Below are 57240 nucleotides of genomic sequence, written 5' to 3'. Positions count from 1 at the left end.
CGATGCCACGGTACGGCCTTTGTCGATGCCGACCTGTGAGTAGTCGACGGCGTGCACCTGCCAGCCGTGCGTGGCGAGCCACAGGGCGTTGCGGCCCTCGCCGCACGCCAGATCGAGAGCGCGCGGGAACTCCGGCGCATCGCCCTCGGGTGTGGCGGCTTGGAGGGGCGCACGGCGTTCCAACCCGTAGACGTGCTCCACCACGGTGTTGTTCGGCGGTGCGCCCCAGACCAATTCCGTTTGCGCGTAGCGCTCGTCCCAGTCGGCCGCATCCATATCTCGAGTCTATTGATCGGGCGACCCGCGCCCCGTGGGGTTGCCCGAGTCAGTCCGATACCTGCGAGAGCCAGTGCACCGGCGTGGTCTCGCGTACGTGGATCAGCACGTCGAACGCATCGGCGAGCGACGAAAGCCGGATATTGGCCGTGGCGTCGGCGGCCGGGTCGTAGACGCCGCTGATGGTGCGCAGCTTCGCCGGGCCGGTCAGCCAATCATGGACCGGTTCCGGCGCGGCGGCGTGCAGGTCGACGTAGTAGGCGGGCAGCTCGACCTCGCCCAGCGCGGCGTCCACCAAGTCGGATCGCGGGTCGGGCGCCACTGCCGCGCCGAGGTCGCCGTGATGGAAGCCGATGCCGACGGACACGTATCGTTCACCCAGCTCAGCGCGCAAATGACTGCCAGCGCCGCGGAATTCGGCCGCACCGAAGACGATCGGAAGGCTGGTGGTGTGCGCGAGGCCGTCCCAGTAGACGATCTTCGCACCGGTCGAGCGCTGCCATTCCAGCACCGTCTCGGCCGACGGCCGTTCGTCCCTGGCGAACCCTTGGCTCGCGACGCTCTGGGTGTGGAAGTCGAGGATCAGGCGGGCGTGGATGAGCGCCGTGGCGCGCTCGCCGGTATCCGGCAATGTCGTGAGCAGCTCCAGGGCGTCTTCGGCGTGCTCGGCGAACGGGCGGCCGGGGTGGGTGCCCTGATGGCGCTGGACATGTTCGTCGACTTGATGCGCGGTGCGGATCGGCGCTAGATGCGCCTCGATCGCGGCGAGCCGGTCGGGAGCCGCGTGGCGCACGTAGTCGAGTACCGCGTCGTAGTCGCTCGGTTCGGCACGGGGCGGTTCGACGCCGAAGATCCGCACCGGGTCGTCCGGATGCGCCAGGTTGTACGCGCGGATCCAGCGCAGCGTGGCCACCGATTCCTCGGTACGCCACGGGCGCCAGGCGCGGGCGAGCACCGATTCGGGGTCGCCCGTGCCCGCGGTGACGAACCGGTCCCAGCGTTCGCCGGAACGCGCGCTGTCCTGGATGGCCAGTGCGCGGAAGCCGTGCCGTTCGACCAGCCCGCGCAACAGCCGCTCGCGCACACCGAAGGTCTGGCGGGAGAACCGCGTCGACTCGCCGAGCCCGACCACCGTGGCGGCGGCGAGCCGCGCGATCAGGCCGTCGAGTTCCGCACCGGGCGAGTCCGGATCGGTGCTGTCGATCGCGATGGCGTTGTCGCGCAACCAGGCGCGGATGTCGACGGTGGTGCTGAGCATGGTGCCTCCCGGAAACGTGAACGATCCAACGCGGTGCAGCCTCGTACATGAACCTTTGTTGAGGTCAAGGCGCCGCGTCGAATCGCCGGGTTCCCGGTCACAGCGTCGTGCGCATCAGCAGGACGTTGTACTGGCTGTGCACGGTCGTGAGGAAGTACAGATCGCGCCCGGTCTGGTACGGAAAGATGGAAGGCGCGTAGGCGGTGGGCAATTCGCGGGTGTCGATCAGCACTTCGGGATCGCTCCACGGTCCGACCGGGTCGGGCGCGCGCCGCATCACCACCGAATTGAATCGATCGGTGGTCAGCGAAATGTATTGCCCCAGATAGGCGTTGTACATCACCGACAGTTCGCCTACGCCGAACATGATGGGCGCGGCGGCGTTCACATCGTTCTTCCGCCAAGCGTGGCCGTCCCAGTATTCGTATTCGGCGAGATTCCCGATGTCGTGCGCGCGCACGCGGGCGACGTGCGCGGTGTGATTGCGTCCGGACCGCGTGCCGTATTCGTAGATGTACCCGCCGTCGGCGAGGAAGGCGTTCATCTGGAAGTTGGCGTCCCCGCCTTCGTTGTTCCGTCGTGTTTCCGGCAGTTCGGCCCAGGTCTCGCCGTTGTCCCCGGAGACGGCGAGACCGGAGAAGTTGGTGCTCCACTGGCCGACGTCGTCCCAGGTCCGCACGGACATCAGGCTCATGTACTGCACGCCGTCGACGGCGATGCCCGCGGTCGGGATGCGGCTGATCTCCAGGAACGGGATCTTCGGGCTGGCGATCAGATCGCGTGCCTGCCCGAACACGTCGCGCACCACGCTGTCGAAATAGACGCCATCGGCCGGATCGGTGGTGTGGCTGCGCAGCAGGATATTGCTGCGCCAGGCCCACATGCTGCCCGCCAGCAAATTCGGGAAACCGACGCCGGCGGTGTCGCCGAACGCCGTGAGCATTTCGCCGTGCCCGTTGTCCCACATGATGCCGAGATCGGTGCCGAGAACGTTGTAGGTCTGGGTGTTGTTCGGGCTGGCCATACCGGTCACCTGAAAGACCGCCTTGGTGCGGCCGAGCAGATTCGGTAATCCGGTCGTGCCGTTGAGCACCGGGATCGGATTGATGGCGTTCGGGTTGGCGATGGCGGGGGTAGTCGCCGTGAAGAGCAGGGCCGAGGCGCCCGCCAGCGCCGAGAGCAGGAAGGATGCGGTCTTGATCACGGTCTGTGAGCCCTCCGGTTTCTTCCCGAGAGCGGTGCGAAACACGGACGTCCCGCGATACACAGACCCTTCGCAGTGTGCCGCGCACCACTAGTCGACTGGCTGGCAAATCGTGCAAATGGTAGCAGCGGAACCAGTCGCGGGGAGGGTTCTCCAGCAGACTAGCGAATTTGTAGCTAATCTTCGGTAGGACGGCTGCGCGCCTTGCGGAGAAGCAAAGGAAGTTGCGTCGCGCGCTCGACGGCAAAGGTTCGCCGTGTGGATGCTCGCCATGACTTCTCGAAGAGTCGTTTGGCGGAGGAGACCGCGTGCGGCGACCGTGTGGCGAGGCGGTCGGCGAGTTTCTCGGCCTCCGCCACAGGGTCCGGCGACAGCTCGGTGATCAGGCCGATGCGCGCGGCGTAGTCCGCGTCCACCACGTCCGCGGTCATCGTGAGCAAGAGGGCTTTGTCGATGCCGATCAACCTGGATAGTGTTGCAGCGCCGGTCATGTCCGGGATCAGCCCGTGTTTGGCTTCCATGACGGAGAACTCCGCGTCGGGAGTCGCGAAACGGACATCGGCGGCGAGCGCGAGCTGAAGCCCGCCGCCGTAGCAGCGCCCGTGCACCGCGGCGATCACCGGCACCGGCAGGCGGCGCCAAGCCCAGCACGCCTCCTGGAAGGCATTGGTGCCGCGCCAGGGTAGCGGCACGAAGTTCCGAACGATTGCCAACGGATTGCTGATTGCCGCGGAGATATCCAGTCCGCTGCTGAAGCTGGGTCCGTTGCCGGAGAGAATGACTGCACGCACATCGCTGCGGCGGCCCACCAGCTTCGCGCTGGCAACCAGCTCGTGGAGCATATCGATGGTCAGGCCGTTGTGCTTGTCCGGCCGGTCCAGCGTGACGTACGCCCGGTGGTCGTCGAACCGCACTGCGATGTTGGTGCCCATGCTCGGATATTACTCGTGAGTCAGTTATGTGGCGCGCACTGTTGCCGCGGCGCCAGGGCTCTGTTCTAATCGGACTCAAGTTACCGTCAATGTTGACGGTTATGGAGCGGAGGTCGCATGCTGCCAGCCGGAATGGACCCGAGGACGCCGGTGCTCGTCGGCGCCGGGCAGGTCGTACACCGGCCGGGTGAGCCGGGTCTGCCCGGCCCGGTCGAACTCGCCGCCGAATCCTTGCGCCGCGCCGGCGCCGACAGCGGTGTCGGCGACCGATTGCTGCGCTCGGCCGATGTGATCGCCGCCGTCGCCCCGGTCAGCCGCCCCTACGGTGACCTGGGCGCGCTCGTCGCGGCCGAACTGGGCGTCAGCCCGAGAAGAACCGTGCAGTCGGTGCGTTTCGGCGGTGACGCGCCGCAGCGGTTGCTCAACGTCGTCGCGCAGGCCATCGCCGACGGCCGCTCGGAGGTCGCCCTGCTCACCGGAGCCGAAGCGGTGTACTCCGGGAACACGGCCGCCCGCTCCGGCGCGGCGGTGGACTGGCCGGAGCAGCCGGACGACGTAACCCCGGACGAGATCGTCGGCTCCGATCGTGGTCCGAACTCGGACATGGAAACCGCCGCGGGCCTGTGGGGCCCGGTGTACTTCTACGCGCTCATGGAGACGGCCCTGCGGCGCAGGCTGGGGTCGAGAGAAGCCGCGCACCGCGAGCGGATCGGCGGACTGTGGTCGCGCCTGTCGGAGATCGCGGCACGCAATCCGTACGCGTGGCAGCCCGCCGCGCAGGCTGCCGCCGAACTGGCGACGCCGGCGCCCGCCAACCGGATGGTGTCGACGCCGTATCCGAAGCTGCTGGTCGCGAACCTGACCGTGGACCTGGGCGCCGGGCTCATCCTGTGCAGCGCGGCGGCGGCCGACGCCGCCGGAGTGCCGCGGGACCGATGGGTGTTCCCGCATGCCGGCGCCACCGCGACCGACGAATGGTTCGTCTCCGAACGAGCGGACATGTCTCGATCGCCCGCGATCGCCGCGGCGGGGAAGGCGGCGCTCGGCGCCGCGGGAATCGCGATAGACGATGTGGCCCACGTCGACCTGTACTCCTGCTTCCCGGTGGCGGTGCAGATCGCCGCCGAGGAACTCGGCCTGCCGATCGACGATCCGGCCCGGCCGCTGTCGGTCACCGGCGGTCTCACCTTCGCGGGCGGCCCTGGCAACAACTACACGACGCATTCGATCGCGACGCTGTCCGGCGTCCTCCGCGCGGACCCCGGCGCATACGGCCTGGCGACGGCGCTCGGCTGGTACAGCACCAAGCACGGCGTCGGGGTGTACTCGGCGAAGCCGCCCGAGCGGCTGTTCCGTGCCATCGAGGCGGATGTGCCGGCGGCGCGACGGGAACCCGCGCCCGGGTACACCGGGCCCGCCACGGTCGAGGCGTACACCGTCGCCTACCGCAAGGGTCCCGCGCCCGACCGTGCCGACGAGCCGGAAGCGGTTGTGATGAGCGCACTGACACCCGCGGGGACCCGCATACTGGTCCGGGCGTCGGATGCCGACACCCTCGCGGCGTTCACCGCGGGCGACCCGCTCGGCGCGGACGCCGAGATCGCCGCGGACACGTTCACCCTGCTCACCGAGAGGAGCGCCCGATGAACGACTCGGTCCTGATCGAGCGGCGCGACGCGATCACCGTGCTCACGGTCAACCGTCCCGAGGCGCGCAACGCGATCAACCTGGCCACCGCGCAGGCCATCGAGGCCGCTGTCGACGAGTTCGAAGCCGATTCCGCCGCGCGCGTGCTCGTGCTCACCGGTGCGGGCGGAACCTTCAGCGCCGGAATGGATCTCGTGGCCGCGTCGAAAGGGGAGATGCCGATGACGCAGCGCCGCGGCCCGCTCGGCATCACGGCCAAACCCCCGGCGAAACCGATGATCTCCGCCGTCGAGGGCTTCGCGCTGGCCGGTGGTTTCGAGCTGGCGCTCGCGGGCGACCTCATCGTCGCCGCGCGCGACGCGCAGTTCGGCATTCCCGAGGTCAAGCGCGGTCTGGTGGCGGCGGGCGGTGGCGTGCTGCGCTTGACCCAGCGGCTGCCGCGCAGCACCGCCGCCGAACTCGCGCTCACCGGAGGCCGGATCGGCGCCGAGCGGCTCTACCAGCTCGGCCTGGTCAACCGGGTCACCGAGCCGGGCGCGGCGCTGTCGGTGGCGCTCGAACTCGCGGCCGAGATCGTCGCCGCCGCACCACTCGCGGTGGCCGCGAGCAAGCGCATCATCGACGAGTCGCCGGATTGGCCGGTCGCGGAGGGATTCGCGAAGCAGGGCGAAATCGCGCTGCCCGCATTGTTTTCCAAGGACGCCGCCGAAGGCGCGCTGGCGTTCGCGCAGAAGCGCGAGCCTCAGTGGCAGGGTCGCTGACGGGCGGCCCGGGACACGTTCGGCAGCCGCAGGCGCAGCGCAGGGAGCGCATGCGCACGCGGCTGCTGGACGCGGCGGTGGAGAGCCTGGTCGAGGTCGGTTACGCGGGCACGACCACGCTCGAGGTGCAGAAGCGGGCGGGTGTGCCGCGGGGCACGTTGCAGCATTATTTCCCCACCAGGGCCGATCTGCTCGCCGGCGCCGTCGAGCATGTGGCGCGACGCCGTTTCGACCAGCTGACAAGCGAGTTCGAAGCGATCCCGGACGACGCGGACCGGCTGGAGACGGCCGTCGAGCTGACCACGCGGATGCTCAGCGGCCCGTCGTTCTGGGCAGCGCTGGAGATGTGGGTGGGCGCGCGGACCGACCCGGAACTGCGGGCGGCCTTCCTGCCGCTCGAGGTCCGCCTGTTCGAACTGATGCACACCAGCATTCGCGACAGCTTCCGGCGCGAGTTCCCCGACGATCCCCGGGTGCCGACGATCACCGAGTTCACCATCGAGATCATGACCGGCTCGGCCCTGCGGGTGCTGCTCACCGGGGACGTGTCTCGCAACCGGGTCCTCCAGCACCGGTGGGGCAATGCCGTGCGCGTCTTGCTCGGCACGGCATCCGCTGACACGTTGCTCGACCCGCCCGCGGGCTGAACGGACGGGCGTCTAGCGCTGGCGAGTGACCGTCTCGAGCAACACCTGGGCGCATCCGGCCGGGTCGTCGAAGAACGGCGTGTGCCCGCTGCCGCGCAGCGTGACGTGCTCGGCGTCCGGTAGCACGCTGCGTGCCTTGCGGCTCTGGGTCGCGTAGGTGAGCAGGATGTCGCGGCTGCCCCATGCGATGGTCACCGGAATGTCGGCGAGGGAGTCGATTTCGGGCAGCTGGACATCGGTGAACGAGGCGATCGCCTCGTCGAATCCGGCCGCGTCCGCAGCGCCGATGGCCGTGTCCAGTGCCACCTTCGCATCCAGCGCCCAGGGCTTGCCGAACACCAGGGAGAGGAAGACGGTCCGTCCCGCGGCGGTGCCGAGGACGGACGGGAGGGCGGGCCGCAGCTTGCGCGCCAACGCCCGTGACTTACCCAGCGACTGCTGGCACCACACCCGACCGGCGGTGTTCCAGAAGCCGATCGGCGAGTAGGCGGTCACCGAGCGAGCCAGCCCGCGAGCGCCCAATTCCAGCGTGATCAGCCCGCCCATCGAGTTGCCCGCGAGATGCGGTTGCTCGATCCCCTGCGCGGCGAGGAATTCGTCGAGCGCGTCGGTGAGGTTGGGCACGGTGTTGTGCGCGAGCGGGTGCGTCGAACCGCCGAAGCCGGGCAGGTCGACGGCGATCACTTCGTACGACGCGGCCAGTGTGTCGATGATCGGCTCCCACACCTGCCACCGGCTTCCGACCCCGTGTACCAGCACGAGCGGCTCGCCCGCGCCGACGCGGTGATGGTGCAACGTCGTCATCCGCCAACCCTAACAGCAGTCACCTGTCATCAGTTGGTATCGCGCAGCAGCCACCGGCTGGAGTGGCGAGGCACGGCTATTTCTGACAGTGCGGGCTCGACGCGGCACGTCCCCATCCGGCGGTGATCTAGCTCACTGGCTTGTCACAGTGCTCGCTCGCGCGGTGTCTGGATGCCGACACGCTGGATACGAAGGAGTTCCCGATGAACATCGCACTGTGGATCGCTACGGCACTGTTGGCCGCGCTCGCCCTCTTCGGCGGCATCACCAAGGCGTTCGTTCCACGGGAGAAGCTCGCCGCGTCACCTGGCGGGGAATGGACCGCGGCGGCCGGCGACGGCTTCGTCAAAGGTCTGGGTCTCCGGCAGATCCTGGCGGCGGCCGGTCTGATCCTGCCCGCCGTGCTCGACATCGCGCCGGTGCTGGTGCCGGTCACGGCGGTCTGCTGGGTCGGGCTCATGGTCGGCGCGATGATCACCCACGGCCGGCTCGGGCAGTACAAGTTCGTCGTGCTGAACTCGGTGTATCTCGCGATCGCGGTGTTCATCGCGTGGGGCCGGTTCGCCCTCGAACCTTTCACGAGCTGACGGCCCGGACCGAACGCAGCCAACCCCCGAGGAGAAGGGTCGAGAAGATGAGCGACCACGCGACCGAGGCTTTCGTCGCCCACCGCGACCTGTTGTTCACCGTCGCCTACGAGATGCTCGGCTCGTCCGCCGACGCCGAGGACGTTCTGCAGGAGACCTGGCTGCGCTGGGTGAAAGCCGACACCGAGCAGGTGGACGACGAACGCGCCTATTTGGTCCGGATCACTACCCGGCAGTCGCTCAACCGGCTACGCACGATGAAGCGCCGCAGAGAGGCATACGTCGGCCCCTGGCTGCCCGAACCCGTGCTCACTGCACCCGACGTCGCCGAGCATGTCGAACTCGCCGAGAACATCTCGATGGCGATGATGCTCGTCCTCGAGACGCTCTCGCCCACCGAACGTGCTGTTTTCGTGTTGCGCGAGGTCTTCGACCTCGGCTATGAGGAGATCGCGGCCGCGGTCGGCAAGAACCCGCCGACCGTCCGCCAGATCGCGCACCGCGCCCGCCGCCACGTCGAGGCCCGCCGCCCGCGTTCGGTGGTGTCGCCCAGCCAGATCCGCGCGTCGGTGGAGGCGTTCGGGCGCGCGCTCGAATCGGGGGATCCACAAGGCCTGCTCGACGTGCTCGCCCCGCATGTCGTCCTCATGAGCGATGGCGGCGGTATCAAGCGAGCCGCGCTGCACCCCGTCATCGGCGCGGAGAAGGTCGCCCGCTACATCACCGGCGGCACCGGCAAGGTCGAGGCCGTTCTCAGCCGCGAAACCGTTCTGATCAACGGACAACCCGCATTGGCGCTGCGCCTGGACGGCGTGCTCGACGGCATCATGGCCTTCCACGTCGAGGACGACCACATCACCGGCCTCTACTTCGTCCGCAACCCGCGAAAGCTGACCCGCGTCGAGTCCGAGACGCCGCTCGCGCTGCGCTGAATATCGGCAGCGCCGCGGCCGCCGCCATGCGCTCACCGGCAGCGAGCAGTGCGAGTTGCTTCCGGTGGCGCGCTGGGAATCGGCCAGAGCGCGCTGACGCGGTCGTCGCCGAGGGCTGGTGCCGTACCCGGCAATGTCGGTAGGATAATTGGTATGGCAACGCGTAAGGTCACCCTTTCGCTGGACGAAGCCGCTTGGTCGTATGCCGAGCAGGCGGCCGCCCGCGCGGGAATGTCGCCGTCGGCTTGGATTTCGAAGGCCGCGCGACGGGAGGCCGTGCGCACCGGCGTCGGTCCGGTGTCGGATGTGACCGCCGAGGCCGCCGCGGACGCGGCCGAACTGGCGGCCGCCGAGGAGGCGATGCGTGCGTCGGGGTGAACTGTGGATCTACAACCCGCATGGTTCGCCGCGCCGCCGAACGGTCGTGCTCATCAGCAGTGACGGCATCAACGAATCGCCGCGCCCCTGGTTGATCGCGGCCGAGGTGGTCGAGGACGATCCGCAGGACATCCTCGCGGTTCCGGTGGAGGAACACGGCTGGGTGCATGCCGGGAACATCGGGCGCATCTTCCGCGGTTGGCTGGCCGAGCGGGTGGACGTGGTGGACACCGACACGCTGGAGCGGCTCGACACCGCGTTGCGCGCGGCCATGGACCTCTGAGGCCTCCTGGGCAAAGACCGCGCGCGACTACCGCTGAAGGCCGGACGGCATTATGGTGGCCACGCCACCGACAGTGGCCAGTCGAGGAAGAGGAGTCAGGTGCGGATCTGCATGATCGCCGCGGCGCTGATCGCGCTGCCGGTGCTCGCGGCATGCGGCAGCGACAAGGACACGGCGGCGCCCACGGTGACGCAGGCCGATCTCGCCAAGTCGTTGCAGGACAAGGGCCTCAAGAACAAGCAACTGGCCGAATGCGCGGCGAAAGTGTTCGTCGACCAGGGCATTTCGCAGGCCGGACTGCGGATCATGACCAGCGACGAGTACGACACCAAGTCTCCCAACCAGGAAACGCTGGGGATGAGCAAAGAGGACGCGGACAAGGCGCGCGCTGCCAGCGGTCGCATCGCGAGCGAGTGCATGTCGGCGGCTCAGACGCGCTGAGTTCCGGCCCGCCGGGGCGGTCGACGATTCGCGTAGCGAGGCGGTTGATCAGGCCGTACGCTGTCGCTACGTCGACGCGGGTGTCGACCAGAAGCCGAGGATTCGACCGTGTCACAGCCGCCTTTTCCGACATCGCCGAGTCCGGTGGGATCGCCGACCGCGCAACCGATCAGCCCATCCGGTCGCTGGTTCGCGCTGGGTGGCGCGCTGATCGGCCTCGGCGTCATCGGCGGGATCGTCCTCGGCGCTTTCGGCTTCCTGCAGACCTCGGGCCGGATCGACGACTTCCAGCGGGTCAAGGTGCCCGGCTCCGGGATGGTGAACTTGGCGGAGTCCGGCGGCTACACCGTGTATTTCGAGTACGCCGGGGCATCGTCCCGGGGCCCCTCCGGCACGGTCAACCTGCGGGTGCTCGATCCGGACGGCAAGCACCTGGAGTTGCAGAAGCGCGACGCAACCATCACGTATTCCTTCGGCAGCCACGAGGGACGGGCCGGGTTCTCGTTCGAGGCCGCGAAGCCGGGCGCCTATCGCGTGACCACGGCGGGTAGTTCCGAGGTGACGGTCGCCATCGGACAGGGTCTCGGCTCGTCGTTCGTCGGCACACTGTTCGGTGCGCTCGCACTCGGTTTCGGTGGTGTGGTGCTCGGTGTGCTGGTGATCGTGGTGGTGGCGGTCAAGCGAAGTGCGAGCACGCGCAAGGTCGCCGAACCAGCCACGTCGCGACTGTAGCGGCGGGTACCGACAGCGGTACCGCTTGATGTCGTCACCGCGCTGTCCAACGCACGCGGACAAGTCGACCTGGCCGGGACCTCGCGCACTCGAGCGGGTCGATCTCCGCGCTCCGGCGAGCATTTCGATCGCGCTGCGCGCAACCCGTGAGCGACCGCGCGCGGTGCGCGATGGTGGGCTGATGACGACCACCGAGGCGAAATCCACTACCGATTCCGAACTGGATGCGATCTTCGGCCCGATCTTCGACCAGATCGCCCAGGGCGCCGTGACGCGAGAAATCGATCGCACGCTTCCTTATGACGAGGTCGGACTGCTGCGCGCGGCGAAATTCGGCGCGCTGCGCGTTCCGGTCGAGTTCGGCGGCTACGGCGTCACCGTCCGGCAGCTGTTCCGGTTGCTCATCGAACTCGCCGCCGCGGAATCGAATCTGCCGCAGGCGCTGCGGGTGCACTTCTCGTTCGTCGAGGATCAACTCCTCGCGGAGCAAGGGCCCGAGCGGGAGCGGTGGCTGCGCGCGGTGGCCGAAGGCACGCTGGTGGGCAACGCGATCACCGAACCAGGTGTCGGCGCGGTGGACCGCTACCGCACCACGCTGACCGAGGACGGCGGGCGCTGGTTGCTCAATGGTGTCAAGTACTACAGCACGGGTTCGCTGTACGCGGACTACATTCTGGCCGCCGCCGACCGGAACGGTGAGCGCGTCGGGGTGCTGGTGGACGCGAACGCCGAGGGTGTGCGTCAGCACGACGACTGGGACGGCTTCGGCCAGCGGCTGACCGCCAGTGGGACAACGGAATTCACCAATGTAGCGGTAAGCGAAGACCGAATCCTCGGTCCCGGCTACGGCGCGCCCGGGCCGACGTACGCGACCTCCTACCTGCAACTGGTCCAGCTCGCTGTGCTGGCGGGCATCGCCAAGCGCGCCGAGCGTGACATCCGGGAGTGGGTCGCGGCGCGTACCCGCGGCTACACACACTCCGCCGCCGACCTGCCGCGGCACGATCCGCTGGTGCAACAGGTGATCGGGCGGCTGTCGGCGGCCGCGTTCGCCGCCGAGGCCAGTGTGCTCGCCGTCGCCGACGTGCTCGACGGAGTGCTGGCGGGCGGCGCGAAGGACGAGAGCGCGGTGGTGGCCGCCGAACTCGCGGCGGCCCGGGCCCAGCTCGCCGTCATCGATCTGGTGCTGCCCGCCACGTCGCTGCTGTTCGAAGTGGGTGGCGCTTCGGTCGTTTCCGAACAGCTGCGGCTGGATCGGCACTGGCGTAACGCCCGCACCATCTCGGTGCACAACCCGGCGATCCAGAAGGCGCGGGCGATCGGCGATCACCTGCTCAACGGCGCCGATCTGCCGTGCGCCTGGAGCGCGGGCGAGCGTACACCGGCCGGCGGAGCCGCGCAGTGACCCGCCGGATCCGGTTCAACGCATTCGACATGAACTGCGTCGCCCACCAGTCCCCGGGGCTGTGGCGGCATCCCGACGACCAATCGCACCGATACAAGGAGCTGGGCTACTGGACGGAGCTGGCGAAGCTGCTCGAACGCGGCCGCTTCGACGGCATCTTCATCGCCGACGTCCTGGGCACCTACGACGTCTACGGCGGCAACGACATCGCCGCGCTGCGCCAAGGCGCGCAGATCCCGGTTGCCGACCCGCTGCTGCTGGTCTCCGCCATGGCGGCGGTGACCGAGCATCTCGGGTTCGGCATCACCACCGGCACCGGATTCGAGCACCCGTACCCGTTCGCGCGGCGGCTGTCCACGCTCGACCATCTCACCAACGGCAGGCTGGGCTGGAATGTGGTGACCGGCTATCTGCCGTCGGCCGCACGCAATTTCGGCGCGGCCGACCAGCTCGACCACGACGAGCGCTACAACCAGGCCGATGAATACCTCGAGGTGCTGTACAAGCTGTGGGAAGGCTCGTGGGAGGACGACGCGGTGGTCCGCGACGCGAGCGCGGGCGTCTACGTGGACCCGGCCAAGGTGCACCACATCGGTCATCGCGGCACGCACTACACCGTGCCGGGCATCCACCTGTCGGAGCCGTCGCCGCAACGCACGCCGGTGATCTACCAGGCGGGGGCGTCTGCGCGCGGGGTGCGCTTCGCGGCCGAGAACGCCGAGGCCATCTTCATCGCCGGTCCGTCGAAACGAGTGCTCGCGCAGACGGTTTCCCGGATCAGGGACGCGCTGGCGGCGGCAGGCCGCCCCCGTGACGCCGCGCGCATCTACGCGCTCGCGACGATCATCACCGACGCGACCGACGAGGCGGCGCGGCGCAAGCACGAGGAGTACCTGTCCTACGCGAGCGTCGAGGGCGGGTTGGTGTTCATGTCCGGCTGGATGGGCATCGATTTGTCCCGCTACGACCTCGACGACCCGATCGGCCAAGTCGAAAGCAACGCGATCCAGTCGGCGGTGGCGGCGTTCCAGGAATTCGACGACGACGGGCGGGAATGGACCGTCCGCGACATCGGCAAGTGGGCTGGCATCGGCGGCATGGGCCCGGTCTTCGTCGGTTCCGGGGAGACGGTCGCCGACCTGCTCCAGGAATGGGCCGCCGAAACCGACCTGGACGGCTTCAACCTGGCCTACGCGATCACCCCGGGAACGTTCGAAGACATCGTCCGGCACGTGGTCCCGGTGCTGACCGCCCGAGGCGCGTACGCCCCGGAGTACACGCCGGGCACGCTACGCAACGCGCTGTTCGGCGCGGGCGATCGATTGCCCGCCGACCATCGCGGCGCGAGCTACCGGTTGAGCGGCCCGGGATCGACGGCCCTGCCGGATACGGTCTCTCGGCCGGGAGCGACGGTCGAGGCGACCTCGTAATGTGCTCGCACGGCGCCGGAGCCTTCGGGGCCCGGCGCCGTCCGGCTTTCCGGGCGACGAATCAGATCGCCGCGAGAAATATCTCGGCTACCGCTTCCAGCCCCGCACGATCGATGTCGTCGAAGCGCTCGGGGCGCGGACTGTCGAGATCGAATACTCCGATCAGCGCATCGTCGCGGACCAACGGCACGACTATTTCCGAACGTGTATCGGCATCGCAAGCGATATGTCCCTCGAAGGCATGCACATCGGGTACGAGTTGGGTGCTTCTGGTCTGTGCCGCCGTGCCGCACACGCCTTTTCCCAGCGCGATGCGCACACAGGCGGGTTTGCCCTGGAACGGGCCGACGACGAGTTCTCGCCCATCGTAGAAATAGAAACCCACCCAATTCACATCCGATAATGCGTGGAATACCAGCGCGGCGAGATTGGCGGCGTTGGCGATGCGGTCGGCCTCACCCGCGACCAGCGCTTCGGCCTGGGCGGCGAGCTGGCGGTACCGCTCGGTGCGGTCTCCGGTGAGGTCGGCGACGACAAACGACATGGGCCGAATGGTACGCGCTGCGAATTCGCTGTCTGCTTATTGATTCTCGGTGATCGCAACACTCTGCGAGCACCGCGCGTCCATCGCATCATCCCTGCATGACTTCGCAGCAACCCGTATCCCGTTCCACTCGTTCGGCCGCGGTTATCGGCGCCGGACAGACCGGCGTCACTGCGGCGCTAGGACTTCTCGACGCCGGTTTCGAAGTCACCCTTTACAGTGAGCGCGATCAGCGCGCCTTACGCGACGACGTGCCCGCCACCGGCACGGCGCTCGAATTCGGTGAGACCCAGCAGGCGGAGGCCGCGCTCGGATTGGACAGCTACACCGCGCGGGCGCCCCGGCACACCGGCTTGAGCGTGCGCATCGCCGGACCTGGCCCCGATCGTCCCGAATTGATCCAATTCGACGGGCATTTCGACGGATACGTCGGCGTCGCGGTGGACACCCGGCTCAAGGCCGACGAGCGGCTCACCGCGTTCCTGGAGCGCGGCGGCCGGTTCGTGGTCGAGCAAGTGACGCCGGAGACGCTCGACGGCATCGCCGCCGCCAACGACCTCACCCTTGTCGCGACCGGCCGCGGCGGTCTGTCGGACCTGTTCCCCGTCGACGCGCAGCGCACCCCCTACGACGCGCCGCAGCGGTCCTTGCTCACCGTCGTCGTCACCGGCCTCGGCCACGACGAAAATGTTTTCGCGCATCGCAGCGTGGCGGGCGGCGCGCACAGCGGCTTCTCCATCCTCGCCGACCAGGGCGAGGGCTGGTGGGGCCCGTACCTGCACAAGGACGCGGGGCCGAGCTGGGCCTTCCTCGGCTGGGCGCGGCCCGGCAGTGACTGGGAGAAGCGATTCGCCGGGGCCGACTCCGCCGAGTCGGCGCACCGGGTCGTGCAGGACCTCTACCGCGACTACATCGAGTGGGACCTGCCGGAGGTACTGGCGACCAAGACCATCCCCGAGGATCCGCACTCGTGGCTGAAGGGGGCGGTGCGCCCGGTCGTGCGGTCGGGGGTCGGGCGCACCGCGGGGGGCCACGTGGTCGCCGCGCTGGGTGACACCGCCATCGCTTACGACCCGATTGCCGGGCAGGGCGCGCAGAGCGGCCTTATCCAGGCGCAGCGGCTGGTCGCGGCGGCCGCCGTGCACGAAGGACCCTTCGACGAGGCGTGGATCGCGCGGCAGTACGCCGCGTTCCTCGCCGCGCGCGCCGACGCGGCGAACAAGGTGACCAGGCTGTTCCTCAGCGATCCCGAACTGGCCGAGGTCGGCAACGCGTTCTTCGCCGCGGCGGCCGTCGACCCGGCGTTCGCTTCGGCGCTGGTCGGCCTGCTGCACCGGCCGCAGCCGTTCCTGCCGGTCGACTCGCCGGAGGCGGTCAACGAGTTCATCACACGGGTCACCGGCGAGGACGCCGCCGCGCTACTGGGCCGGTTCACGCCCGCGGGCAAGTTCGCCAGGTCGAGCTACTCGCCCGCGCTCGCCGACGCCTGATCCGAATCGCGCAGATTCAAAACCTCGTCCCGACCGGGGGCCGGTGCTGGAGTGAAAGGAGCGCCGGACGCATGCGTGGCGTCCGGCCTCCGATCCGACGGCTACCCCCGATAACCATGGAGCAGCTATGACCACGGAGCAGATCGCCGAGCAGATCCGATTCGCCTACTGGGTGCCCAACGTCAGCGGGGGACTGGTCACCAGCGATATCGAACAGCGCACCAGCTGGGATTTCGAATACAACAAGAAGCTCGCGCAGACAGCGGAGAACAACGGCTTCGACTACGCGCTGTCCCAGGTGCGCTACACCGCCTCCTACGGCGCGGAGTACCAGCACGAATCGACCTCTTTCAGTCTCGCGCTGCTCGGCGCGACCGAGCGGCTGAAGGTCATCGCGGCCGTGCATCCCGGGCTGTGGCATCCGGCGGTGCTGGCCAAGTTCGGCGCCACCGCCGACCACCTGTCGAATGGCCGGTTCGCCATCAACGTCGTGTCCGGCTGGTTCGCCGGTGAGTTCACCGCGCTCGGCGAACCGTGGCTCGAGCACGACGAGCGCTACCGGCGCAGCGCCGAATTCCTCGAAGTGATCCGCAAGATCTGGACCGAAGACAACGTGAACTACGGCGGCGACTTCTACCGCATCCGGGACTTCACCCTGAAGCCGAAGCCGCTGAACACCCCCGAGCGGCCGAATCCCGAACTCTTCCAGGGCGGCAACTCGACCGCCGCCCGGCGCAACGGCGGCCGCTACGCCGACTGGTACTTCTCCAACGGCAAGGACTTCGACGGCGTCACCGAGCAACTCGACGACCTGCGCGCCGTCGCCCGCGCCCACGACCGCGAGGTGAGATTCGGGCTCAACGGCTTCATCATCGCCCGCGATACCGAGCGGGAAGCTCGCGACACCCTGCGCGAGATCGTCGAGAAGGCGAACAAGCCCGCGGTGGAAGGCTTCCGCGACGCGGTGCAACAGGCGGGCGCGTCCACCAAGGACCGCAAGGGCATGTGGGCCGATTCCACGTTCGAGGACCTGGTGCAGTACAACGACGGTTTCCGCACCCAGCTGATCGGCACGCCGGAGCAGGTGGCCGAGCGGATCGTCGCCTACAAGCAGCTCGGCGTCGACCTGATTCTCGGCGGCTTCCTGCACTTCCAGGAGGAGATCGAATACTTCGGCGCGAAGGTGCTCCCGCTGGTGCGTGAGCTGGAAGCCGCGCAGCGGCCCGTCGCGGCGGTGAACTGATGACCGCGGTCGCCGCCGATCGCATCCTGTCGGCGGCACAAGCGTTCGCGGTCGCACAGCGGCTCGCGGCGGACTTCGCGCCGGGAGCCGCCGAACGCGACCGGGAGCGCGCGCTGCCGTACGCGGAGGTCGATCGGCTGGCGGCCAGCGGCCTGCTCGCGATCACCGTCCCCGCCGCGCACGGCGGCGCGGATCTGCCGCCGAGCGCGGTCGCGGAAGTGACGCGCATTCTCGCCACGGCAGATCCCAATATCGCGCAGATCCCGCACAGCCACTTCGTGTATGTGAACCTGCTCCGGCTCGCGGGTACGGCCCAGCAGCAGGAGCGGTACTTCGGGCGGGTGCTCGACGGCGGGCGCATCGCCAACGCGCAGTCCGAGCGCGGGGGCGCGACCGTCGCCGACATCGCCACCACCTTGCGGCCGGTCGATGATCGATTCCGGGTGGACGGCGTGAAGTACTACTGCACCGGCTCGCTGTTCGCCGATCTGTTCGCGGTGCTGACCCGGCTGGACGACCCGGAGGGGCGCAGCGGTCTCGAACCCGGTGAGTACATCGCCTACCTGCCCGCCAACACTCCCGGCGTGCGCGTCGTGGACGACTGGAACGGGATCGGGCAGCGCACCACCGGTAGCGGAACGGTGTCGTTCGACGGTGTGCTCGTCGATCGTGACCAGGTGATTCCCCGCTCCGGCGCGGTGCGAGCACCCACCGGCTACGGCGCGTTCGCGCAGCTGCTGCACGCCGCCATCGACACCGGCATCGCCCGAGGCGCCCTCACCGCGGCAACGGAATTCGTGCGCACCAAGAGTCGCCCGTGGTTCGAGGCGGGGGTGGCGAACGCGGTGGACGACCCGCTGTTGATCCAGCGCTTCGGTGAATTGTCCGTCGCGGTGACCGCCGCGGAGGCGACCCTCTCATCGGCTGGCTGGGCGTTGGACGCGGCCATCAGGATCGATCCGAGCGCCGCGAACATCGCCCAGTCGTCGCTGGCCGTAGCGACCGCCAAGATACTCGCCGACCGCGCCGCCAACGACGTGTCGGCCGCGCTGTTCGAAGTCGCCGGAACGCGCAGCGCGGCGGCGGATCTCAACCTGCACCACTTCTGGCGCAACGCGCGCACGCACACCCTGCACGATCCGGTGCGCTGGAAGTACCAGCACATCGGCCGGGCACTGCTGCACGACGCCGCGCCACCGCTCCACGGTGTGATCTGAAAGGAGACGAAATGACAGTCACTGTCGTCGTCGGAAACCCGAAACCCGCCTCACGCACGCTCACCGCGGCCACCCTGGTCGCGAGAGGGCTGCGGCCGGAGGTGGAGCCCACCGTGATCGACCTGGTCGAGTTCGGCCCCGCCCTGCTCAGCTGGGGTGACGCGGCCGTGGCCGAGGCGGTACGCACCGTGGCGGGCTCGGAGCTCGTCGTCTTCGCCAGCCCCACCTTCAAGGCGACCTACACCGGTCTGCTCAAGCTGTTCCTCGAACAGTTCGAGGGCGGGACCGGCCTGGAAGGCGTGCTCGCGGTCCCGGTCATGCTCGGCGCGGGACCGGCCCACGCCCTCGCTCCCGACCTGCTGCTCAAGCCCGTGCTCGTCGAAATCGGGGCCACCGCCGCGTTGCCCGGGCTCTACCTGTCCGATCGCACATTCGCCGAGGACGGCGTTATCGACCGGTACAGTGGTCGGTGGCGTTCGGTCGCCCAGGCACTGGCCCACAGCTCGAAGGCTGCGAATCATGCATGACCTGTTCGAATTCCCCGCCGACGGAGCCGGTCTGCGTCGCGCGTTCGCCAACTTCCCCAGCGGCGTCGTCGCCGTGTGCGCCGAAATCGACGGAACCCCGCACGGCCTGGCGGTGAGCACGTTCGTGCCCGTCTCGCTCGATCCGCCGCTGGTCTCGTTCTGCGTGCAGAACTCCTCGGCCACCTGGCCCAAGCTCGCCGCCGCGAGCCACCTCGGCCTCAGCCTGCTCGGCACCGACCAGCAGGCCGCCGCCCGCACGCTGGGCACCCGCGACGGCGACCGCTTCCGCGACATCCAACTGCACCGCGGTTCCGGCGACGCCGTGTTCATCGACGGCGCGTCCGCCTGGATCGAGGGTGTCCAGGAAGCTCACGTCCCGGCAGGCGACCACGCGGTGGTCATCCTCCGCATCCACCGCATCGCCACCCGCACCGACGTGGACCCGCTGGTATTCCACGGCAGCAAGTTCCGCCGGTTGCACGCCGAACCGGCGAACGGCGCAGCCTGACGGCCCTCCGGTGTGCGCGAAACCGGGGTGACGTCCCGGTGGCTCGATGGTCCGGAAGCCGCGACGGCATGCGATGCTCGTCGCATCAGGTCCGGACGTCGGCCTGGATCAGGGCTGTGGGAGACTCTGGTGTCTCTTTACGGAAAGGTCCGGTCATGACGCTCGGCATGGTTCTCGGCGACTTCCCGCGCACTTCGGCGCGGGTCTAGACGAACCTCGAGTGATCCCTGTGCGATAGCGCACAGGTCTTTTCGCGACTCCGCGGCGAAGTGCTCGTCGTGCCCACGCACGTTCGATCACGAGGAGTACGCGGTGTCCACCGTTTGCTGGACCGAAGACGACAACACCTGCCCGACCGCAGGCTGGCATTCCGAGAACGGCGCGCCGCCGCCCGAATCCCTTGTGGTGGTGAACGACTGGATCACCGCCGACGCGGCTTGCCGAATGGCGCGAGCCGGGACCGGTCTGCTGTGGCGCGGTGATTTCCACAATGCGCGGCAACTGCTGCGTGCGATGGGGCGGCGAATCGATCGGAGGGTTTCGGTCGGCGACGGTCCGGCCGAAGCGTTCCAGCGGTATCGCGCGTCGCGTCGCCGGCGCGCGCAGGTGCTCGGCAAGTTGCTCGTGCTCCTTGAAGACGACTATTCGCTGGCGTTGCGCCGCGCTCCCGATGTGCGGGGCCCGTGCACCGAGGCGTACGGAGCGCCGCACGGGCGCATGGTGGTGGCGCTCACCGAACTGCTCGGCGTGCTCGGTGCGGCGCAGTGGCGGGAGAAGGGCGTTTACGTGCCCGCGCTCGGCGACCGCATCCATCCGCACTATGGCGTGTTCTCCCCGGTCCGCGGCGAGTACGTCGATCTCGTCGCGTCCGCGCCGCTACCCGCACGAGCCGAGACGGCCTTCGATCTCGGCACGGGCACCGGCGTGCTCGCCGCGATCCTGGACCGTCGTGGAATCCGGCGAATCACCGCTACCGACAACAGTCTTCGTGCGCTGACCTGTGCCCGCGCCAACCTCGGTCGGCTGGGCATGTCATCCGTCGACGTGCGAGGCCCGGCTCTCTTCCCGGATGGCAAGGCCGACCTCGTGGTATGCAACCCCCCTTGGCTTCCCGGCACGCCGACCTCGGCGCTGGAAAGCGGCGTCTACGACGAGAACTCGTCCATGCTGCGCGCCTTCCTCTCCGGCCTCCAAGCCCACCTGAACCCAGGCGGAGAAGGCTGGCTGATCCTCTCCGACCTGCCCGAACACCTCGGCCTACGCTCCCACGACGAACTCCTCACCCGCATCACTACCGCAGGCCTCCACATCACCGCCCAACTCACCACCCACCCCACCCACCACCGAGCCCACAACCCCACCTCCCCGCTCCACACCGCCCGCGCAGCGGAAACAACCTCCCTCTACCGACTGTCTCCTCGTTGAGTGGCACATGACGGAGGATCTACTCGCGATTCGCCTCAACCATGTGCCACTCGCGGTCGATCCTGTGCCTACTTCTGGCGCGATGTGTCCGGGCGGATCCGTTTCGCGTCGACGAGCGTCTGCCAGGCCGCTCGCTTGCGGCGGCACAACGCGATATCGCAATTCCGGTGCCGCTGCATCGTCATGTGGGCTTCGCGGATGCCGAGGTCGTGGTCCGGTGCATCATGCGGGAAAGCTGTTGCCCACAACGTGTTATCCATTCGCTGCTCCGCGACGTGCGCTTCGACGGCCTCACGATCGGTGGGAGCCTGCCACCACATCGAGGCCGCGACTACCGGCGCCATGACCACGAGCGCGGCGCCGAGACCGATCGCGAAGGTGACCCACCCGTTCACTCGGCATCACCCTCGTACAGCTCCGGCGCGCCGAATATCGGGCCGGCGATCGTGAACTCATCGCCTGGGGTCCCGTCCTCGGCGACCAATACCCAGGTCTGTGGTTTGTCCACAGCCATCCACAACGGGCCATCCTTGCGGGCGATGGCAAGCTTCGCCGCGTCGTCGGCTTCGAATACGGCGCGTACGGCTTCGAGTGCGGCCGAGGGGCGGTGCTCCACTGGTCACGCCGCCGAAAGCCGGACGTTCCGGACAGACGTGCTCCCGCCGGACACTGCGGTCATCGCGTCCCTTATCGGCTCGGGCATGTGGAACTGATCGGCGATCGCCGCAGTGTGGCGCCCGTGAACACGTGCGAGGACGCATATCCCGTGGCCACGCTCGGTCCCGTCGCCGGGTGTTGGCATCTCGATGTGCGTGTATCCGACCCGGTCAGTCAGTTCGCCGATCGCCGTAGTGCCTCGCTGAGGGTCTGCTGCCTTTGCGGTCATACCGTCCTCGCTGCTGGTGTGTGTTGGTGTGCACCCGGCGCCGGGGCTCTTGCCATCGGCCTGGAGACTCGGTGCTGCCGATGGGCTGGCATCACCCGGCGTCGGGTGCCTTTCAACACTCTCCAGCGGAAATACCGGCGATCGAAGCCACGCGACTACTACGGAAGGCCTACGCTGACGCTCACGGACGGACGCACAGATGGGCAGATCAGATGATCGTGACCAAGTGGACGGGGGTCGAGGTTCGTGCACTACGCACTGCGGCATTGCGGGTCAGCCAGCCGGAGTTCGCCGAGATCCTCGGGTTCACTGTTGCAGCGGTACGTAAGTGGGAGACGCGGCGCGAAACAATCCAGCTGTCAGGCAAGTACGCCGCGGCCATGGACACCATGCTCGATCGGCTCACCGATGTCGAGCGGGCGCGATTCGAAGCTGAGCTCATGCCGGAGCCGCGCCCGACGCGCATTCGGACGGTCGCCGACACCTTTGAGAGTCCAGCAGATATTGCGCGGCGGGTGCAGGGGTTGTCCGAATTCGACGCGGACGGGAGTGTTCTCGACATCCTCACGTTGGCAGTCGATGACGTCGTAGATCGCTATGAACTGGAGGGGCCGCGCCGACTGGCGCCGGAGGTGATCACGGCGCGCCATCAGGTCGATGCGATGCTCGGGCAGCGTCGACACCCCGTCCAGTTGCACGCGCTCTACTCGATCGCGGGCCGCCTGTCGGGCGTGCTCGCTTATATGGCGGTCAACCGCGGCCGATTCGGGCACGCTCGGATGTATTGCCGCGAGGCGTTCGCCATTGGCGAGTTGCTGGGCGATACCGATCTGCAGGCGTGGGTGAAGGGCACCGAAAGCTTCTGCGCCTATTACCAAGGTGACTACGCGGCAGCGGTACGGGCGGCTTACCAGGGATTGGATTTGGCGAACGGTGGCCCGCAGGCCGTCCGTCTGTACTCGAATGGGCTCGCTCGTGCTCTCGGAAAAGTCGGAGACTCGGCCGGTGTCGCCGCCGCGATCGATGCGGCGACCACCATTGCGGTAGCGCTCGCCACCGGCCCGGAGCTCACTCCCGCCCTGACGTTCGCTCCTTACGGCGAGGCGCGGCTGATGGCGAACGCGGCCACCGCATTCCTCTCGGCCGGTGACTATCAGCGCTGCCTCGAGTATGGCCAGCAGGTCGAGGATCGAGTCGCGGAGTCGGAGTCGGCGTGGAGCCGGTCTCTGGTGCGGCTCGACATGGCGGCCGCGCTGCTCGGTGCCGGTCGGCATCGCGATGTCGAGCGGGCCGCACGTCTTGGTGTCGAGGCGCTCGAAGCGTCCAGCGATCGCCCGATCCGCTCGGTTTGGCAGCGGGCTCACGAACTCGGCGCCATCATCGGGACGATCCCCGCACACGGTGCGGGCGAATATCTCGACTCGCTGCGAAAGTGGTCGTCGTCCGCGCGAGGGTTCTCGGCGCCAGAGGGCTAGGGGCTGCCGAGCGGGAGCACGGCGCGGTCGGTCCAGCGATACTGACGACCGTCGCGGCGTAGCTCGACGAGGTCCACCTGGCTCGTGCGCACGGTGACCGGTGGCAACTCTCGCAGCACGGCGACGTCGGCGATCAGCGCCGCAGAGTCCCTAGGTCGGTTGAGGTAGCCGATCCCGAGGTGCGGCCGGAACTCGGTCGTTTCGGCGAGGCGGCTCGTCGGCCGGTGCGCGGCGGTCGCCTCACGAAGGGAACGGTGCAACCTGAGCAGGTTGTCCCATGGAGTGACCGAGAACCGCAGCGCACTGCGGGACCCGGCCAGTGGCCCGACAACGATGTCGAACGGCGCAATGTCGGCTAGCCGTGAACGTGCGGCATCCGTGATATCCGCGAGCTCTCTGTCGGACACTTCGCCGACCTTGCCCACGCTGAGCAGCGTCATGTGCAGAGCGTCGAGGGGGACCGGGTCGATCCCGTCGTCGGCGAGAGTCTTCTGACACCGCTCGGCGAGATCGGTCAGCGCGGGATCGTCGAAAGTGAGATACCAGTAGTAGCAGGACTGGCCGGGGACCCAAGATTTCAGAGTCCAGTGGTCGTGCAGGTTCCCGAGCTGCCGGAACGCCGTCCAATCGTTGGAGCGAATAGCGGATGGGTCGGACGTCGATGCGGGCTGCCGCAGTGGGAACGGCCGATTGGTGGGAACCACGCCGGTGAGTGTACGGATCGGCGAGCGGCCGTGTCCGGCAACAGACCCGGCTGACCTCGGGTGACTCACCCGGTTCGGCAGTACACCACCGCAATGTGCATTGGGTACAGCTGCAGGGTGCAGTGCTCTGCCAGAGGGGCATAACCTCAAAACAAAACCCGCCCTGATCAGGACGGGTTTTGTGGTGGAGCCGATGACGGGAATCGAACCCGCGCTGTCTGCTTGGGAAGCAGAAGTTCTACCATTGAACTACATCGGCACTGCTCTACGCGCGTCCGCGACTCTATCAGACCAGGCGCTATGTAGGTCAACTCCCTTGATCTGGCGTCCGGACTGAGCCCGTTCGAGGCTCAGGTCCGGGAGCTACTCCGGATTTTCAGCTGAGCGTGTGTGGTTCTCGGGCGCATCCTGGCGGGCCGCTGAGCGGGCTGTAGTGGGTCCACCTTCAACAACCGGATGGGCTCCACCGCAAGGATCCCGCCTTCTCCTCGTCGTACCGCCGCCCCTGGTGGTCGCTCTTCCGGACGATCGGCTATTTGTTCTCGAATCGGCTCCAGCGAGCAAGGTCTTCAACGATCGGACCGGAGTCGGGTATGCGGAACCACCACCATCCACGTCCGGTTGTGTCGATGTTCGCGACTGCTGCCATGCGCTTTCCTGAATCTTCGACAGTGATAGACGTAAATCTGTTGTCTGCATCGGAGACATAATTATTCACCTTGGCGGCGAGCATCGTCGGCAATTGATTCACGGCACTTTCCAGGTAATCCCGGACAGTGTAAGCGGCGTGGAGATCGTATTCGTTCCAGACGGTGCGGTCCGACCAGGGCAGGCTTCTGTCGCGATCGATCTTCTCGACGTGCGCTTCCCATGAATCCGCCAAGCGGATCGCATCGCGTTCCTCTCCCGATTTCAGTGTGACCGGGTGACTCCTGATATCGACTATCTCATCCTCGGTGAAATGACGATGCGCGCGATCCCCGGGGTTCGACATTCTTTTCCTCACAGTTTCCAGGCGGTGGATTTCCATGGCATTTCGTAGTTCACGACCACCTTGACTCCCTTGTACACAAATTGCTCGGCCTGCTCCGCTGTGCGTCCGTCGCCCATCGGTTCCGGTGTGCCTTTTGTCAGGGCGTCATGAACTTGCTGGGGAGTCGGTCGGTCCATCGTCGGATTCCCGTCGCCGGTATGTCCGTTGATGAATTCTTCTATCTCGGCTTGAGTGTATTCGCTGTGGCGGAAGTCCGGTTCATCGGAATCACCGGGGTGATCGTCATCGATGGTCGACGTCATGCCGATGATGGCGGCGAGGTTGGTGATGGCTTTGTCGAGGTCGACGGCGGGTAGAGCGTGGAAGGCGTCGATCGTGCCGACAGCCCCTGCGGCGAGACTGGTCAGACCGATGACTCGGACCATTTGGCTGGCGCGGTAGGAGGTTTGGATCGCGTTGATCGTGGCGACCACGTCGGCGTCTATCGCGGCGGCTGCGGCGACGGCGGAGGAGCCGAGGCTGAACAGGAAAGCGACACCGGCGGTTATCGCGATCAAGCTGATGGACAGCTCCAGCGCGTTGATCGCTTTGGCGTTGTCGTTCCCGAGGGCGATGGTCGCGTTCTTGTAGTCGCCAACGGGTGCGGCCATTTTCTGCGCGGCGGTGCTGACGGTGTCGGCACTGGTTTTCAGAGTCGTGAAATGGTCTTGGAGCAGTTGCCGGTTGGTGGCGTCGTCCATGCCGTCGAACAGTGCCGAAATGGCGGATATACGGGCGGACGCGCCGGTGATGGTGTCGTGGTTGGCGAAGGTTTTCCAGGTGGTGTGGGCTTTGTCGAGTTTGGTGTGGTCGCCATTGGGGAGTTTGCCGAAGGCGGAGAGGACTTTGGCGACGAGTTTGTCCAGGAATTCCTTCAGGCCGCCGTGGTCGGTGAAGCCGACTCCATTGTCGGCCACCGAGGATGGGATGCTGACCTTGTACTCGCCGACTTCCTGGGCGTGGATGCGGGGCGGGGCGGGGTTGCTCTTGTTGGCGATGGCGTAGTTGTAGCCGTTGGCATACAGCACCGCGCCGTAGTTGGTGAGGGCGTTGGCCAGGCTCGAGCAGGCCTGCATGGTCTGCTGGGCGGCTTTGTCGTACGCCTCACCCCACTGTTTGCAGCCGGGGGCGTCGCCGGCCATCCCCGCGCATTCACCTTTGATCGCATCGTGGACCGGCTTGTCGGCTTTGCGGAGGTCGTCGGCGAGGTCATGGCATTTCTTGGCGGCGTCGTAGTAGGTCTGCCAGTCGACGATCATGCCTGCCCCGACCGCAGCATGCGGCGGTTGGCCTCGATGGCGCGGGTATAGCGTCCGTGCGCTTTCTGCGCGGCATCGCTCACGGCGGCGACGCCGTCGGCGAATTCGCGGGCGGCCGCGAGCCATTGCGTGTGCGCGTCGGCGTAGGCGCCGGCCGCGGCAGATTCCCAGCTGCCGCTGTGCAAGGCAGTGACCTTGTGGTCGAGTTCGTCTAGGTGATCGCGTAAGAACCCGGCCAGGCCGTTGAGGCGCGACACGATCTGATCGAGTCGTTCGAGGTCGACGCTGAATTGAGAGCTCATGGCAGATCCAGGCTGGAGAGACCGGATGCGCCGCCGGTGTCGGTGCTCTTGTAGTTGGCCGCAGTGACACCCAGCTTTTCGGCGAGAGAAGTCAACGCTTGCATGAGTTTTGTTCCGCCGTCACGGGTTTCGGTCCACCCGGTGGAGAACTCGTCGGCCGCGTCGCCGGTCCAGTCGGAAGTGAGCAGGTTGTCGACCTCGCTGGCAGCGGAATCGAGAGCCTGCTTCATGGCGTCGGCGATGTTGTAGACGTACTGGCCGATCGCCTGCACGTCATCAGGCACGACTGATAGATTTCGGCCAGATCCGTTAGGCCCCCCGCTAACTCCCATGCACACGACCATAACGGCACTCCGTCTCGGACGTCCACACGCTGACCAAGCCCGTCGGGCCAGCTAAGAAAGAGTCCCACTCGCTGGGTCCGGGCGACGTCCGACTGCCTGCTCGGTAGGTGGTTTCCGGCCCTCGTCCCGGTCGGCGGGTACCGAGCGCCGGTACACGGTCAAGCAGAGGATGAGCCAAAGCGCGCCGAAGCACCAGCCGCCGAGGACGTCGGTGGCCCAGTGGACGCCGAGGTAGATACGGGACAGGCCGACCGCGGTGACGAAGAGGACGGCGGCGGTCGCGGCGCAGACACGCAGGGTGGAACCGTGTATGGCGGGGAGCGCGACCGCAAGGACTATGCCGACCACGACGAACGAGCCCATGCTGTGCCCGGACGGGTACGCCTGGTTGGACACGCTGATCAGGTGTTCCTCGACGGGCGGGCGGTCCCGGTCGGTCAGTCGCTTGCCGCCGCGCACGAGCAGCCCGCCGCCGAGCCCGGTGATCGCGACGAGCGCCGCCGCCGTCCAGCGCCGCCGCCAGGACAGGACCAGGCAGGTGGCAGTGGCCAGGGCGGTCATGGCGAGCGTGCCGCCCAGCACGCTGACCGTCACCGCGACCGGTGTCAGCGTGCCGTTGCGGTGCGTGACGGCCCAATCGGTGATGCCGCGATCGAAACCGCCGGGACCGTGATTCCCGACCACGACCGCCGTGAGAGCCGCGGCGCACACCACCAGCAACGCGGTGAGCACCCCGATGATGCCGCGAATGCGAGGGGAGGTCACTCCTCCACGTTGCCACCTCCGACGCTCGAAGGTAACCGGCTCCTTCCCAGCTGGAATGACACCGCCGCGGCCGAAGCACGTCAGAACTTGCTGTAGCCGCCGTCGATCAGCAGAGTGTCGCCGGTGTGGTAGGCGCTGCTGGGGCTGGCGAGGTAGACGGCGACGGATTCGAAATCGCTCGGCAGGCCCCAGCGGCGGACCGGGATTCTCGGGTGGACGCGCTCGCGGAAACGGTCCCACGCGAAGGCCCCTTCGGTCATCGGCGTCTCGACCCAGCCGGGTAACACCGAGTTCGCGCGGATGCCGTGCTTGGCCAGCTCCACCGCGATCGAGTTCACCATGGCGATCAACCCGGCCTTGCTGGCCGCATACGACTGCCCGCGCGGAACGCCCTGGTGGGCGGCGAGGCTGGCGGTGGCGACCAGGCTGCCGCCCTCGCCTTGCGCGAGCATCACTTTCGCCGCTTCGCGCAGCGTTACGAACGCGGCGTCGAGGTTGAGGGAGGTGACCCGGCGGAATTCCGCGAGATCGGTCTCCACGAACGGAATGAACCCCTGGCTGACACCGGCGTTCACGAAGCAGGAGTCGACGCGGCCGAGTTCGGCGGCCGCGCGGCCGATGGTGTCGATCACCTGCTGCTCCTCGCCGACGTCGCAGCTCAGCGCGAGCACGCGCCCGCCGAACGCGCGCAATTCGGCGGCGGCCGCCTCGTTGCGTTCGGCGTTGCGGCCGACGACGCAGACATCGGCCCCGGCCCGCGCGAGACCCCGGGCGAATCCGAGACCGATGCCGGAGTTGCCTCCGGTGACGACGGCGACGTGGCCGGTCAGGTCGAACAGCGAGCCCTCGGACATGGTTCATCCCTTCGATCGCGGGCGGCGCCGCCCGAATGAATGCGAGAATATCGTTCTCTCCATATCACTGTGCGGCTGAGGAGCCCCGGCGAGCAGGCGCTACGCTCGTCGCGTGCTGCTTTCCGATCGTGACATCCGCGCGGAGATCGCCGCTGGGCGTCTCGGCGTCGAGCCGCTGCTGGAGAACCTGATCCAGCCGTCGAGCATCGACGTGCGCCTGGACCGGATGTTCCGGGTGTTCAACAACACCCGCTACACCCACATCGATCCGGCGCAGCGGCAGGACGAACTCACCAGCCTGGTCGAGCCGGGCGAGGGCGAGCCGTTCGTGCTGCATCCCGGCGAATTCGTGCTCGGCTCCACCCTCGAGGTCTGCACGCTGCCGGACGATCTGGCCGGACGGTTGGAGGGCAAGTCCAGCCTGGGCCGGCTGGGTCTGCTGACTCACTCGACCGCCGGCTTCATCGATCCCGGGTTCAGCGGGCACATCACGCTGGAGCTGTCCAACGTGGCGAATCTGCCGATCACGCTGTGGCCCGGCATGAAGATCGGTCAGCTGTGCCTGCTCAGGCTGACCAGCCCGGCCGAGCACCCGTACGGCAGCGCCGTGGCGGGCTCGAAGTACCAGGGCCAGCGCGGACCGACTCCGTCGCGGTCCTACCTGAACTTCCCGATTCCGGCCGCCGCGATCGACGCCGCCGAAGCACGCTGACCGGGGCCGAGTCCGCTTCGTCGACTGTGGGGGAGAAGCGGACCCGGCGGACGGCGGCGGGGAACCGACCGCGGAGGTGATCAGTCCCCGCCGCCCGCTCCCACCGCGAGCGCCGTTGTGAGGATGACGGACAGCGGTGGGAGCGTGTCACCGCGGCTCGGCGGGCTGACCCAGAAGCACCCTTCCCGGGTCCAGCGGCCGAGGCCGGTCGGCAACATCACGGCGCTGCCGACGGCGGGCAGGCCGATATCCAGCCGATTGAGCACCTCTAGCACCTGCGGTCCCGGTCGGCTGTCGAGCTCGGCGAGGAAACTCCATCGGATCTGCCTGGCCAACATGGGACCCCTCGTTCCCTGCTGTTCCAGTGCGGCGCGCACCTTCTCGGCACGCGCGGTCGGCAGGTGGACGACGCACACGCGTCCGGTGATCGGCAGCATGGCGAAACCGCCCCGCTCGGTGACCGGCAGTCCGAACTCGTGCCGATAGAACGCCACCCAATCGTCCACGGTCCTGAGTTTCTCGACATTCACGGCGAACTCCTTGCCTTCCGACTCAATGGTCCCGGCCCGCTGCGTGATTCGGCATCGCCCGCTCACCCGCCTTGCGCTGCCCTTCCGCTGCCTTTGATACGGGCCGCATTTCACCTGTGGCCGCGCTCACAAACCGCTCGTACTCTGGAAGGAGTTCGTTCGGAAGGGATGACACCGTGGTCACGCATTGGTCAGGCAAAGAGGCCCGTGCCCTTCGCGATGCCAAGCGGATGAGCATCAGGGAATTCGCGGCCCATTTGGGTGTGCACGAACGCTTGGTGTCGAAGTGGGAAGCCGGGGGCGTCCGGGTTCATCCACGACCGATCAACCAAGCCGCTCTGGATACCTCACTGGCCAGGTCCGACGATGTGGTGCGGGCGCGGTTCGCGGCATTGATCGATCAGCCCGCGATCGATCGAACCGTCCCGCCGGGATTCGATGCGCGTGCCGACGCCTCGGCGCGCGTTCATTATTCGAGCGACGCGGACCTTTTGGCTCTCATAGACGCCGGTGCGATGAGAGGTGCTGCGTTGGCAGCGATTTCGGAGAGGGATCTGATCATGGCGGCTGCCCACGAGGCCAGCGAGCACGCCGGCAAGGCCGAGAGCACCAATGTCGGTGCGAGCACTTTGGACCAGCTCGACGCGGATGTCGTGCGCATCGCGAACGACTACGTGCGCATTCCGCCGGTGCCGATGATGGTGGAAATGGTTCGGGTGCGGCGCCGGGTGTATCGGTTGCTGGAAGGCCATCAGCGGCCCGCCGATACCGGTCATCTGTATCTTTTGGCGGGCACCCTCTCGGGCCTGCTCGCCAACGCCAGCACCGATCTCGGCTACTACGACGCGGCGGGCGAGCAGGTCCGGGCCGCATGGGCCTACGCGGAGTTGTGCGGGCACAACGGGCTTCGGGCCTGGACCCGCGGCATGCACGCGCTGATCGAGTACTGGTCGCAGCGGCCGCGCCGGGCGGTCCAGCTCGCCCAGAGCGGGCAGGAGTTCGCGGAGTCCGCGACCGCGCAGGTGCGACTGCTCAATATCGAGGCGCGCATCTGGTCGGCGCTGGGCAGCGCCGCCGACACCGATCGCTGCGTGCGGGCGGCCGACGACGCGCGCGAGATCGCCGCGACCGACACGCTGCACGACGAGGTGGGCGGCGTCTTCGGGTTCAACGAGGCCAAGGCCAACTACTACGCGGGCGCCACCTACATCCACCTCGGTCAGGCGGAGCCCGCGCTCGGCGCCACCCAGCGGGCCATCGAACTCTATTCGAACGGCCCGTCCGAACAGCGTTCCTACGGCGCGGAGGCGCTTGCCAGGGTCGACTGCGCGGCTGCCCACCTGATCAACGGCAGCCTGGACGGCGCGGCAGAGGCGCTGCAGCCGGTGCTCGGGCTCGACGAGGCCAAGCGCATCGCGCAGCTCGAGGAGCGGTTGACCGGTGTGCGCAGGCGGATCGCGGCTCCGGCTTTCCGCGACTCGGTCGAGGCGCGCAGGCTGGACGAGCGGATCGAGGAATTCTGCGGCTCGACGGCGGCCAAAGGGATCCCGCCCGGCGCGGCCCATTGAGTGACGCGTCACACCCTGCGGGGCCGCGGCCGCCGTCGCGGGCGTGGCGGCCGGTGGAGAGCTCGGACAGGCGGTTTATCCAGTTGCGACGGATGGCACCATGGGACGGGTGAGTCCTCAGCATCCGCACCATCCCCCGCGTGTTCTGGAGCAGTCCACGAAGCTGCAGAACGTCGTCTACGAGATCCGTGGACCGGTACACGCGCACGCGGCACGGCTGGAGGCCGAGGGCCACCGCATCCTCAAGCTCAATATCGGCAACCCCGCCCCGTTCGGGTTCGAGGCGCCCGACGTGATCATGCGCGACATCATCGCGGCGCTGCCGTACGCCCAGGGCTACTCCGAATCCAAAGGCATCCTCTCCGCGCGGCGCGCGATCGTGACCCGCTACGAACTCGTGCCCGGCTTCCCCGAGCTGGACGTGGACGGCGTCTACCTCGGCAACGGCGTCTCCGAGCTGATCACCATCACCATGCAGGCCCTGCTGGACAACGGCGACGAGGTGCTGATCCCGGCGCCGGACTACCCGCTGTGGACCGCCATGACCAGCCTGGCGGGCGGCACGCCGGTGCACTACCTGTGTGACGAGGCCAACGGCTGGCAGCCCGATATCGCCGACATCGAATCGAAGATCACCGACAAGACCAAAGCGCTGCTGGTGATCAACCCGAACAACCCCACCGGCGCGGTGTACTCCGCCGAAGTGCTCCAGCAGATCGCCGACCTGGCTCGCAAACATCAGCTGTTGCTGCTCGCCGACGAGATCTACGACAAGATCCTCTACGACGACGCCAAGCACATCTCGCTGGCCACCGTGGCGCCCGACCTGCTGTGCCTGACCTTCAACGGGCTGTCCAAGGCCTACCGGGTCGCGGGTTACCGGTCGGGTTGGTTGGCGATCACGGGCCCGAAGGAGCACGCGGCCGGGTTCCTGGAGGGCATCGACCTGCTCGCCTCCTCGCGGTTGTGTCCGAACGTGCCCGCGCAGCATGCGATTCAGGTCGCGCTCGGCGGTCATCAGAGCATCGAGGACCTGATCCTGCCCGGCGGGCGGCTGCTCGAACAGCGCGACGTCGCGTGGGAGCGGTTGAACATGATCCCCGGCGTGTCGTGTGTGAAGCCGAAGGGCGCGCTCTACGCGTTCCCGAAGCTGGATCCGAATGTGTACGAGATCCACGACGACTCCAAGCTGATCCTGGATCTGCTGCTGCAGGAGAAGATCCTGATGGTGCAGGGCACCGGCTTCAACTGGCCGCACCACGACCACCTGCGGATCGTCACACTGCCCTGGGCCCGGGATCTCGCGGTCGCGATCGAACGCTTCGGCAACTTCCTGTCCAGCTATCGCCAGTAGTGGGAAGGTAGGAGCTGGACAATATAATCGCCCCGCTTCCGGCCTGGAAACAAACTCGATGTACGGATACCCGCCGGATTTGGCGACTAGCTAGCGCAAAAGAAGTACTTTTGTGTACAGTGGTCCTCGGCACTCATAGTGCCCGGTCGGATTGCCTACCCCCCCTGGGCATATCCGGCCTCGGGTTAGGCCGCCTACCCCCCTGGGCCGCCTGCCCTGCGGGCGGCGGAGACATCCCCCTGCTCTCCGCCGCCCCCTCTAACTCCTTTTCTCTCGTGATCGGTTCGCATCGACCGTGTCTCCGCTGTGTTCGGCAACCGCCGCGACGGTCTTGAAAATGAAATCCTTTAGGCTCGCTCCGGGCGCAAACACATCGGACAGAGGAGCGCGGTGAGCGACCACCACCATCACCACGATCATTCGGGACCGATCGCGATCGGCGCGACCGCGGCGCGCGTGGTCGTCGGCCTGCTCACCGCGATCGGGGTCGTCGTCGTCATCGGCGCGATCGCGCTGTGGCCGAGCAAGCAGCACATCGATATCCCGCTGCCGATGCAGAACGCGGGCGGCGGCGCGGTGCAGACCGAGGCGGGCACCGTGGTGCTGCAGGACATCGGGCCGTGCGGCAGCTCGTCACTGGGCAAGGTCTTCGTCGACAAGCCCGAACCGCCGCGCAACAACGCCTACACCTGCCAGCGCAGCCTGATCTCGATCGAGTCCGGACCGCACAAGGGCAACCGCACGCTGCTGGAAATCGCACCGGGCCCAGGCCAACCCGACCTGCATGCCGGTGACGAACTGCGGCTGGTCCGCCAGACCGATCCGAGCGGGACGCCGCTGTATTCGTTCGAGGACTACTCGCGCGGGCTGCCGCTCACGCTGATCGTGGTGGCTTTCGTCGTGGTCATCATCGCGGTGGCGCGCTGGCGTGGCGTCCGCGCGCTGCTGGGCCTGGTGTTCGCCTTCGCCGTCCTGGTGCTGTTCCTGCTGCCCGCCCTGCTGGACGGCAAACCGGCGATCCCGGTCGCCTTGGTCGCGGGCGCCCTGATCCTGTACGCGGTGCTGTATCTGGCGCACGGGGTGAACCTGCGCACCAGTTCGGCGCTGCTCGGCACGCTGACCTCGATGCTGCTCGCCGCCGCGTTGTCCTGGCTCACCATCGAGATGACCCATCTCACCGGGCTTTCCGAAGAACAGAACACGAACGTCGCGACCTACATCGAGCACGTCAGTATCACCGGATTGCTGCTGGCCGGATTCATCATCGGTTCGCTCGGTGTGCTCAACGACGTCACCATCACCCAGGCGTCGGCCGCGTTCGAGCTGGCTGCCATCGACCAGTCGGCCTCCCGGCGCGAGGTTTTCGCCGCCGCCATGCGCGTGGGGCGCGACCACATCGCCAGTACCGTCTACACGCTGGTGCTCGCCTACGCCGGTGGGGCGCTGCCGCTGTTGCTGCTGTTCAGCGTGGCGGGGCGGTCCATCCGCGACGTGCTCACCGGTGACGCCGTTGCCATCGAGATCGCGCGCTCGGCGGTCGGCGGTATCGCGCTGGCGCTCTCGGTGCCGTTGACCACCGGTATCGCGGTGCTGCTGGCCCGCCCGTTCACGACGAAGGAACCCACCCCCGCGCCGCGTACGCGTCGAGCACGGCATGCGAGGGTCTGAACCTCCCCCGTACCCGTCCCGTCAGGAGTTGTGCGACGCGGCCGCCCGGCTCAGCGTTGCGGCGGCGGCGGAGGGAAAGGGAAGACCTCCGGCGGGATCGTGGGAACCACGATCGGCGGAAGGCCCGGCACCACGATGGTGTTCGGGCCGGGTGTCGGTGGCGCCTCGCTGGTGGTCTGCCGCCGGTTCGGCGGTGGCGCGGCGAGCGATTCGTGCGCGGCCGATTCCGTGGTGCCCGGCGCGACCGCGATCTGCGGGTCCAAGCTGGTCGTGCGCGGTGTGGTGGTGGGCGACAGCGACGGTGATCCCTCGCTGGTGTGCGAATCCCGTTCCAGCACCTGCGGTCCGTAACCGAGGCCGAGCCCGATCGCGGCGACCACGGCCAGCGCGCTGACGGTCAGCACCGCACCGCTGATCTCACGTTTGCCGCGCTGGGTGGGAGCCGACAACCATGCGGGTGACAGCTCGTCGTCCAGCGTGCCGCCCGCCGTCGGCGTTTCCTTACGGACCGGTCTGGCCAGCAGCGCGGCGCCGCGAGCCATCACGGTCTCCGGGCTGTCCGGCACGATGACGGGCACGCCCATCCAGCGTTCGAGCACCTTGGCCACCAACGGGATCCGGGCGCAACCGCCGATGGCGAGCACGCCGTGCACCGGGCGGTCCGAGCGCACGATCACGTCGCGCGCCATGCGCGCCGACGACTCGATGGCCAGCATGATCAGCGATTCGAAGTTCTCCTGCGCGAGCAGCACCAAACCCTGCTCGCTCGGCAATGCCACCGCGGTGTTGGTGGTGAGCTGCTCTTTGGCCTCGCGGCACAGCGCGTCCAGGGCGGCCAGGCCCGCGGCGTTCGGCGGGTGCGCGATCCGCCCCGAGGCGATCTGCTGCTCCCGGATCAACGAGTCGAGATAGTCGCCGCTGATGTCGCTGGTGCGCTCGCTGTGCCGGACCTCACGGGTCTGCGTGTCGACCACACTCACCGTCAGGCCCGAGCTGCCCAGGTCGTAGACGACCAGCGAGGAGATGCCCCGGATATCGCCGGTGGCCTGTGCGAACTCGAGTGCGGCCGCGATCTCGGGCACGAGTTCGTAATTGGTCAGCTGCTGACGCGCCATGGCGGCGCGAATGGCGCGGGCGTGCTGCTCACTGCGGTAGGCGATGGCGGTGGCGCCGATACCCGGCGTGGCCTCCAGGGTGACTCCGATGGCCTCTGCCGCCAGCTGTTCCACGCTTTGGTCGACGACCGGAATGGTCTGCAGATCGAAGGAATGCGGGGAGACATGCCCGTGGGGGTTTCCGGCGTGTGGTCGCGCCATACGGACAGCGCCGGCCCCCACGGAAACTCCCAGTACCGAACTCATCAGCTGCCCATCTCGTTTCACACTTCACGACATGCGAGCCCGCGCCGTCCGTCGGCGGAGACCCGCTGGACGGACCCTACCGTCGGCGATCAGCTGTGCTTAAGGCAGGACTGGTCGTCTGTCTGGCAGTAGCCCGCCTCGCTCCGCAACTCTACGGTGTGCCGAGTCCCGCGTACACCCATCCGGCTGCTCTCCAGGTGGCACGATTGAGACAGTTCCGGCCGTCGATGATCGAGCGGGCACGCACCACCCGATCCAGGTCATGCGGGCGCAGCGCGGTGAATTCGTCCCACTCGGTGAGCACGAGCACCACGTCGGCGCGTTCGCACGCCTCGGTGACCGAGGTCGCGTAGTTCAGGGTGGGGAACACCCGGCGCGAATTCTCCAGCGCCTTGGGATCGTAGACGGTCACCACGGCGCCGTGCAGCTGGATCATGCCCGCCACGTTCAACGCGGGCGAGTCGCGGACGTCGTCGGATTCCGGTTTGAACGCCGCGCCGAGTACCGCCACGTTGGCTCCGAGTAGTGAGCCGCCACAGGCGCGGGCGGCCATGTCGACCACCTTGGTCCGGCGGCGCATATTGATGTTGTCCACCTCGCGCAGGAACGCGACGGCGTGGTCGGCGCCGAGTTCGCCGGAGCGAGCCATGAACGCGCGGATGTCCTTCGGCAGACATCCGCCGCCGAAACCCAGTCCGGCGTTGAGGAATCGACGGCCGATGCGCGCGTCGTAGCCGAGAGCGTCGGCCAGCATGGTCACGTCGGCGCCGGTCGCTTCGCATACCTCCGACACCGCGTTGATGAACGAGATCTTGGTCGCCAGAAAGGCGTTCGCCGAGACCTTCACCAATTCCGCTGTGGCCAGGTCGGTGAGCAGGAACGGGATCTCGGCGACGATGAGGTCGGCGTAGATCTCGCGCACCAGATCCTCGACCCACCCGGCGGCGGCGCGCTCCCGGTCGACTCCGAGGACCAGTCGGTCCGGCCGCAGGGTGTCTTTGACCGCGAAGCCTTCTCGGAGGAATTCCGGATTCCACGCCACCTCGACGTCGGTGGAACTCAGCGCGCGAGCGCGGGCTCCCAGCGCGTCCGCCGTGCCGACCGGAACCGTCGACTTGCCGATGATCACCGAGGGACGTTCCAGCAGCGGGGCGAGCGTATCCACCACCGCGTGTACGTATTTCAAGTCGGCGGCGTACTCACCCTTCTTCTGCGGCGTGCCCACACCGAGGAAATGCACATCGGCGTGTGCGGCCGCCTCGGCGTAGGAGGTGGTGAACCGCAGTCGGCCCGCATCGAGGTTGCGACGTAGCACATCCTCCAGGCCGGGTTCGTAGAACGGCACCACTCCGTCGGACAGCTTCGCGACCTTGCCCGGGTCCACGTCCACTCCGATGACGTCGTGCCCGAGTTCGGCCATGCACGCCGCGTGCGTGGCCCCGAGATACCCGGTTCCGAAGACTGTGCATCGCATGATCGATTGGTAAGCCCCGCCGATGGCCACGCCACGTCAGCGAGGCAAGGGTACGGGCAACAGCAGGTGTACATGCGGCGACAGCGCTGATCCGGACGCCGTGACCTGGCGTAATGCTCACGCGGCGCCCGGCTAGCATCGGCCTGTGCGACGTCGTCGGTTGGCCTGGACCGGGCTCTGTGCCGGTCTGGTGGTGGTGGTCGCCGCGGTGGCGCTGTGGCCGGTCTACGTGCGTCCGCGGATCGATCCGCCCGCGCGGGCGGACGCCGTTCTCGTGCTCGGCGGTGCGCACGACGGACGCGAACAGCTGGGCCTGCGCTTGGCGCGTGAGGGATTCGCGCCACGGGTGGTGTTCTCCAACCCTTATGAGAACAGCGCCATGCTGAACCGCATCTGTCACGGCGGCTACAGCTTCGAGGTGCAGTGCTTCGACCCGTCTCCGCGCACCACTCGCGGCGAGGGCCGCGAACTCGCCCGCCTCGCTCGCGCCCACAATTGGCACCGGGTCATCGTCGTCACCTTCACCCCCCACATCTCTCGAGCCCGCTATGTCTTGCAAAGGTGCTGGGACGGAGAACTCCTCTTCACCGACCCCGAACCCGCCCTCTCCATCCCCCGCTGGACCTACGACTACGTCTACCAATCGATGGGCTACCTGAAGGCCTTCGTCGAGGACTGCTGAAACACTCGGAGTGCCGGTCTCACCTGGTGAAGCATTTGCGGGCATATGACTTCAGTTTGACTCGGTGAAAGAGAAAGTCGTACATTCTGTCGCGTGGTGGCGGGATGGTCGCCATGGAAGCAACGGCGCACACCCTCTGGGAGGGCAGATGGATTACGACTGGTCAGCGGAGGATCTGGCGTTTCGGGACGAGGTGCGCGGATTCCTCGACGCGAAGTTGACGCCGGAGTTGCGGCGGGCCGGGCGCCTGGCGACGAGCGTGTATCCCGACCACGAGGCGAGCATGGAATGGCAGCGCATCCTGCACGAGCGCGGCTGGGCTGCGCCCGCCTGGCCGGTGGAACACGGCGGATGCGACTGGAGCCTGACCCAGCACTACATCTTCCAGCGGGAATCGGCGCTGGCCGGCGCGCCCGCGCTGTCGCCGATGGGCATCAGGATGGTGGCCCCGGCCATCATCGCGTTCGGCACCCCGGAACAGAAGGCGTTCTATCTGCCGCGCATCCTCACCGGCGAGGTCTTCTTCTGCCAGGGCTACTCCGAGCCCGAGGCCGGGTCGGACCTCGCCGCGCTGACCATGGCCGCCGTCGACGACGGCGAGGACTTCGTATGCACCGGCAGCAAGATCTGGACCACCCACGCCACCGAGGCGAACTGGATCTTCTGCCTCGTGCGCACCTCGCGCACGGGTAGGAAACAACAGGGCATCACGTTCCTGCTGATCGACATGACCGCGCCGGGCATCGAGATCCGGCCGCTGGTGATGACCTCGGGCGAGCAGGTGCAGAACCAGGTCTTCTTCGACAACGTGCGAGTGCCGAAGACCAATGTGCTCGGCCGGATCGATGACGGCTGGACCGTCGCGAAGTACCTGCTGGTGCACGAGCGGGGCGGAGCGGCCGCGCCGTGGCTGCAGGTCATGGCCCAGGACATCGCCGCCGAAGCGGCGCGGCAGCCCGGCCCGGACGGCAACCCGCTGATCGACGACCGCGCGTTCGCGGCGAAGCTGGCGGACTTGCGGATCCGCACCGAGGTGCTAGAAATCCTGGAATACCGCACGATTTCCGCGATGGCCCAGGGGAAGAACCCGGGCCCGGCGTCCTCCATCCTGAAGATCCTCGGCACCGAACTCAGCCAGAAGCTCACCGAGCTGGCGCTGGAGGCCGCGGGCCCGCGCGGTCGCGTCTACCAGCCGCACGCCACCAAGCCGGGTGGCCCGATCGCCCAGTTCACGCCGCCCGCCGACGGCTACCACAGCGGCGCGGACTGGCAGGCCGTCGCGCCGCTGAAGTACTTCAACGACCGAGCGGGCTCGATCTACGCGGGCAGCAACGAGATTCAGCGAAACATCCTCGCCAAAGCAGCATTGGGACTCTGATGGACTTCACGCTTACCGACGAGCAGGAAATGCTCCGCTCCGCGATCGCCGGATACCTCGGCGCCCGCTACGACCTGGAGAAGAGCCGCGCGGCGGCGAAATCGGAGACGGGCTGGCAGCCCGCGATCTGGCGCGGCTTCGCCGACGAACTGGGCATTCTCGGCGCGACCCTGCCCGATCGGGTGGACGGCACCGGCGGCGGCCCCGTCGAACTCATGGTGATCGCCGAGGAACTCGGCCGCGCGCTGGTGGTCGAGCCGTTCGTGGACACGGTCGTGCTCGGCGCCGGTCTGCTCGGGCGTTCCGGTGGCGAGCAGGCCGACGCCGTGCTGCGCCGGATCGTGTCCGGTGACGCGCGCATCGCGTTCGCCGCGCTGGAACCGTCATCGGGACACGCTTTGCACGACGTGTCGACCACCGCCCGCCGCGACGGCGACGCCTGGGTGCTCGACGGCGCGAAGACCGTGGTGACCAGCGCACCGCTGGCCACCGACCTGGTGATCACCGCGCGCACATCCGGCGAGCGGCGCGACAGGACCGGTATCTCGCTGTTCCGGCTCGAATTCGACGCGAGCGCTCCGCCCGCCGGAGTCGAGGTGCACGCCTACCGCACCATCGACGACCGGACCGCCGCCGATCTCGTGTTCACCGGCTTGCGTCTGCCCTCCGACGCGCTGCTCGGCACGGAGTCCGACGGCTGGACCGTCATCGAGCCGACCATCGCGGAAGCGACCGCGGCGATCTGTGCCGAGGCGGTCGGCTGCATGCGCAAAGTGCTCGCCGACACCATCGACTACGCCAAGCAGCGCGAGCAGTTCGGCCAGCCGATCGGCAGCTTCCAGGTGCTGCAACATCGCATGGTCGACATGTACATCGAACTCGAGCAGGCCATCGCGGCGGTCCACCTGGCCGTCCATTCCCTGCGCGCCTCCGCCGACGACCGGGCCCGCGCCGTCTCGGCGGCGAAGGTCACCGTCGCCAGGGCGGCGCGGTTCATCGGGCAGAACGCCGTGCAACTGCACGGCGCGATGGGCATGACCGAAGAGTTGGCCATCGGCCACTACTTCAAGCGGCTCACCGTGATCGAGCACGAATTCGGCTCCACCGACGAACATCTCGCTCGTTACGCGGCACTGACCAGGCCGTAGTTCGAGTCTCCGGCCGAGGCCCGCAACCCCGGCCGGGCCGGTTCAGGGCCGTTTTCACCGCTGTGGCTTGCTCCTAGCGTCTACCTGCTCCTGATATGACTCGGCCGGGTCCGTTCGCGGACCCGGCCGATGTCGGTATGAAGTTGTTGTGGGCTCAGCTCTTGCGGCCCGGCGCTTTCGCACCGGCCTTGAAGCCGAGACCGCCGGGCTTGGCGCTGGGCGGCGCGACTTCGGGTGCGCCGTTGCCGCTCGCGCCGTTGGTCTGCTCCGGTTCGGCAGCGGGTTCGGGCTTTGCCGCAGGGGCTTGGGCGGCGGGGGCCTGCTCCACCGGAGCTGGCTCGGTGGGAGCCGCATCCTTCGGGGCCGGTGCCGGGGTTGCCTTGCCGGGGGCCTTGGGGCCGGGCCGCTTGAAGCCCGACTTCATGGCCAGACCCTTGGCGGGCACCGTGGGCTTGGTCTCGGCCGGCGCGACTGCGGTCGTGGCTTCGGCCGGTTCCGTAGCCGTCTCGGCGGCCGTTGCCTCGGCTGCCGGGGCCTTCGCGCCGGGAGCCTTGGCCGCGCCCTTCATGGTGAGACCACCACCGGGCGCCTTCGCGCCGCCCTTCATGCCCAATCCCTTGACCGGCTCGGCCGCGGGGGCTTCGGTCGCGGGAGCCTCGGCCGGGGCTTCGGCGGCGGGCGCCGCAGCGGCCTTGGCGCCGGGCGCCTTCGCGGGACCCTTCATGGCCAGACCCTTGACCGGAGCGGCAGGCGCCGACGTGGCCTCGGGCTCCGCCGTTTCCGCGGCGGGGGCCTTGGCGCCGGGCGCCTTGGCCGCGCCCTTCATGCCGAGTCCGCCACCGGGAGCCTTGGCCGGGCCCTTCATGGCCAGACCGCCGCCACCGGGAGCCTTGGCCGGGCCCTTCATGGCCAGACCGCCGCCACCGGGCGCCTTCGCCGGGCCCTTCATGGCCAGACCGCCACCGGTCGGCGCGGCCTTGGCGGGAGCTTCGGCGGCCGGGGCGGGCTCCGGCTCCGGCTCCGGCTCCGGTTCGGGCTCCACCTCGGGCGCCTTCGGCTCCTGGATGACGGTCAGGTTCTCGGTCAGCACCGCGGGCTCGACGCGCTCGATGGCGTCCAGCATCAGCTGGGCGACGTCCACCACCTCGACGCCTTCGCCCTCGCCCTTCTCCTGGCGCGCGGTGACGCCGTCGGTGAGCATCACGCGGCAGAACGGGCAGCCGGTCGCGATCTTCGCGGGCGAGGTGGTCAGCGCCTCGTCCACGCGGTCGATGTTGACGCGCTTGCCGAGCTGCTCCTCCATCCACATCCGTGCGCCACCGGCGCCACAGCACATGGACCTCTCGCCGTGCCGGGGCATCTCGACCAGGTTGGAGCCGGACGCGGCCATCAGCTCACGCGGCGCGTTGTAGATCTTGTTGTGCCGACCCAGGTAGCAAGGGTCGTGGTAGGTGACGTTCTGCGACACCGAGGCCACCGGGACCAGCTGCTTCTGCCGCACCAGGCGGTTGAGCAACTGAGTGTGGTGCACGACCTCGTAGTTGCCGCCGACCTGCGGGTACTCGTTGTTCAGCGCGTTGAAGCAGTGCGCACAGGTGACGACGATCTTCTTCTTGCGATCCTCGACGCCATCGAACACCGAGTTCAGCAGCTCGATGTTCTGCTGGGCCAGCTGCTGGAACAGGAACTCGTTACCCGCGCGGCGCGCGGAGTCGCCGGTGCAGGTCTCCTCCGCGCCGAGCACCATGAACTTCACGCCCGCGGTGGCCAGCAGTTCGGCGACCGCCTTGGTGGTCTTCTTGGCGCGGTCCTCGTAGGCGCCCGCGCAGCCGACCCAGAACAGGTACTCGTAGCCGTCGAAGCTGTCGGCGTCCTGGCCGAAGACCGGGATCTGGAAATCGAGCTCGTTGATCCAGTTGAGCCGGTCCTTGGCGTTCTGGCCCCAGGGGTTGCCCTTGTTCTCCAGGTTCTTGAACAGGCCCGCGAGCTCGGACGGGAACTCCGACTCGATCAGCACCTGGTAGCGGCGCATGTCGATGATGTGGTCGACGTGCTCGATGTCCACCGGGCACTGCTCGACGCACGCGCCGCAGGTGGTGCAGCTCCACAACACCTCGGGATCGATGATGCCGCCCACGTCCGCGCCGCCGACCAGCGGCAGCTCGGCCTCGGCCTTGGCGGCCTCGGAGATCTTGGCGAGCTTCGCTTCGTCCGGGTTGCCCTCGGCGTCGACCAGGCCGACCTCATCGCCACCCATGTCCTTGCGGCCACCGGCCAGCAGGTAGGGGGCCTTGGCGTACCCGTGGTCGCGCAGCGACATGATCAGCAGCTTCGGCGACAGCGGCTTACCGGTGTTCCAGGCGGGGCACTGCGACTGGCAGCGACCGCACTCGGTGCAGGTGGTGAAGTCCAGCCAGCCCTTCCAGGAGAAGTCCTCGATCCGGCCCGCGCCGAAGGTGTCGGTGTCGGGGTCGGCGGTCTCCATGTCGACCGGCTTGCCCTTCGACATCATCGGCTTGGCCGCGCCCAGCGCGACGCCGCCGTCGTCCTCACGCTTGAAGTAGATGTTGAAGAACGCCGAGAACCGGTGCCAGGCCACGCCCCAGGTGACGTTGCGGCCGACGTAGTAGAGGAACGCCATACCGGACATCAGCTTCACGAAAGCGAACAGCGCCACCATCGTGGTGTTCGCGGGCAGCAGCTTCGCCACCTGCATGGTGAAGAAGTCGGTGGCCGGGTCTGAGTGGCCGTAGGCGGCGATCTTGCCCGCCTTCACGAAGATCATGCCGAGGCCCTCGAGCAGCACGATCGCTTCGATGACGTAGGCCGGGCCGAACTTGGAACCGCTGAACCGGGAAAGGCGCTCCGGCACACGCGGGTGGTTGAGCTGCCGCAGGACGATCAGCGTGAGGATGCCGACCACGGTGCCGATGCCCAGGATCTCGTCCCACAGGTGGTAGATCGCAAGGTTGCCGATGATCGGCCAGTGGAACGCCGGGTCGAACGTCTGCCCGTACGCCTCGAACCACAGCATGGCTCCACCGATGAAGCCGATCATCACCAGCCAGTGCGCCCAGCCGACGGTGCGGAATTTGTTCATCCGCGTATGCGCGATGAACTCCACGAGCATCTGCTTGAAGCGCGGAAAGAAGGGCCGCCAACGGTCCGGCGCGGGCTGTCCGATCATGATGGCGCGCGCGATATTGCGGACGCCGCCGATGAACGACGCCCAACACAGAAGGCTGAGCGCCGCCCCAATCGTGCCCAGCGTCACTGTCAGGGCATTCATGTGCGACCTTTCTTTAGAGGCACCACGAGCGCGGCTGGTTCTGCTACCGCCTCGGTTGGCTCGTATCCTAACCGGCAGCAAGTTACCCGCCAGTAACAACCATGTCCATCGTACGATCGGGCTTTTGGGCTATAGCCCCATATGCTGGGGCTTGACCCACTATTTACCTGTGATGAATGTCACAGTAAATTGCCCCGATCGCGCTGGCGAGTGGTCGACCACCACCGTAAACGGCGAAGCATTCCGTCCAGTCGGTAAGGATTGGCTTAGTCCCCATGCCTGATAAGGGATCTCGCTTAAAACGCGGCGTTCTATTAGGCTCACGACGTTCTGATTGCCACGACCGTCTTCACACCGCTCGGGGAGGATCCGGAGCCGACCACCCGGATTTGCTGTACAGAGCTCTCGCGTGCTGAAGACCAGCGGTAACGCACGACCTGATGATGGATTGGAAACTGAATTGAAACTCCGCAGAACCACCGCGGCGGCCGCGATGGTCATCGGTGCGATGACCATCGGACTGGGGACCGCCCATGCCGAGCCGGCCGCCGCTACGCCCGACCCGATCCGGTACTCGGTCAAGCTGGTGGAGAAGACCGTCGTGACGACGCTCAAGGGGGGAACATTCGAGCTGGCCAAGTCGTCCGAGGACGTCAAGGAAGACGACGTCTACCGGATCAAGGATTCGCAGGGCAACGCGGTCCTCACACTGCCGATCGCCTTCAAGGTCGCCGACACCGTCGTCCCGGTGAAGCCGATCGTGAAGGAAGACAACACGGTGCTCGAGCTGACGCCTGAGCAGGGTGTCACCGTGCCCAAGGACAAGCCGGCCAACGCGGTCAACGTCGTGGCGCAGCCGATCGCCTCGCCGATCGAGAACCAGCGCGCGCAGAACGAGTTCGCCAGCCAGTTCGGCATCGCGACCGCCGTCGGCGGCTTCCTCGGCACGGCCGTCGGCGTCATCGGCGGTGCGGTGATCGGCTGCATCCTCGGCCTGCCGTTCCTCGGCGTCGGCTGCATCCCGGCCGCGATCGCGGGCGCGGGCATCGGCGGCATCCTCGGCACCGTGGCGGTCGGCGGACCGATGCTCGCTGTCGCGGGTATCGACCTGATCAACACGCTCCAGGCGCCGGAAGGCACCACCAAGTGGGCGGACAAGCCGAGCGAACCGAAGTAACTCCTCGGTCTCACCCGCTCGTCGGATTCTCGGCGGCCCGCTCTCCTTCGGAGGGCGGGCCGCCGGTCGTTTACCCGGTCAGATCCAGCAGGCCGCGGACGACGTTCTCGCCCAGTTCCTCGCCCAGCGTGCCGAACGAGCGCTCCACCATTTCGAACGTCCCGTCCTCGCGGACGACCAGCACCGTGCTCGCTCTGGTGCCGTGCACGGTGTGCGCGACGAACCTGGCCGACAGTGCCCGCTCCATCTCGTACGGAACGCCGGTGCGCGGCAACTCGTCGTCAGCGGCTTCGGTGCGGTCGGCAAGCACTTCGAAGTAGCGGTCCACCGCACCGGGCTCGGTGCGCACGACCTCGCGCAGTCCGGTCACACCCGCCCGGATCTTGGGCCAGATGGGCTGTGGAGCGATCAGATCGGTTTCCTCCAGGCTCGGACCAGCCGACGTGACGAACGTGCCGTTGGAGAGCCCGTGGAAGCCCGCGGCGAGTTCGCGCGGTTCCGCGGCGCTGCGATTGGAGTGCCACCAGAGCGTGCGCAGGTCGGAGACCACCAGGTTGTAGCCGTTGTAGTCGTCGGGTCCGGCGGCGACGTCGAGCACGTACTTCTCCGGCCCGGGGAACTCGCCCGCCGGACCACGGTCGGACGCGCCACGCAGGAAGTCCATCAGCAGTGCGCCACGGGAACGGGCATCGAGACGTTGATCGGCGGGATTTCGCACGTTCGTGACGGCCGCGAAGCGATTGTCGGCGTGCGGATGGGTGCTCAGGCCGAGCCAGGTGCCGGGCGGTTCGCCCTCGGCCCGGCCGATCGCCCCGGTGTCGCGTCCGGCGAGCAGACCGGGCGCTTCCGGCCACCAACGCATGGACTCGGTCGGCCGGGTATAGAACTCGTCCCGGTTGGCGGCCACGATCAACCGGTATTCCGGGTGCGCGCGCCAGCCGATCAACACCAAACACATGCGGTCCAGGATGCCGGACCGCTACCGCATGCCATGCGGCGTTTCCCCCTGCGGGCCGCGTAAGGGCAGTGGAAAGCCCCTGAGACGGCGAAAGGCCGACAGCTCGACGCTGCCGGCCTTTCGGGCGTTCCCGCGGTCAGTTGGTGCGGACGCGCAGTCCCGGGTTGTCGGAGAGCACCACGTGCACCGGCTGCGCGAACAGTTGCGGCACGTTACCGGTGAGCGCGCCGATCAGGTTCGGGATCTCGCAGATCGGGTAGTCGGCCACCGACGACGCGCTGGAGATGCCGAGCGCCAACCGGCCGGTCACGATCGGGCCGCCGCTGTCGCCGGGCAGCGCGCAGATGTTGGCCGAGAAGCTCTGGGTGAGCTCCCGGTCGCCGACCTGCACGGTCTGGTCGACGGCGTTGACCACGCCGCAGCTGAAGCCGGTGCGCGCACCGGACTTGCACACCGGAGCGCCGACCACGGGGGTCGCCACGCCATCGACCGGAATCGGAGCCGCGCCGGGCGCACGAACGCCGTTGTTGGCGAAGCGGTCCTTGGCCTGGTCGTTGATCCGGATGATCGAGTAGTCCTGCTCGCCGAGCACCGACTTCTGGAAGACGCCGAGTTGCGCGCCGAGGCGGTCGCCGTTGATCTCGTAGACGCCCGCGGCGTTGCCGCTGCCCGCGGACGGGATGTCCGGGTTGCAGTGGCCCGCGGTGATGTTCACCGTGTTGCCGTTGCGGTCGGTGCCGTTGAAGCCGAGCGAGCAGCGCAGCGAGCTGCGTCCGGCGACCGAGGCGTAGCCGTCGCCGCCCGCGAGCGCGCCGCGCGCGTCGCCCGCGATGTCACCGGCCTGCAGAGTGCCCTGCTCGCCCGCCACCGGCGGGGCCATCACGATGACGCGCGCCGGATCGATGAAGTTCGGCATCGGCAGACCCACCTGGTCCACGCGGACCGCGATCGCGTTGTTCACGGTGTCCACCACCGCGCCGCGCACCAGCGACCGCACCGACTCCGGCTGACCCTCGAGCCAGCGCTCGAACGCGCTCTTCTCGCCACGCAGGGCCGCTTCGCTCTTGGCGACGTTGCGGACCTCGAAACCGGCCGACTCCGCGGCCTTCTTCGCCTCGTCGGCGCCGGGGCCCTGCGCCAGCGCCACGACCGCCTTGCCCGCGTCATCCAGCCAGGAGCCGCCGAACACGGCCGGGTACTGCCGCTGGGCGGTGGTGGCGAACGCGGCCACCTGCTGCGCCAGCTCCGCGCGGTGCAGGTACTCGTCGGGCGAGATCTTCAGATCGCGGGTCACCGCGGCGACCAGCTCGGCGGGCAGACCGGGAGCATGATCGGGTTGAGCCGTCGCTACTGCCGCCGTGGGCCCGAACAGCAGTATCGCCGCCGAGGCGGCGATCACTGTCTTTCGGATTACGGTCTGTCGCGCAGTCGATCGGGGAGGTCCTATACGTGGCAGGAGCATGAGCAGACTATATGGGGTTTGACGCGGGATGCCTACTCATCTTGTGGTTCCCGACTCCCTCATAGCCCTCCGACCGGGAATATGCCGATCGCCACACCACGCGGGTGCGCGCTCAGCTCGCGTTCGGCCGGGTGCGCACGCTGATTCCACTGCCGATTCCGCCGCCGGAGGAAGCGTCGATGTCGGCCAGGATCGCCCGGATCGGGATGCCCAGGGACGCGGTGCCGCCGTACTGCGCGAGCGCGATGTTGGCCTCGTTGCAGTTCGGCGCGTCCGCGGCGTTGGAGCCACTGGTGATGCCGAGCGCGAGCGTGCCGGACACGATCGCGCCGCCGCTGTCGCCGCCGAGCGTGCAGGCCGAGCTGGCGAAGCCGCGCACGGTCTTGCTCTCTCCCTCGGCGGTGTAGAGCTGGGTCTCCACCCGGTCGGCGACGACGAAGCCGCAGGTGAACGTGGACGACTGACCGGACTTGCAGACCGGGGCGCCGGTGATCGGGTCAGCGGTGCCGGTGATCGCCAGCGTGGTGCCGTTGGCGCCGCGCACCGAGGGCTGGTCCATGCCCGCCCGCACCGCGCGCTCGTTCAGCTTGATCACCGAATAGTCCAGCGCGGACTGTCCGCCCAGCGAGGCGCGCACGAAGGTGCCCAGTTCGGGGCTGGCCGGGATGTCCCGGACGTTCGGCAGGTAGACGCCCGCCTCCTGGTTGCCCTTGCCGAGGTTCGGATCACAGTGGCCCGCACTGATGTTCAGCGCGTTGCCGGAGGCGTCGACGCTGTTGAACCCGAACGAGCACACGTCAACGGCGCGCAGCGACGAGTCCTGGAGCGAACCGGGTGCACTGATGTAGGTGTCGCCGCCCATCGGCCTGCGCTCGACCGGGCCGCCGCTGTTCGGCGACAGGATGACCTTGATGTTGGCCAGGAGCGTCGGCAGGTTGAGCATGTGACCCGCGGGCGTGTTGGCGACGCTGAGAATCAGCTGACTGTTCAGGAAGTCGATGGCCACGGAGTTGATCGCCTGCGAGATCTCGCGCGGCAGGCCGGTGATCCACTGGTTGAGCTGCACCAGCGAGCCTTCCAGGCTGTCCGCCGACACGGGGGCCAGCCGGGTCTGGTATCCGTCGGCCGCGGCGATCTTGGCGGCGTCCAGCGAGGTGACCGCCATGACGGGCTTGCCGTCGGCGCCGATCCAAGCGCCCGCGTAGGAATCCGGCCGCTCCGAACGGAATCCGCGCGCGTAGTCGCGCAGTTGCTGGGCGCGCGCGGCGCGGTCCAGGTATTCCGTCGGGGTCATCTTCAGATCCCGTGCGATGGCCTGCACGAGTTCCGGAGGGAGATTGTCCGCGGCCAGCTGCGCCGGTGCATCGGGTACCGCCGAGGCGGTGGTCGTGCCGAACAAGGGAGCCAGGAGAACGGTCGATGCGATGGCGACAGCTTTGACCGCGGCGCGACGCGCCACCAACTTGCGCATGAAGTCCCTTCGTCGGCACGCACGTGCCAGCTAAATCCGTGGCCACGGGCAGAAACCGTTGGCACACAGTCTTCGTCCAGCAACCGACCGGTGTGTGGAAAATCATCCGACAACCCGGTCAGCGCAACACTCTAAGCCACAAACCCGGGAAGGACGCTACTAATCACCGACTACCCGGTATTCCCATTCCGGGGATGGTCGGGATCTGCGGCAGCTGCTGACCGAACGGATTGGTCGTGGGCGCGGTGGTCCGCGTCGCCGAAGTCCGAGTGGGGGTGGTGGTCGGCGTGGTGGTGGGCGTCGTCGTTGTCGTCGGTTCCGGCGTCGTCGTGGTCGGTTCCGGCGTCGTGGTCTCGGTCACCACCGGTGGCTCGGGCGCCTCGGTGGTCGTGGTCGCCGTGGTGGTCACAACCGGAGGCGCGGCCGGGAGCACCGACGTCGGCTCGGACTTGGCGTCGGGCAGCGGCGGCACCGGCGTCTCGCTGCCGTCGCGCAGCAGCATGGCCACCACGATGCCGCCGAGCACCAGGCCGATCGCCGCGGCGCCCGCGATCAGCAGCGGCGTGCGTTTCGGTCGCCGCGCTGCGACCGCGGGCTGCGGCTGCTGCTCGACCTGCTTCGTTTCGGTGGCCACGACCGGCTCGGCGACCGGGATGGCCGCCGAGTACGCCTGCGGCTGCGCGTCGGCGGCGGGCACGGCGGGGATGACGATGGTGTCCACCGTCGAGTTCTCCGCGGTGGACGGGTCCGGCGGGGTGGCCCCTGCCGGAGTGGCGAGCACCGCCGCCAGCGCCCCTCTGGCCGCGTCGTGGGCGAACGATCTTCCGTCGGCTCCGGTTTGGGCGCTGGGCAATTCACCCTCGCTGACCAGCAGCACCGAGCGCAGACCGAGATAGTCCAGCGCGTCACGCAGTGAACGCACCTGCTCTGCGGGCCAGTCCGCCGGATGCGTCGCGTAGAACTCGGCCGCTCCGCTGAGATGTTCGGCGGCCAGGTTGATCAGGCAGAACAGGGCGGTCGCGACGAGGTCTTCGGCGCGGTACGCCTCACCGTCGTCGACGGGGATACCCGCCGGGTCGCCGACGGCGGCCACGAAGCCGCTGATCGAGTGGGACTCCTCCGTGGGCGGGGGACCGCCCAGTTCGGCGTCACCGTCCTCGGACATGTGCAGTACCGACTCCCGGACGATGTACTCCGGCTGCTCGTCACCGTCGGTGACGATGACCGCCGTGCACTCGTCGTCGGCGACGCGCAGGCCAACCCCAGTGGCCATCCTCACCTACCTCGCTTCGGCGTTCCCGCTGACGGAGCCGCACCCGGTCACACCAGAAGCGAACCGTGTCCCATGGCGCGGAGCATCGACAATAACTCCGAACGGGAACGGGCACCGACCCGGCGTCGGATGCGCGCGACGTGGTGCTCCACCGTCTTCGCCGAAATGTACAGGCGCGCACCGATCTCGCGATAGGTGAGCCCGAGCAGAACCAGCTCGGCCACTTCGCGTTCCCGTTCGCTGAGAATCGCGGCCTGCGGCGGCACGGGCGGCGGGGTGTCGCCGTTGTGCGCGGCCGGGGCTGCCTGCCGAGCCTGCGGCTCCTGCGGACGGGCGTCGGCGCGAACCGTGCGGGCCAGTTTGAGCAGCGCGGTGGCCGTCGCCGAGTCGGGCGCCGCGAGCGCCGCCTCGCTGGCCAACCGGGCGCCGTCCCAGGTCATGCCGATTTCGGTGAGGGCGGCGACCGCCGCGTGGACCGGCGCGCTCACCACCTGGCCGCGCAGCACCAGCACCCAGGTACGGCCCGCGTCGGCGAGTACGGCGGCGTGCCGGTCACCAGCCTCGGCCGCGGCCTTCAACGCGCGTGCGTGGGGCAGCAATTCCTCGGGGCTCTCGTGGGCGATCGCGGCCTGCACGCCGTACCAGTGGAAGGCGTTGGACCACGCGGGCGGATCGTCCAGGCGGCGCAGCAGCGCCAGCGCGGCGTCCACCAGGGGCGCGATCCGGCGTTCGTCGCGCATCCGGATGGCGGCCAGCCATAGTTCGCCGATCGGCAGCAGCGCGAGCAGGTCGGTCTGCACGTCGTCGAAGAGCGGATACGCCGCCTGCCACGCGCGGGCCAGCGCGGTGTGGTCGCCGCTGCGCCGGGCGAGACCGACCGAGACGCCGTGCGCGAGCAGGCGGTCGCGGACGTCGAGCCGATCGTGGTCGAGCGCGGCCACGGTGGCCGCGGCGGCGCGCTCGTCGCCGCCGAGCATCGCCGTCCAAGCCGCGAGCACGTCGAGTTGATGGCAGCGCAGGCCGCTCGCCGTGGCTCGCCGCAACGCGTCCTGGGCGCGGCGGGGCTCGCCGGTGCCGAGCGAGAGCAGCGTGGCGATGGAGGCCGCCGTGCAAGGCAGGAAGCGGTCCATGCCCGCATCCGCGTGGGCGGCCTGGACCAGCGCCGATACCGCCGCGGCGGTGTTGTTGCCCGGTTCGATGGTGTCCGCGAGCGCGGTCGCGATCAGCCGCGCGTGCGCGCCCGCTTCGGTAGGCGGCCACTTCGTCGCCGAGGAGGACATCTCCCGCGCGCCGGCCACGTCGCCCGCCAGGCACAGCACCGTGGCGCCGACGGCCCAGTCCGGGCCGACCCGGTGCCCCCCGAGCCAGGTGTACAACTGCGCCGCGCGACCGACCAGGCCGCGGCGGGTGAGCACCGCCGCGCAGATCCGCACCGCCGTAGCGAGTTCCGCGCCCGTGCTGCCCGACCGCGCCAGCATCGGCTCGGCCAGGCGCATGGCGGTCTCGCCGTCGCCGGTCCTGGCGGCCGCCTCGGCCCAGCGCAGCGCGATCAGATCCAGTTCCGCACCCGCGGCCGCCGCCGCGGCGTAATAGCGAACCGCGTCGCGGCCGGCTTGCTCGGCGGCGTCGACGAGGAAGGAGGCCAGCCGCGGATCGCGGACGCCGGACTCGGCCAATTGCAGCGCGGTGCGGTCGCGCAGCAGGCCCGCCTCCAGCCGGGCGCCGAGCAACCGGCGCTCGACCGCGACGAACCTGCGGTCGCCGAGCAGCGTGCGCAGTGGGGCAACGGCGGGTTCCAGCAGTAGGTCGGCGTCGGTCACCAGGGCGCTGGCCCTGGCTCGGTCGATGAGATCCTGCGCGACGGCCTGCTCCACGCCGAGCACCTCGGTGAGCTCGCTGGAATCCAGGCCGGTGCCCGTCGTGGCGACCACCAGGGTCTCGAGCAGGTCGGGCGCGAGGTTGTCCAGCAACCCGCGCGCCCACGCGGCGACGGCCGTGTCGACGGCGGTGATGCCCGCGTCCAGGCGCGCCGAGCAGGCGGCTGTGAGCGCCGCCACCACGCCGCCGCGAATACCCGCGGTCTGCACATGAATGTGTTGCGCGACCTGACGCGGCACCATCATGCCCAGTTCCCGGGCGAACGGCGCCATGTCCGCGACGCCGAGCGGGCGCAGGTCGACCACGCGACCACGCCGGGCGACGGCGTCGGCGAGCATCCGCAGCCGCGGGTCGTGCGGGCGCGGCTGCGCGGCGATCACCATCGTTCGATGTCCGGATTCCACTGCGGCGCAGAGATATTCGAGATCGAGTCGGCCCAGCGTGTGGGCATTGTCGATGATCAGCGCGGGGCGGGCTATGTCGGTCGTCACGCCCGCGGTGCTCGTCGTGTGGTGCGCGGGGTGCGCGCCGTTGCGCGCATGCGCGTGCTGGAGCGCGGCGATGTCGTCCTGCAACGGGACGCCGCGGGCGCGCAGACGAGCGCGGATCTCCGCGAGCAGCGTCGACTTGCCGGTCTGGGACCGGCCGCGGATCAGGTAGACCACCGGTTGGTCGTCGGCGGAATCCAGATCGCGGAAGATGTCGCGGGCGCAGGGCAGGGTGTCGAAGGCGGTATCAGCCACCGGAGCCTCCCAGGATCTCTCCGGGAGCGCGCAACACCGTGCCGAGGGGGTCGCCCAGCGCGCCGGTCGGCAGGCTCGGGGCGGTCGGCGGTGTGGGCCGGGGCTGTTGCTGGGTCGGCGCAGGCGGGTTGGTCGGCGCCGGTGCTGGCGCGGGGGCGGGAGACGGCTGTTGGGATTGCGGCTGCGGCGCGGGTTGCTGCGCCGGGGAGTCCACGGCGGGCGCGGGCGCAGGTTGATCGGGATTCTGTTCGCTCTTCACCACGGCCGCGGTGGTGCCCTGAGCTGCGGACGAAGGCGAACCGGCCTGCGGCGCGTCGTTCTTTGCCCGCGGTCGGCCGGTGGCGCTCGCCGAGTCCGTGGCGGCGACACCGGAAGGTGCGGATTCCGTGCCCGTCTGCGCGCCCGTCGTCGCGGCGACCTGGACGGCGCCGGTGCCGGACTGCTCGGTCGAGGCGGGGCTGTCCTGGCCGGACTGGATGCTGGTGCCGATGGCGAGCGTGCCGGTCGCCAGCAGGCCGATGGCGGCCGCGATACCGGCTACCACCGCGATGCGCTGCCTGCTGATCAGTGCGCGCCTGCGCGCGGGCGGCTCCTCGGGCAGCGCCGCCAGTCCCGCCGAGGGCAGCGCTCGGGGCTGCGGCACGGTCTCGTCCTCGACCACCGGAGCGACCATGGGGAGTTGGTCGGTCTCGGCGGCGAGCAGATCGGCGGCCAGCAGCGCCGCGCCGCGTGCCGTGGTGTGCTCGGGATCCGGGGCCGCCACGACGGGCAATCCGAACTCGGAGGAGACGAGTTCGGCGACCAGCGGTATGGCGCCTCCTCCTCCGGTGAGCAGGACGCGGCCGACGTCGCCGATATCGAGCCCGGCCCGGTGCACCGCGTCGCGGATCAGGTCCATCGCACTCAGCAGCGGTCCGCGCAGCAGGTCTTCCAGTTCACCTCGCACCAGTCGCACGGTGCTGCCGTGCGGATCCGCGGGGTCCACGCGCACCGGAACAACGGTCGCGGTATTTATGGAAAGCTCTTCTTTCGCTTTCCTGCAGTGCTCGCGCAATGCCGATAATCCGCGTTCCACCATTGGATCGAACGGATCGAAATCCGCGGCGAGCACCGCATTAGCCAGGACATAGCGCATGGTCAGCAGATCGAATTCCGCGCCGGCGACGTCGGTGCTGCGCAATGGTGTGCCGAGCAGGCTGGCGTGCTCGCCGGTACGGACCACCGAGACGGTCGAGCCGGTGGCGCCGAGATCGAAGACGATCACCGCGCCGTCGTCGGCCCTGCCGTGCGCGGCGTCGAGCCAGCGGATCGCGGCGGTGGGCTCCGGCACCAGCGTCACCTCGCCGAGCCCGGCCCGCTCGAGGGCGTCGCGCTGGATGTCGACGGTGTGCCGCGACCACCAAGCCGGGTGGCAGGCGACCGTCGCCTGAACGGCGCTCGGGCCGCTCTCGGCGGCAATCTCGTCGACCAGGCAGCCGATCGAGGTCGCCACCAGGTCGGGGGCGGAATAAGATGAGCCGTCCTCGGCGAGGATGCCGACCGGGTCGCCGACCCTGGCGAGGAAGCCCTCCAGCAGAACGTCGCTGAAATGGCGGCCGGTGGAGCCTGCGCCCGCGCCGAGCGTGGGCGCCATGTCCGGCGACAGCCGCAGCACGCTCGGATGCGAGCGTAGGTAGCCGCCGCCGGACCGGCCGAGGCCGTCGTCGCCATCCTCCGTTGCCGCCACGGCGACCGAATTCGACGCCCCGACAGTGATGCCGAGCGCCAGGCGCTGTGTCATTCGAGAACCCCGTTCGAGAAGCTGTCTGTTCCGGTGTCGCTGCTGCATGTCCGAGATCGTGCGCTGGGCGTTGTAGTTGCCGACGCAACCGTTCTGTCGGTTGCTGGCCATCCGCCGTTACTTCGTTAGGGGGACGTTTAGGGAAATTCCCCTAATTTCGCTCGCACCCCTATCCGGCGGCCCCGGCCGGTCGTAGGGGTTCGCCCCGTTTCGGCGTAACGCGATGCGCTCCTAGCGTGATTTGCATTCCAACGACTGCGGATCAGCGAGGTCCGCCGGGACTCAGGAGAAGATTCTCATGACACCCAACGCGATTCTGGAGTTCATCCTCGGTCTGCTGCGGAACCAAGAGGCCGCGGTCGCCTACTGCGCCAACCCGACCCAGGCGCTGGCCGCCGCCGGCCTGAGCGCGGTGACGCCGGAGGACATCGCCCTCTGCGCCCCGATGGTCGCCGAGTCGGCTCTGGTCACCGGCGGTTCCCAGTTGCAGTCCATCGTGGCCGCGGGCGCGCAGACCGGCACGGCCGCCGCGATCGGTGCGGCGAGCACCGTGGGCGCGGCGGCGGTGGCGGATGCCGGAGTCGATCTCGGCACCGATCTCGGCGTGGATCTGGGTGCCGGTGCGGGTGGCGGGCTCGACGTCGACCTCGGTGTCGGTACCGGCGTGGACGTGGGTGCCGGACTGAACACCGCGATCGAAACCGGCCTGGAGATCGGCGCAGGTCTGGGCGCGGGGCTGGCGGCGGGCCTCGACACCGTGGTGAACGCGGGCGCCGACCTGTCCGCCGCCGTGGGCGGCCTGCTCGGCGCGGGCGCTCAGGTGATCAGCGGTATCGGCGCGGGCCTCGACCTGAACGCCGACGCCCAAGGGCTGGGCGACATCGCCGCCGGACTGGAGACCGGCCTCTCCACCGGCATCGACGCGGGCGCCGGCCTCGGAGCGGGCCTGGAAGGCGCGGCGGACGCGGCGGTGGGCTTGGGCGCCGGGCTGGAAGGCGCGGTGAACGGGGCAGCGGGCCTGGGTGCCGGACTCGGCGCGGGGCTGCAAGGCGCGGTGGACGCAGCGGCCGGTCTGACCACGGGTCTGGACGCCGCTTTGGGCGCGGGTGCGCAGGCGGGCGCTGGCCTCGGCGGGGTGATCGACGCGACGACCGGTTTGACGACCGGGCTCGGCGCGGGCCTGGAAACCGCCATCGGTGGCGCGGCGGACATCACGACGGGTGTCGGCGCCGGTTTGGAAGGCGCTGTGCAGGGTGCCACGGACATCTCCGCGGGATTGAACGCGGGCCTGGAAGGTGGTCTGGGCGCGGCGACGGATGTGACCTCGGGCCTGGGTGCCGGTCTTGGGGGTGCTGTCGACGCGACCACCGGCCTCGGTGTGGGTCTGGACAGCGCGGTCAGTGGTGCGGTGGACCTCACCACCGGTGTGGGCGCGGGCCTGGAGGGTGGTCTGGACGCCGCGACCGACGTAACCGCTGGGCTCGGTGCGGGTGTCGGGGGAGCTGCGGGTGCGGCGACCGATCTGACCGCAGGCCTGGAGAGCGCGATCGGCGGGGTGGCGGATCTCGGTACCGGCGTGGGTACGGGCCTCGAAGGGGCCGTCGATACGACAACTGGTCTTGGTGCGGGCATTGGGGGTGCGGTCGATGCCACGACGGGGCTCGGTGCGGGTCTGGAGGGCGCTGCGGCTGCCGCCACGGATCTCAATGCGGGTCTCGAGGGCGCTCTCGACGCGACGACCGGCTTCGGCGCCAACCTCGGAGGCGCTGTGGATGGTTCCGCTGGCGCTGCTACGGACTCGACCGCGGGCGTCGGTGCGGGTCTCGGCGGTGCTGTCGATGCGACGACCGGCTTGGGTGCGGGCCTGGGAGGTGCTGTCGATGCGACGACCGGCTTGGGTGCGGGCCTGGGAGGTGCTGTGAATGGTTCGGTCGGTGCCGCTACGGATTCGACCGCTGGTGTCGGTGCGGGTCTGGAGGGTGCTGCGGGTGCCGCCACGGGTCTCGGCGGCGCTGTGGGTGGTTCCGCTGGCGCTGCTACGGATTTGACCGCTGGTGTCGGTGCGGGTCTGGAGAGTGCTGCGGGTGCCGCCACGGGGCTTGGTGCGGGTCTTGGGGGTGTTGTTGATGCGACGACCGGCTTGGGCGCGAATCTTGGAGGCGCTCTGGATGGTTCCGCTGGCGCCGCGACGGGTCTTGGTGCGGGTCTGAACGGTGCTGTCGATGCGTCGAGCGGTCTGGGTGCGAATCTCGGGGGCGCCGCGGGTGCGGGTCTGGAGGGTGCGTTGAACGGTGCCGGTGGGGTGACCACCGGTTTGGACGCGGCTCTCGGCAGCGGTGCGCAGGCGGGTGCCGGTCTCGGCGCCGGAGCGTCCGCCGGACTGCACGGGGCGGCCGACGCGGGTGCGCAGATCGGGTCGGGTCTGGAGACCGGGCTCGGTGGAGCGCTCGATGCCACCGGGCAGGCGACGACCGGGCTCACCGGCGGAATCGACACCGCCGCACAGGGTTCAGGCAACCTGGCCGCCGGACTCGGAAGCAACTTCTCCTCCGCCATCGGTGGTGCCGGAAACCTCGGAACGCAGGCGACGGCGGGCCTGGAGACCGGACTCGCCACGGGTCTCGGCGCGGCCGTGAACACCGGAGCGGAGCTCGGCGGCGGACTCGACAGCTCGCTGCACACCGGCGGGCAGGCCGGTACGGGCCTCGGGGCCGGTCTGGGCGGGGCGCTCGACGCCGGAGTCCACGGGGCGAGCGGCCTGGAGACGGGTTTGTCCACCGGCCTCGGTGGGGCCTTGTCCACCGGCGTGGGCGGTGGCGCACACGCCGGTACCGGCCTTGGAGCCGGGCTGACCGGTGCCATCGACGGCGGTGCGCAGGCAGGTGCGGGGCTGGGTTCGGGGCTTTCGGCTGGGCTCGATGCGGGAGCTCAGGCGGGTGCCGGACTCGCTTCGGGTTTGTCGGCCGGACTGGGCACGGCCGCTGAAGCCGGTGCGGGACTCGGCTCCGGACTTTCCACCGGAATCGAGGGTGCGGCTGGTT

Annotated in this window: 52 protein-coding genes and 1 tRNA gene (1 of these 53 only partly in view); 27 read left to right on the top strand and 26 right to left on the bottom strand. The window is 68.6% G+C overall.

Annotated elements, in window-relative coordinates; all coding sequences use genetic code 11:
* The 4 genes from ACWEO7_RS06265 to ACWEO7_RS06250 all read right to left on the bottom strand — a co-directional run.
* Positions 1-276: the 5' portion of a class I SAM-dependent methyltransferase gene (locus tag ACWEO7_RS06265; RefSeq protein ID WP_452421247.1), read on the bottom strand. It extends 399 nt beyond the left edge of the window; the window shows 276 of its 675 coding nt (coding positions 1-276); it begins with the start codon at positions 274-276; its stop codon lies beyond the left edge, outside the window.
* Between the two features lie 49 nt (positions 277-325).
* Positions 326-1534: an erythromycin esterase family protein gene (locus ACWEO7_RS06260; RefSeq protein ID WP_452421245.1), complete on the bottom strand. Its 1209-nt coding sequence runs from the start codon at positions 1532-1534 to the stop codon at positions 326-328.
* Positions 1535-1631: 97 nt separating this feature from the next.
* Complete coding sequence (locus ACWEO7_RS06255) at positions 1632-2738, bottom strand: DUF4185 domain-containing protein (protein ID WP_452421243.1); 1107 nt, start codon at positions 2736-2738, stop codon at positions 1632-1634.
* A gap of 176 nt (positions 2739-2914) precedes the next feature.
* Positions 2915-3670 carry a crotonase/enoyl-CoA hydratase family protein gene (locus ACWEO7_RS06250; protein ID WP_452421241.1) on the bottom strand — a complete coding sequence of 252 codons (756 nt, stop codon included), beginning with the start codon at positions 3668-3670 and terminating at the stop codon, positions 2915-2917.
* A gap of 117 nt (positions 3671-3787) precedes the next feature.
* Between ACWEO7_RS06250 and ACWEO7_RS06245 the strand changes: the two genes are divergently transcribed.
* From ACWEO7_RS06245 to ACWEO7_RS06235, 3 genes are read left to right on the top strand one after another with little or no spacing between them, the layout of a single operon-like run.
* Positions 3788-5317 (top strand): thiolase C-terminal domain-containing protein, encoded by a 1530-nt coding sequence (locus ACWEO7_RS06245; RefSeq protein ID WP_452421240.1) that lies wholly within the window; start codon positions 3788-3790, stop codon positions 5315-5317.
* Positions 5314-6078, top strand: coding sequence for a crotonase/enoyl-CoA hydratase family protein (locus tag ACWEO7_RS06240; protein ID WP_450017805.1), 765 nt, complete (start codon positions 5314-5316; stop codon positions 6076-6078). The genes ACWEO7_RS06245 and ACWEO7_RS06240 overlap by 4 nt, the downstream gene beginning before the upstream one ends.
* A 50-nt stretch (positions 6079-6128) precedes the next feature.
* Complete coding sequence (locus ACWEO7_RS06235) at positions 6129-6725, top strand: TetR/AcrR family transcriptional regulator (protein WP_452421238.1); 597 nt, start codon at positions 6129-6131, stop codon at positions 6723-6725.
* Between the two features lie 12 nt (positions 6726-6737).
* Here ACWEO7_RS06235 and ACWEO7_RS06230 read toward each other — a convergent pair whose 3' ends face one another.
* Positions 6738-7529 (bottom strand): alpha/beta fold hydrolase, encoded by a 792-nt coding sequence (locus tag ACWEO7_RS06230; RefSeq protein WP_452421236.1) that lies wholly within the window; start codon positions 7527-7529, stop codon positions 6738-6740.
* A 203-nt stretch (positions 7530-7732) separates the two neighbouring features.
* Here ACWEO7_RS06230 and ACWEO7_RS06225 point away from each other — a divergent pair, with 203 nt between their 5' ends.
* From ACWEO7_RS06225 to ACWEO7_RS06190, 8 genes are all read left to right on the top strand, one after another.
* Complete coding sequence (locus ACWEO7_RS06225) at positions 7733-8116, top strand: DoxX family protein (RefSeq protein WP_452421234.1); 384 nt, start codon at positions 7733-7735, stop codon at positions 8114-8116.
* A 47-nt stretch (positions 8117-8163) separates the two neighbouring features.
* Entirely contained in the window at positions 8164-9048 is an 885-nt protein-coding gene (locus tag ACWEO7_RS06220) for an RNA polymerase sigma-70 factor (protein ID WP_452421232.1), read from the top strand.
* 153 nt (positions 9049-9201) lie between these two features.
* Positions 9202-9426: a hypothetical protein gene (locus tag ACWEO7_RS06215; protein WP_063016531.1), complete on the top strand. Its 225-nt coding sequence runs from the start codon at positions 9202-9204 to the stop codon at positions 9424-9426.
* Entirely contained in the window at positions 9413-9709 is a 297-nt protein-coding gene (locus ACWEO7_RS06210; RefSeq protein ID WP_379249280.1) for a hypothetical protein, read from the top strand. The genes ACWEO7_RS06215 and ACWEO7_RS06210 overlap by 14 nt, the downstream gene beginning before the upstream one ends.
* A gap of 111 nt (positions 9710-9820) precedes the next feature.
* Positions 9821-10150, top strand: coding sequence for a hypothetical protein (locus tag ACWEO7_RS06205; RefSeq protein ID WP_450017793.1), 330 nt, complete (start codon positions 9821-9823; stop codon positions 10148-10150).
* Positions 10151-10258: 108 nt separating this feature from the next.
* Positions 10259-10882, top strand: coding sequence for a hypothetical protein (locus tag ACWEO7_RS06200; protein WP_452421230.1), 624 nt, complete (start codon positions 10259-10261; stop codon positions 10880-10882).
* A 181-nt stretch (positions 10883-11063) separates the two neighbouring features.
* Positions 11064-12287, top strand: a complete 1224-nt coding sequence (locus tag ACWEO7_RS06195; RefSeq protein ID WP_452421228.1) for an acyl-CoA dehydrogenase family protein — start codon at positions 11064-11066, stop codon at positions 12285-12287.
* Positions 12284-13717: an LLM class flavin-dependent oxidoreductase gene (locus ACWEO7_RS06190; RefSeq protein WP_452421226.1), complete on the top strand. Its 1434-nt coding sequence runs from the start codon at positions 12284-12286 to the stop codon at positions 13715-13717. Before ACWEO7_RS06195 ends, ACWEO7_RS06190 begins: the two co-directional genes overlap by 4 nt.
* 61 nt (positions 13718-13778) lie before the next feature.
* Here the strand turns inward: ACWEO7_RS06190 and ACWEO7_RS06185 are convergent, their stop codons facing one another.
* Positions 13779-14261 carry a GAF domain-containing protein gene (locus ACWEO7_RS06185; protein WP_452421224.1) on the bottom strand — a complete coding sequence of 161 codons (483 nt, stop codon included), beginning with the start codon at positions 14259-14261 and terminating at the stop codon, positions 13779-13781.
* 98 nt (positions 14262-14359) lie between these two features.
* Between ACWEO7_RS06185 and ACWEO7_RS06180 the strand changes: the two genes are divergently transcribed.
* The 6 genes from ACWEO7_RS06180 to ACWEO7_RS06155 all read left to right on the top strand — a co-directional run bounded on the left by ACWEO7_RS06180 (position 14360) and on the right by ACWEO7_RS06155 (position 20671).
* The gene (locus tag ACWEO7_RS06180; RefSeq protein WP_452421222.1) at positions 14360-15751 is read left to right on the top strand and encodes a styrene monooxygenase/indole monooxygenase family protein; all 1392 of its coding nucleotides are present in this window, start codon (positions 14360-14362) and stop codon (positions 15749-15751) included.
* A 127-nt stretch (positions 15752-15878) separates the two neighbouring features.
* The gene (sfnG, locus tag ACWEO7_RS06175) at positions 15879-16994 is read left to right on the top strand and encodes a dimethylsulfone monooxygenase SfnG (protein ID WP_355071422.1); all 1116 of its coding nucleotides are present in this window, start codon (positions 15879-15881) and stop codon (positions 16992-16994) included.
* Positions 16994-18211 (top strand): SfnB family sulfur acquisition oxidoreductase, encoded by a 1218-nt coding sequence (locus ACWEO7_RS06170; RefSeq protein ID WP_452421220.1) that lies wholly within the window; start codon positions 16994-16996, stop codon positions 18209-18211. The genes sfnG and ACWEO7_RS06170 overlap by 1 nt, the downstream gene beginning before the upstream one ends.
* Before the next feature lie 11 nt (positions 18212-18222).
* The gene (locus ACWEO7_RS06165; RefSeq protein ID WP_450017778.1) at positions 18223-18738 is read left to right on the top strand and encodes an NADPH-dependent FMN reductase; all 516 of its coding nucleotides are present in this window, start codon (positions 18223-18225) and stop codon (positions 18736-18738) included.
* Complete coding sequence (locus ACWEO7_RS06160) at positions 18731-19246, top strand: flavin reductase family protein (protein ID WP_450017776.1); 516 nt, start codon at positions 18731-18733, stop codon at positions 19244-19246. The genes ACWEO7_RS06165 and ACWEO7_RS06160 overlap by 8 nt, the downstream gene beginning before the upstream one ends.
* Before the next feature lie 312 nt (positions 19247-19558).
* Positions 19559-20671 (top strand): methyltransferase, encoded by a 1113-nt coding sequence (locus ACWEO7_RS06155; RefSeq protein ID WP_452421218.1) that lies wholly within the window; start codon positions 19559-19561, stop codon positions 20669-20671.
* Between the two features lie 68 nt (positions 20672-20739).
* Here the strand turns inward: ACWEO7_RS06155 and ACWEO7_RS06150 are convergent, their stop codons facing one another.
* Entirely contained in the window at positions 20740-21066 is a 327-nt protein-coding gene (locus tag ACWEO7_RS06150) for a hypothetical protein (protein ID WP_452421216.1), read from the bottom strand.
* Complete coding sequence (locus ACWEO7_RS06145) at positions 21063-21287, bottom strand: hypothetical protein (RefSeq protein WP_452421214.1); 225 nt, start codon at positions 21285-21287, stop codon at positions 21063-21065. The genes ACWEO7_RS06150 and ACWEO7_RS06145 overlap by 4 nt, the downstream gene beginning before the upstream one ends.
* A gap of 482 nt (positions 21288-21769) precedes the next feature.
* Between ACWEO7_RS06145 and ACWEO7_RS06140 the strand changes: the two genes are divergently transcribed.
* Positions 21770-23032: a helix-turn-helix domain-containing protein gene (locus ACWEO7_RS06140; RefSeq protein ID WP_452421212.1), complete on the top strand. Its 1263-nt coding sequence runs from the start codon at positions 21770-21772 to the stop codon at positions 23030-23032.
* Here ACWEO7_RS06140 and ACWEO7_RS06135 read toward each other — a convergent pair.
* From ACWEO7_RS06135 to ACWEO7_RS06100, 8 genes are all read right to left on the bottom strand, one after another.
* Positions 23029-23736 (bottom strand): 2'-5' RNA ligase family protein, encoded by a 708-nt coding sequence (locus ACWEO7_RS06135; protein ID WP_452421211.1) that lies wholly within the window; start codon positions 23734-23736, stop codon positions 23029-23031. The two genes, ACWEO7_RS06140 and ACWEO7_RS06135, sit on opposite strands and share 4 nt — an antisense overlap.
* A gap of 185 nt (positions 23737-23921) precedes the next feature.
* Positions 23922-23995, bottom strand: a tRNA-Gly gene (locus ACWEO7_RS06130).
* A gap of 273 nt (positions 23996-24268) precedes the next feature.
* A complete protein-coding gene (locus ACWEO7_RS06125) occupies positions 24269-24730 on the bottom strand; it encodes a hypothetical protein (RefSeq protein ID WP_452421209.1) in 462 nt (153 codons plus the stop codon).
* 8 nt (positions 24731-24738) lie between these two features.
* Positions 24739-26028: a hypothetical protein gene (locus tag ACWEO7_RS06120; protein WP_452421207.1), complete on the bottom strand. Its 1290-nt coding sequence runs from the start codon at positions 26026-26028 to the stop codon at positions 24739-24741.
* Complete coding sequence (locus tag ACWEO7_RS06115) at positions 26025-26330, bottom strand: WXG100 family type VII secretion target (RefSeq protein WP_452421205.1); 306 nt, start codon at positions 26328-26330, stop codon at positions 26025-26027. The genes ACWEO7_RS06120 and ACWEO7_RS06115 overlap by 4 nt, the downstream gene beginning before the upstream one ends.
* Complete coding sequence (locus ACWEO7_RS06110) at positions 26327-26614, bottom strand: WXG100 family type VII secretion target (protein WP_452421203.1); 288 nt, start codon at positions 26612-26614, stop codon at positions 26327-26329. The genes ACWEO7_RS06115 and ACWEO7_RS06110 overlap by 4 nt, the downstream gene beginning before the upstream one ends.
* Positions 26615-26725: 111 nt before the next feature.
* Positions 26726-27439, bottom strand: a complete 714-nt coding sequence (locus ACWEO7_RS06105) for a phosphatase PAP2 family protein (protein ID WP_452421201.1) — start codon at positions 27437-27439, stop codon at positions 26726-26728.
* Positions 27440-27519: 80 nt separating this feature from the next.
* Positions 27520-28293, bottom strand: coding sequence for an SDR family NAD(P)-dependent oxidoreductase (locus ACWEO7_RS06100; protein ID WP_452421199.1), 774 nt, complete (start codon positions 28291-28293; stop codon positions 27520-27522).
* A gap of 112 nt (positions 28294-28405) precedes the next feature.
* Between ACWEO7_RS06100 and dcd the strand changes: the two genes are divergently transcribed.
* Positions 28406-29005 carry a dCTP deaminase gene (gene dcd, locus ACWEO7_RS06095; RefSeq protein ID WP_355071445.1) on the top strand — a complete coding sequence of 200 codons (600 nt, stop codon included), beginning with the start codon at positions 28406-28408 and terminating at the stop codon, positions 29003-29005.
* An 80-nt stretch (positions 29006-29085) separates the two neighbouring features.
* Here dcd and ACWEO7_RS06090 read toward each other — a convergent pair whose 3' ends face one another.
* Complete coding sequence (locus tag ACWEO7_RS06090; RefSeq protein WP_452421197.1) at positions 29086-29535, bottom strand: hypothetical protein; 450 nt, start codon at positions 29533-29535, stop codon at positions 29086-29088.
* A gap of 560 nt (positions 29536-30095) precedes the next feature.
* Here ACWEO7_RS06090 and ACWEO7_RS06085 point away from each other — a divergent pair.
* From ACWEO7_RS06085 to ACWEO7_RS06075, 3 genes are all read left to right on the top strand, one after another.
* Positions 30096-31103, top strand: coding sequence for an XRE family transcriptional regulator (locus ACWEO7_RS06085; RefSeq protein WP_355071447.1), 1008 nt, complete (start codon positions 30096-30098; stop codon positions 31101-31103).
* A gap of 100 nt (positions 31104-31203) precedes the next feature.
* Positions 31204-32457 (top strand): pyridoxal phosphate-dependent aminotransferase, encoded by a 1254-nt coding sequence (locus tag ACWEO7_RS06080; protein ID WP_356962893.1) that lies wholly within the window; start codon positions 31204-31206, stop codon positions 32455-32457.
* Positions 32458-32847: 390 nt separating this feature from the next.
* Positions 32848-34125, top strand: a complete 1278-nt coding sequence (locus ACWEO7_RS06075) for a YibE/F family protein (protein ID WP_452421194.1) — start codon at positions 32848-32850, stop codon at positions 34123-34125.
* Between the two features lie 50 nt (positions 34126-34175).
* Here the strand turns inward: ACWEO7_RS06075 and ACWEO7_RS06070 are convergent, their stop codons facing one another.
* Both ACWEO7_RS06070 and ACWEO7_RS06065 read right to left on the bottom strand, forming a co-directional pair.
* Positions 34176-35441 (bottom strand): Hsp70 family protein, encoded by a 1266-nt coding sequence (locus tag ACWEO7_RS06070; protein ID WP_450017748.1) that lies wholly within the window; start codon positions 35439-35441, stop codon positions 34176-34178.
* Between the two features lie 196 nt (positions 35442-35637).
* On the bottom strand, positions 35638-36960 hold the full coding sequence (locus tag ACWEO7_RS06065; protein ID WP_452421192.1) for a UDP-glucose dehydrogenase family protein: 1323 nt from the start codon (positions 36958-36960) through the stop codon (positions 35638-35640).
* 145 nt (positions 36961-37105) lie between these two features.
* On the opposite strand from ACWEO7_RS06065, the gene ACWEO7_RS06060 reads away from it, so the two are divergent.
* The 3 genes from ACWEO7_RS06060 (at position 37106) to ACWEO7_RS06050 (ending at position 40168) form a co-directional block, all read left to right on the top strand.
* Positions 37106-37642, top strand: a complete 537-nt coding sequence (locus ACWEO7_RS06060) for a YdcF family protein (RefSeq protein ID WP_452421190.1) — start codon at positions 37106-37108, stop codon at positions 37640-37642.
* A gap of 148 nt (positions 37643-37790) precedes the next feature.
* Positions 37791-39020, top strand: a complete 1230-nt coding sequence (locus ACWEO7_RS06055) for an acyl-CoA dehydrogenase family protein (protein ID WP_452421189.1) — start codon at positions 37791-37793, stop codon at positions 39018-39020.
* Positions 39020-40168 (top strand): acyl-CoA dehydrogenase family protein, encoded by a 1149-nt coding sequence (locus ACWEO7_RS06050; protein ID WP_452421187.1) that lies wholly within the window; start codon positions 39020-39022, stop codon positions 40166-40168. The genes ACWEO7_RS06055 and ACWEO7_RS06050 overlap by 1 nt, the downstream gene beginning before the upstream one ends.
* Positions 40169-40322: 154 nt before the next feature.
* On the opposite strand, the gene ACWEO7_RS06045 is transcribed toward ACWEO7_RS06050, so the two are convergent.
* On the bottom strand, positions 40323-43457 hold the full coding sequence (locus ACWEO7_RS06045; protein WP_452421185.1) for a (Fe-S)-binding protein: 3135 nt from the start codon (positions 43455-43457) through the stop codon (positions 40323-40325).
* Between the two features lie 460 nt (positions 43458-43917).
* Between ACWEO7_RS06045 and ACWEO7_RS06040 the strand changes: the two genes are divergently transcribed.
* The gene (locus ACWEO7_RS06040; protein ID WP_355071465.1) at positions 43918-44634 is read left to right on the top strand and encodes a hypothetical protein; all 717 of its coding nucleotides are present in this window, start codon (positions 43918-43920) and stop codon (positions 44632-44634) included.
* A gap of 70 nt (positions 44635-44704) precedes the next feature.
* Here the strand turns inward: ACWEO7_RS06040 and ACWEO7_RS06035 are convergent, their stop codons facing one another.
* The 6 genes from ACWEO7_RS06035 to ACWEO7_RS06010 form a co-directional block, all read right to left on the bottom strand.
* Positions 44705-45592 (bottom strand): NRDE family protein, encoded by an 888-nt coding sequence (locus ACWEO7_RS06035; protein WP_452421183.1) that lies wholly within the window; start codon positions 45590-45592, stop codon positions 44705-44707.
* A gap of 136 nt (positions 45593-45728) precedes the next feature.
* Positions 45729-46991: a trypsin-like serine protease gene (locus ACWEO7_RS06030; RefSeq protein WP_452421181.1), complete on the bottom strand. Its 1263-nt coding sequence runs from the start codon at positions 46989-46991 to the stop codon at positions 45729-45731.
* A 175-nt stretch (positions 46992-47166) separates the two neighbouring features.
* A complete protein-coding gene (locus tag ACWEO7_RS06025; RefSeq protein ID WP_452421179.1) occupies positions 47167-48525 on the bottom strand; it encodes a S1 family peptidase in 1359 nt (452 codons plus the stop codon).
* Positions 48526-48688: 163 nt separating this feature from the next.
* Positions 48689-49798: a hypothetical protein gene (locus ACWEO7_RS06020; protein WP_452421177.1), complete on the bottom strand. Its 1110-nt coding sequence runs from the start codon at positions 49796-49798 to the stop codon at positions 48689-48691.
* 47 nt (positions 49799-49845) lie between these two features.
* Positions 49846-52419, bottom strand: a complete 2574-nt coding sequence (locus ACWEO7_RS06015) for a LuxR C-terminal-related transcriptional regulator (RefSeq protein WP_452421175.1) — start codon at positions 52417-52419, stop codon at positions 49846-49848.
* Positions 52412-54199, bottom strand: a complete 1788-nt coding sequence (locus ACWEO7_RS06010; RefSeq protein ID WP_452421173.1) for an Hsp70 family protein — start codon at positions 54197-54199, stop codon at positions 52412-52414. Before ACWEO7_RS06010 ends, ACWEO7_RS06015 begins: the two co-directional genes overlap by 8 nt.
* 298 nt (positions 54200-54497) lie before the next feature.
* Here ACWEO7_RS06010 and ACWEO7_RS06005 point away from each other — a divergent pair.
* On the top strand, positions 54498-57240 hold a 2743-nt coding region (locus ACWEO7_RS06005), incomplete at its 3' end, for an IniB N-terminal domain-containing protein (protein WP_452421172.1).

It is taken from the genome of Nocardia sp. NPDC004260, from assembly GCF_053603155.1.
This window is presented reverse-complemented; position numbering and strand designations above follow the sequence as displayed.

Bases quoted from the DNA above. Each gene is read 5' to 3' on its own strand.
- ACWEO7_RS06260 (WP_452421245.1), bottom strand. From the start codon at position 1,534: ATGCTCAGCACCACCGTCGACATCCGCGCCTGGTTGCGCGACAACGCC.
- ACWEO7_RS06250 (WP_452421241.1), bottom strand. From the start codon at position 3,670: ATGGGCACCAACATCGCAGTGCGGTTCGACGACCACCGGGCGTACGTC.
- ACWEO7_RS06245 (WP_452421240.1), top strand. From the start codon at position 3,788: ATGCTGCCAGCCGGAATGGACCCGAGGACGCCGGTGCTCGTCGGCGCC.
- ACWEO7_RS06240 (WP_450017805.1), top strand. From the start codon at position 5,314: ATGAACGACTCGGTCCTGATCGAGCGGCGCGACGCGATCACCGTGCTC.
- ACWEO7_RS06235 (WP_452421238.1), top strand. From the start codon at position 6,129: ATGCGCACGCGGCTGCTGGACGCGGCGGTGGAGAGCCTGGTCGAGGTC.
- ACWEO7_RS06230 (WP_452421236.1), bottom strand. From the start codon at position 7,529: ATGACGACGTTGCACCATCACCGCGTCGGCGCGGGCGAGCCGCTCGTG.
- ACWEO7_RS06225 (WP_452421234.1), top strand. From the start codon at position 7,733: ATGAACATCGCACTGTGGATCGCTACGGCACTGTTGGCCGCGCTCGCC.
- ACWEO7_RS06220 (WP_452421232.1), top strand. From the start codon at position 8,164: ATGAGCGACCACGCGACCGAGGCTTTCGTCGCCCACCGCGACCTGTTG.
- ACWEO7_RS06215 (WP_063016531.1), top strand. From the start codon at position 9,202: ATGGCAACGCGTAAGGTCACCCTTTCGCTGGACGAAGCCGCTTGGTCG.
- ACWEO7_RS06205 (WP_450017793.1), top strand. From the start codon at position 9,821: ATGATCGCCGCGGCGCTGATCGCGCTGCCGGTGCTCGCGGCATGCGGC.
- ACWEO7_RS06195 (WP_452421228.1), top strand. From the start codon at position 11,064: ATGACGACCACCGAGGCGAAATCCACTACCGATTCCGAACTGGATGCG.
- ACWEO7_RS06185 (WP_452421224.1), bottom strand. From the start codon at position 14,261: ATGTCGTTTGTCGTCGCCGACCTCACCGGAGACCGCACCGAGCGGTAC.
- ACWEO7_RS06180 (WP_452421222.1), top strand. From the start codon at position 14,360: ATGACTTCGCAGCAACCCGTATCCCGTTCCACTCGTTCGGCCGCGGTT.
- sfnG (WP_355071422.1), top strand. From the start codon at position 15,879: ATGACCACGGAGCAGATCGCCGAGCAGATCCGATTCGCCTACTGGGTG.
- ACWEO7_RS06170 (WP_452421220.1), top strand. From the start codon at position 16,994: ATGACCGCGGTCGCCGCCGATCGCATCCTGTCGGCGGCACAAGCGTTC.
- ACWEO7_RS06165 (WP_450017778.1), top strand. From the start codon at position 18,223: ATGACAGTCACTGTCGTCGTCGGAAACCCGAAACCCGCCTCACGCACG.
- ACWEO7_RS06160 (WP_450017776.1), top strand. From the start codon at position 18,731: ATGCATGACCTGTTCGAATTCCCCGCCGACGGAGCCGGTCTGCGTCGC.
- ACWEO7_RS06140 (WP_452421212.1), top strand. From the start codon at position 21,770: ATGATCGTGACCAAGTGGACGGGGGTCGAGGTTCGTGCACTACGCACT.
- ACWEO7_RS06125 (WP_452421209.1), bottom strand. From the start codon at position 24,730: ATGTCGAACCCCGGGGATCGCGCGCATCGTCATTTCACCGAGGATGAG.
- ACWEO7_RS06120 (WP_452421207.1), bottom strand. From the start codon at position 26,028: ATGATCGTCGACTGGCAGACCTACTACGACGCCGCCAAGAAATGCCAT.
- ACWEO7_RS06115 (WP_452421205.1), bottom strand. From the start codon at position 26,330: ATGAGCTCTCAATTCAGCGTCGACCTCGAACGACTCGATCAGATCGTG.
- ACWEO7_RS06100 (WP_452421199.1), bottom strand. From the start codon at position 28,293: ATGTCCGAGGGCTCGCTGTTCGACCTGACCGGCCACGTCGCCGTCGTC.
- ACWEO7_RS06085 (WP_355071447.1), top strand. From the start codon at position 30,096: ATGGCGGCTGCCCACGAGGCCAGCGAGCACGCCGGCAAGGCCGAGAGC.
- ACWEO7_RS06080 (WP_356962893.1), top strand. From the start codon at position 31,204: ATGGGACGGGTGAGTCCTCAGCATCCGCACCATCCCCCGCGTGTTCTG.
- ACWEO7_RS06070 (WP_450017748.1), bottom strand. From the start codon at position 35,441: ATGGCGCGACCACACGCCGGAAACCCCCACGGGCATGTCTCCCCGCAT.
- ACWEO7_RS06065 (WP_452421192.1), bottom strand. From the start codon at position 36,960: ATGCGATGCACAGTCTTCGGAACCGGGTATCTCGGGGCCACGCACGCG.
- ACWEO7_RS06055 (WP_452421189.1), top strand. From the start codon at position 37,791: ATGGATTACGACTGGTCAGCGGAGGATCTGGCGTTTCGGGACGAGGTG.
- ACWEO7_RS06050 (WP_452421187.1), top strand. From the start codon at position 39,020: ATGGACTTCACGCTTACCGACGAGCAGGAAATGCTCCGCTCCGCGATC.
- ACWEO7_RS06045 (WP_452421185.1), bottom strand. From the start codon at position 43,457: ATGAATGCCCTGACAGTGACGCTGGGCACGATTGGGGCGGCGCTCAGC.
- ACWEO7_RS06035 (WP_452421183.1), bottom strand. From the start codon at position 45,592: ATGTGTTTGGTGTTGATCGGCTGGCGCGCGCACCCGGAATACCGGTTG.
- ACWEO7_RS06025 (WP_452421179.1), bottom strand. From the start codon at position 48,525: ATGCGCAAGTTGGTGGCGCGTCGCGCCGCGGTCAAAGCTGTCGCCATC.
- ACWEO7_RS06020 (WP_452421177.1), bottom strand. From the start codon at position 49,798: ATGGCCACTGGGGTTGGCCTGCGCGTCGCCGACGACGAGTGCACGGCG.
- ACWEO7_RS06010 (WP_452421173.1), bottom strand. From the start codon at position 54,199: ATGACACAGCGCCTGGCGCTCGGCATCACTGTCGGGGCGTCGAATTCG.